The 57,671-nt window shown below is 36.5% G+C and carries 49 protein-coding genes (2 of these 49 cut by a window edge); 21 read left to right on the top strand and 28 right to left on the bottom strand.

Annotation, left to right across the window (positions count from 1 at the left end):
- Both rpsA and B3C16_RS10800 read left to right on the top strand, forming a co-directional pair.
- On the top strand, positions 1 to 348 hold the final stretch of the coding sequence (gene rpsA, locus B3C16_RS10805) for a 30S ribosomal protein S1 (protein ID WP_121313120.1). It extends 1,428 nt beyond the left edge of the window; the window shows 348 of its 1,776 coding nt (coding positions 1,429-1,776); the start codon falls outside the window, past its left edge; it ends in the stop codon at positions 346 to 348.
- A 228-nt stretch (positions 349 to 576) separates the two neighbouring features.
- Complete coding sequence (locus B3C16_RS10800) at positions 577 to 1,098, top strand: helix-turn-helix domain-containing protein (protein ID WP_291131538.1); 522 nt, start codon at positions 577 to 579, stop codon at positions 1,096 to 1,098.
- Between the two features lie 38 nt (positions 1,099 to 1,136).
- Here B3C16_RS10800 and B3C16_RS10795 read toward each other — a convergent pair whose 3' ends face one another.
- The 7 genes from B3C16_RS10795 to recG form a co-directional block, all read right to left on the bottom strand.
- Complete coding sequence (locus B3C16_RS10795; protein ID WP_291131537.1) at positions 1,137 to 1,847, bottom strand: hypothetical protein; 711 nt, start codon at positions 1,845 to 1,847, stop codon at positions 1,137 to 1,139.
- Between the two features lie 166 nt (positions 1,848 to 2,013).
- Positions 2,014 to 4,473, bottom strand: coding sequence for a phenylalanine--tRNA ligase subunit beta (gene pheT, locus B3C16_RS10790; RefSeq protein ID WP_349680459.1), 2,460 nt, complete (start codon positions 4,471 to 4,473; stop codon positions 2,014 to 2,016).
- Positions 4,474 to 4,684: 211 nt separating this feature from the next.
- Positions 4,685 to 5,548: a bestrophin family protein gene (locus tag B3C16_RS10785; RefSeq protein ID WP_121313124.1), complete on the bottom strand. Its 864-nt coding sequence runs from the start codon at positions 5,546 to 5,548 to the stop codon at positions 4,685 to 4,687.
- Positions 5,549 to 5,579: 31 nt separating this feature from the next.
- Positions 5,580 to 6,887: a TolC family protein gene (locus tag B3C16_RS10780; protein WP_121313125.1), complete on the bottom strand. Its 1,308-nt coding sequence runs from the start codon at positions 6,885 to 6,887 to the stop codon at positions 5,580 to 5,582.
- Positions 6,888 to 6,898: 11 nt separating this feature from the next.
- The gene (locus tag B3C16_RS10775) at positions 6,899 to 10,012 is read right to left on the bottom strand and encodes an efflux RND transporter permease subunit (RefSeq protein ID WP_291131533.1); all 3,114 of its coding nucleotides are present in this window, start codon (positions 10,010 to 10,012) and stop codon (positions 6,899 to 6,901) included.
- 2 nt (positions 10,013 to 10,014) lie between these two features.
- Positions 10,015 to 11,067: an efflux RND transporter periplasmic adaptor subunit gene (locus B3C16_RS10770; RefSeq protein WP_291131531.1), complete on the bottom strand. Its 1,053-nt coding sequence runs from the start codon at positions 11,065 to 11,067 to the stop codon at positions 10,015 to 10,017.
- A 111-nt stretch (positions 11,068 to 11,178) separates the two neighbouring features.
- Positions 11,179 to 13,284, bottom strand: coding sequence for an ATP-dependent DNA helicase RecG (recG, locus tag B3C16_RS10765; RefSeq protein ID WP_121313128.1), 2,106 nt, complete (start codon positions 13,282 to 13,284; stop codon positions 11,179 to 11,181).
- A 122-nt stretch (positions 13,285 to 13,406) separates the two neighbouring features.
- On the opposite strand from recG, the gene B3C16_RS10760 reads away from it, so the two are divergent.
- From B3C16_RS10760 to B3C16_RS10740, 5 genes are all read left to right on the top strand, one after another.
- Complete coding sequence (locus tag B3C16_RS10760; RefSeq protein ID WP_121313129.1) at positions 13,407 to 14,459, top strand: acyltransferase family protein; 1,053 nt, start codon at positions 13,407 to 13,409, stop codon at positions 14,457 to 14,459.
- Positions 14,460 to 14,481: 22 nt separating this feature from the next.
- Positions 14,482 to 16,545, top strand: coding sequence for a M1 family metallopeptidase (locus tag B3C16_RS10755; RefSeq protein ID WP_291131527.1), 2,064 nt, complete (start codon positions 14,482 to 14,484; stop codon positions 16,543 to 16,545).
- Positions 16,542 to 17,447, top strand: coding sequence for a patatin-like phospholipase family protein (locus B3C16_RS10750; RefSeq protein ID WP_291131525.1), 906 nt, complete (start codon positions 16,542 to 16,544; stop codon positions 17,445 to 17,447). Before B3C16_RS10755 ends, B3C16_RS10750 begins: the two co-directional genes overlap by 4 nt.
- A gap of 81 nt (positions 17,448 to 17,528) precedes the next feature.
- Positions 17,529 to 19,064, top strand: a complete 1,536-nt coding sequence (locus B3C16_RS10745) for a YifB family Mg chelatase-like AAA ATPase (RefSeq protein ID WP_291131523.1) — start codon at positions 17,529 to 17,531, stop codon at positions 19,062 to 19,064.
- 142 nt (positions 19,065 to 19,206) lie between these two features.
- On the top strand, positions 19,207 to 19,539 hold the full coding sequence (locus B3C16_RS10740) for a hypothetical protein (protein WP_291131521.1): 333 nt from the start codon (positions 19,207 to 19,209) through the stop codon (positions 19,537 to 19,539).
- 25 nt (positions 19,540 to 19,564) lie between these two features.
- Here B3C16_RS10740 and B3C16_RS10735 read toward each other — a convergent pair whose 3' ends face one another.
- The 8 genes from B3C16_RS10735 to panB form a co-directional block, all read right to left on the bottom strand.
- Entirely contained in the window at positions 19,565 to 20,914 is a 1,350-nt protein-coding gene (locus B3C16_RS10735) for a hydroxymethylglutaryl-CoA synthase family protein (RefSeq protein WP_291131520.1), read from the bottom strand.
- Between the two features lie 158 nt (positions 20,915 to 21,072).
- On the bottom strand, positions 21,073 to 21,930 hold the full coding sequence (ypfJ, locus tag B3C16_RS10730) for a KPN_02809 family neutral zinc metallopeptidase (RefSeq protein ID WP_291131518.1): 858 nt from the start codon (positions 21,928 to 21,930) through the stop codon (positions 21,073 to 21,075).
- Between the two features lie 13 nt (positions 21,931 to 21,943).
- Complete coding sequence (locus B3C16_RS10725; protein WP_291131516.1) at positions 21,944 to 25,900, bottom strand: PAS domain S-box protein; 3,957 nt, start codon at positions 25,898 to 25,900, stop codon at positions 21,944 to 21,946.
- Positions 25,901 to 26,006: 106 nt separating this feature from the next.
- Positions 26,007 to 27,338, bottom strand: coding sequence for an aldehyde dehydrogenase (locus tag B3C16_RS10720; protein ID WP_291131514.1), 1,332 nt, complete (start codon positions 27,336 to 27,338; stop codon positions 26,007 to 26,009).
- Between the two features lie 58 nt (positions 27,339 to 27,396).
- A complete protein-coding gene (locus tag B3C16_RS10715; RefSeq protein ID WP_291131512.1) occupies positions 27,397 to 28,743 on the bottom strand; it encodes a hypothetical protein in 1,347 nt (448 codons plus the stop codon).
- Between the two features lie 80 nt (positions 28,744 to 28,823).
- Entirely contained in the window at positions 28,824 to 29,513 is a 690-nt protein-coding gene (locus B3C16_RS10710; RefSeq protein ID WP_291131510.1) for an RluA family pseudouridine synthase, read from the bottom strand.
- 25 nt (positions 29,514 to 29,538) lie between these two features.
- Positions 29,539 to 29,892 (bottom strand): four helix bundle protein, encoded by a 354-nt coding sequence (locus B3C16_RS10705; protein WP_291131508.1) that lies wholly within the window; start codon positions 29,890 to 29,892, stop codon positions 29,539 to 29,541.
- A gap of 41 nt (positions 29,893 to 29,933) precedes the next feature.
- The gene (gene panB / locus B3C16_RS10700) at positions 29,934 to 30,752 is read right to left on the bottom strand and encodes a 3-methyl-2-oxobutanoate hydroxymethyltransferase (protein WP_121315012.1); all 819 of its coding nucleotides are present in this window, start codon (positions 30,750 to 30,752) and stop codon (positions 29,934 to 29,936) included.
- A 126-nt stretch (positions 30,753 to 30,878) separates the two neighbouring features.
- On the opposite strand from panB, the gene B3C16_RS10695 reads away from it, so the two are divergent.
- From B3C16_RS10695 to B3C16_RS10675, 5 genes are all read left to right on the top strand, one after another.
- Positions 30,879 to 31,385: a hypothetical protein gene (locus B3C16_RS10695; protein ID WP_291131505.1), complete on the top strand. Its 507-nt coding sequence runs from the start codon at positions 30,879 to 30,881 to the stop codon at positions 31,383 to 31,385.
- Positions 31,386 to 31,472: 87 nt separating this feature from the next.
- A complete protein-coding gene (locus B3C16_RS10690) occupies positions 31,473 to 32,636 on the top strand; it encodes a sigma-54-dependent transcriptional regulator (protein ID WP_121313141.1) in 1,164 nt (387 codons plus the stop codon).
- Positions 32,637 to 32,696: 60 nt separating this feature from the next.
- Positions 32,697 to 33,317 (top strand): DEAD/DEAH box helicase, encoded by a 621-nt coding sequence (locus B3C16_RS10685; RefSeq protein WP_121313142.1) that lies wholly within the window; start codon positions 32,697 to 32,699, stop codon positions 33,315 to 33,317.
- A 69-nt stretch (positions 33,318 to 33,386) separates the two neighbouring features.
- Positions 33,387 to 33,602, top strand: coding sequence for a putative signal transducing protein (locus B3C16_RS10680; RefSeq protein ID WP_121313143.1), 216 nt, complete (start codon positions 33,387 to 33,389; stop codon positions 33,600 to 33,602).
- A complete protein-coding gene (locus B3C16_RS10675; RefSeq protein WP_121313144.1) occupies positions 33,603 to 33,914 on the top strand; it encodes a hypothetical protein in 312 nt (103 codons plus the stop codon).
- Here B3C16_RS10675 and B3C16_RS10670 read toward each other — a convergent pair.
- Positions 33,907 to 35,130, bottom strand: coding sequence for an MFS transporter (locus B3C16_RS10670; RefSeq protein ID WP_291131501.1), 1,224 nt, complete (start codon positions 35,128 to 35,130; stop codon positions 33,907 to 33,909). The genes B3C16_RS10675 and B3C16_RS10670 overlap by 8 nt on opposite strands.
- A gap of 98 nt (positions 35,131 to 35,228) precedes the next feature.
- Complete coding sequence (locus B3C16_RS10665) at positions 35,229 to 38,468, bottom strand: reprolysin-like metallopeptidase (protein WP_291131499.1); 3,240 nt, start codon at positions 38,466 to 38,468, stop codon at positions 35,229 to 35,231.
- A 145-nt stretch (positions 38,469 to 38,613) separates the two neighbouring features.
- Here B3C16_RS10665 and B3C16_RS10660 point away from each other — a divergent pair, with 145 nt between their 5' ends.
- The gene (locus B3C16_RS10660) at positions 38,614 to 40,248 is read left to right on the top strand and encodes an ABC-F family ATP-binding cassette domain-containing protein (RefSeq protein ID WP_291131497.1); all 1,635 of its coding nucleotides are present in this window, start codon (positions 38,614 to 38,616) and stop codon (positions 40,246 to 40,248) included.
- Between the two features lie 52 nt (positions 40,249 to 40,300).
- On the top strand, positions 40,301 to 41,383 hold the full coding sequence (locus tag B3C16_RS10655) for a PAS domain-containing sensor histidine kinase (protein WP_291131495.1): 1,083 nt from the start codon (positions 40,301 to 40,303) through the stop codon (positions 41,381 to 41,383).
- 76 nt (positions 41,384 to 41,459) lie between these two features.
- Here B3C16_RS10655 and B3C16_RS10650 read toward each other — a convergent pair whose 3' ends face one another.
- The 4 genes from B3C16_RS10650 to B3C16_RS10635 form a co-directional block, all read right to left on the bottom strand.
- The gene (locus tag B3C16_RS10650; RefSeq protein ID WP_291131493.1) at positions 41,460 to 42,167 is read right to left on the bottom strand and encodes an SIMPL domain-containing protein; all 708 of its coding nucleotides are present in this window, start codon (positions 42,165 to 42,167) and stop codon (positions 41,460 to 41,462) included.
- A gap of 128 nt (positions 42,168 to 42,295) precedes the next feature.
- Positions 42,296 to 43,228, bottom strand: coding sequence for a hypothetical protein (locus B3C16_RS10645; protein ID WP_291131491.1), 933 nt, complete (start codon positions 43,226 to 43,228; stop codon positions 42,296 to 42,298).
- Positions 43,229 to 43,230: 2 nt separating this feature from the next.
- On the bottom strand, positions 43,231 to 43,731 hold the full coding sequence (locus tag B3C16_RS10640; RefSeq protein ID WP_291131489.1) for an RNA polymerase sigma factor: 501 nt from the start codon (positions 43,729 to 43,731) through the stop codon (positions 43,231 to 43,233).
- 138 nt (positions 43,732 to 43,869) lie between these two features.
- Positions 43,870 to 44,700, bottom strand: a complete 831-nt coding sequence (locus tag B3C16_RS10635) for a DUF6929 family protein (protein ID WP_291131487.1) — start codon at positions 44,698 to 44,700, stop codon at positions 43,870 to 43,872.
- Positions 44,701 to 44,866: 166 nt separating this feature from the next.
- On the opposite strand from B3C16_RS10635, the gene B3C16_RS10630 reads away from it, so the two are divergent.
- Positions 44,867 to 45,742, top strand: coding sequence for a PPK2 family polyphosphate kinase (locus B3C16_RS10630; RefSeq protein ID WP_291131485.1), 876 nt, complete (start codon positions 44,867 to 44,869; stop codon positions 45,740 to 45,742).
- A 49-nt stretch (positions 45,743 to 45,791) separates the two neighbouring features.
- On the opposite strand, the gene B3C16_RS10625 is transcribed toward B3C16_RS10630, so the two are convergent.
- A complete protein-coding gene (locus tag B3C16_RS10625) occupies positions 45,792 to 46,340 on the bottom strand; it encodes a hypothetical protein (RefSeq protein WP_121313154.1) in 549 nt (182 codons plus the stop codon).
- 216 nt (positions 46,341 to 46,556) lie between these two features.
- On the opposite strand from B3C16_RS10625, the gene B3C16_RS10620 reads away from it, so the two are divergent.
- Both B3C16_RS10620 and B3C16_RS10615 read left to right on the top strand, forming a co-directional pair.
- Complete coding sequence (locus B3C16_RS10620) at positions 46,557 to 47,930, top strand: MATE family efflux transporter (protein ID WP_291131483.1); 1,374 nt, start codon at positions 46,557 to 46,559, stop codon at positions 47,928 to 47,930.
- A gap of 55 nt (positions 47,931 to 47,985) precedes the next feature.
- Positions 47,986 to 48,213 carry a hypothetical protein gene (locus tag B3C16_RS10615; RefSeq protein ID WP_121313156.1) on the top strand — a complete coding sequence of 76 codons (228 nt, stop codon included), beginning with the start codon at positions 47,986 to 47,988 and terminating at the stop codon, positions 48,211 to 48,213.
- Between the two features lie 54 nt (positions 48,214 to 48,267).
- On the opposite strand, the gene meaB is transcribed toward B3C16_RS10615, so the two are convergent.
- A complete protein-coding gene (gene meaB, locus B3C16_RS10610; RefSeq protein WP_291131480.1) occupies positions 48,268 to 49,353 on the bottom strand; it encodes a methylmalonyl Co-A mutase-associated GTPase MeaB in 1,086 nt (361 codons plus the stop codon).
- 141 nt (positions 49,354 to 49,494) lie between these two features.
- Here meaB and B3C16_RS10605 point away from each other — a divergent pair, with 141 nt between their 5' ends.
- From B3C16_RS10605 to B3C16_RS10590, 4 genes are all read left to right on the top strand, one after another.
- Positions 49,495 to 50,406 carry an AEC family transporter gene (locus B3C16_RS10605; RefSeq protein ID WP_121313158.1) on the top strand — a complete coding sequence of 304 codons (912 nt, stop codon included), beginning with the start codon at positions 49,495 to 49,497 and terminating at the stop codon, positions 50,404 to 50,406.
- Positions 50,407 to 51,624 (top strand): MFS transporter, encoded by a 1,218-nt coding sequence (locus tag B3C16_RS10600; RefSeq protein ID WP_291131477.1) that lies wholly within the window; start codon positions 50,407 to 50,409, stop codon positions 51,622 to 51,624.
- Between the two features lie 74 nt (positions 51,625 to 51,698).
- Positions 51,699 to 53,102 carry an FAD-binding oxidoreductase gene (locus tag B3C16_RS10595; protein ID WP_291131475.1) on the top strand — a complete coding sequence of 468 codons (1,404 nt, stop codon included), beginning with the start codon at positions 51,699 to 51,701 and terminating at the stop codon, positions 53,100 to 53,102.
- A gap of 76 nt (positions 53,103 to 53,178) precedes the next feature.
- Positions 53,179 to 53,652, top strand: coding sequence for an outer membrane beta-barrel protein (locus B3C16_RS10590; RefSeq protein WP_291131473.1), 474 nt, complete (start codon positions 53,179 to 53,181; stop codon positions 53,650 to 53,652).
- Between the two features lie 224 nt (positions 53,653 to 53,876).
- Here the strand turns inward: B3C16_RS10590 and B3C16_RS10585 are convergent, their stop codons facing one another.
- The 5 genes from B3C16_RS10585 to secA form a co-directional block, all read right to left on the bottom strand.
- On the bottom strand, positions 53,877 to 54,461 hold the full coding sequence (locus tag B3C16_RS10585) for a hypothetical protein (RefSeq protein WP_121313163.1): 585 nt from the start codon (positions 54,459 to 54,461) through the stop codon (positions 53,877 to 53,879).
- Positions 54,462 to 54,550: 89 nt separating this feature from the next.
- A complete protein-coding gene (locus B3C16_RS10580) occupies positions 54,551 to 55,129 on the bottom strand; it encodes a hypothetical protein (protein WP_291131471.1) in 579 nt (192 codons plus the stop codon).
- A 60-nt stretch (positions 55,130 to 55,189) separates the two neighbouring features.
- Entirely contained in the window at positions 55,190 to 55,864 is a 675-nt protein-coding gene (locus B3C16_RS10575; protein ID WP_291131469.1) for a hypothetical protein, read from the bottom strand.
- Positions 55,865 to 56,244: 380 nt separating this feature from the next.
- Complete coding sequence (locus tag B3C16_RS10570) at positions 56,245 to 56,808, bottom strand: helix-turn-helix domain-containing protein (RefSeq protein ID WP_121313166.1); 564 nt, start codon at positions 56,806 to 56,808, stop codon at positions 56,245 to 56,247.
- 219 nt (positions 56,809 to 57,027) lie between these two features.
- Positions 57,028 to 57,671 carry the 3' portion of a preprotein translocase subunit SecA gene (secA, locus tag B3C16_RS10565; protein ID WP_291131466.1) on the bottom strand. The gene runs 2,704 nt beyond the window's last position, so 644 of the gene's 3,348 nt are visible here — the last part of the coding sequence; its start codon lies beyond the right edge, outside the window — the gene reads right to left on this strand; its stop codon occupies positions 57,028 to 57,030.

Raw genomic sequence — 57,671 nt, 5'->3', positions numbered from 1 at the left:
ACTATCCACAACGGAACTATCGCTGAGATTGTTGACAAAGGTGCTACTGTAGATTTCGGAGATGATGTTGTTGCGTTTATTCCAACACGTCACTTAGAAAAAGAAGATGGTAAGAAATTGAAAAAAGGTGATGAAGCAGAATTCAAAGTAATTGAGTTCAACAAAGAATTCAAAAGAGTTGTAGCTTCACACACTGCTATTTTTAGAGAAGAAGAAGAGAAAAACGTTAAAGCGGTTGCTGAATCAGTAGCTTCTAATAACAATGCTCCTGCTTCAACTCTTGGAGATAACAATGACATTCTTGCCGGATTAAAAGCAAAAATGGAAAAGAACGAGAAAAAGAAATAATTCTTGTTTTTGAATAATAGAAAGCCTCGAGAAATCGGGGCTTTTTTTGTTTATATGCATCACGTAGAGACGCGATTAATCGCGTCTCTCATTTAATAGAAAATTTCTTGTTTCAAAATGAGATTGCAATACAAAATTTGCAACAACAACTGTTTCAAATTTATTTTAGAAAAAGAAAATGAAACACTTTGGCAGCGTTTTTGTTGGAATCGATAAAAAGGTAAGCCAATGGAAAAGCGCGATAATATTAGGGAGTTGTTAGGTATCACCCAATTGGAGATGGCCATGTTGTTAAAAATTAGCAGAGCTCAGTGGTCTATGTATGAATCCGGTAAAAGGAGTTTGCCAACAGCGGCCTTGATCTTACTCGGCAACATAAAAATGCAACTTATGAATTCGGAAGCCCGAGATTTCAAAGCTTTGCCATCTGCTATTCATCAGGAAAATGAAAAAAGAAAAGTACTGGAAGCTTTGTTAAAAGAAAATCAATACCAGTTATTAAAGGTAACCCGAAAAATAGCAACAAGCAGCAAAAAGTATGAAGCTCATATAAGGATGTTGCAGTTGACAGACTTTTTAGCTTCCTCGCAGGAGATTACTGAACCAATGATAAACACCTTAAAGGCAATAGAAACAACAGCCAAAAAAGGGATAGATAAAACCGGATTGCCTTTATTAAAGTTCCGGATACATCAGGCTATTTTGGAAAAGGAAGCATTAGTGCTCAAAGCTGCTTTGGATGAAATATAATTTTAAATAACACGAAATTGGAACCCTTGATTTTTTATTTAAAATGGGTTTTCACTCAGAGCATTTTTATCATCAAATTCCTGAACCATAGAAAAGTTGTCAAAATAGGGATGCGTGAAAAATATTTTTCCACGGCAATTAGTGTTTTTAGATATGGCTTTGTATTTTATATTCCAGACTTTATGAACCTTGCCTGATTTATAATCATAGATTGCGACATTTCCGTCTTTAATGGAATCAATATTAATCTGATAATTATTAAAGGTATAGAAGTCCAATGAAACTGAATCATTTTCAATTTTTTTTACAATTTTAAAGTATTCACTAGTTCCACAACGAGTGGAGGAGGATATTGCCGAATTTAGCTTTTTAGCATGAATCACGTTTAATAAATTTACATACAAATTATTCTTAAGAACCTCTTTTTCGTCTGACAGGATTGACTTTATGGTTTTGCCGATTTTATTTTCATATCCTAACCCTTTTATTTTTTCAAAGATTGTATCGTAATCAGATTTATTTTTAAGTTTTTGAATGGCATCAAAATTTTCGCCAATGGATTTAAAGTATTCTTCATCAAACCTTCTTGGATCATCTTCTCTCTGCTGTTCTAATTCAAGTTTGTATTCTTCTAACTGAACGCTATAATACTTATTGTTTTGTACAAGCAAGTCAAGAATAGTCTTGTCTTCACTTTTATTACAACTATAAAGAACAAAAAGTAGTAAAAGGACACTTGAGTTTTTCATACTGAGTCTATTAAAGTTTAAATATAAATAAAAAATGCCCGAATTTCTTCGAGCATTTCTATTTATATGTAACACGTAGAGACGCGATTAATCGCGTCTCTACGATTAATCGCGTCTCTACGATTAATCACGTCTCTACAATTAATCACGTCTCTACGAATAATATTTATCTCAAACTCGCACCCAATTCATTTTCCATATTCTTCTGCAACTTGTTCATGATTTTGTCAATTTGCTCGTCGGTTAAGGTTTTGGAATTGTCTTGTAAAGTGAAACTCACCGCATATGATTTTTTGCCTTCCGGTAGGTTTTTACCTTGGTAAACATCGAATAAATTAATGTCTTTTAAAAGTGATTTCTCTGTTTGACGCGCAATGTTATAAATCGCATCAAAAGCTACTGATTCGTCTACTAAAAGCGCTAAATCTCTGCGTACTTCAGGATATTTCGGAATGTCAGTAAATTTGATTTTGCTGCCGATAAGTTTTAAAATTAAGTTCCAATTGAAATCAGCAAAGAACACTTCTTGTTTGATATCGAAATGTTTCAAAATCGATTTCTTTACGGTACCAAATTCCACCAAAGTATCATTACCCGAAGCGATTGCCAAGCCTTCAGCAAATACATCAGAGGTTACCGGTTTGTTTTGTACTTTGGTAATGCCCAATCGGTCTAAAACTGAAGTAACATAACCTTTGAATAAAAAGAAATCCGAAGGTTTTTGAGCATTGGTCCAACTTTCTTCATTTCGGTTTCCTGAAACGAATAACGTCAAGTGCTTTGGTTCGTTATAGCCGTTCAGTTCTTTATGATAAGTTTTCCCTAATTCGAATAATTTCAAATCACCATTTCTGCGGTTAATGTTATACGAAACGGCTTCTAAACCCGAGAATAGCATCGACTGACGCATCGCCGACAAGTCATTGCTCAACGGATTCAACATCATGACGTTGTACTCTTCTTTCAGCATTTCGGACAAACCAACATAATCCGGCGTAGTCAAGGAATTCGCCATCATTTCGTGGAAACCTAGACCGTTCAACTGTGCGGCGATGATATTCTGTACTTTATAATCTTCTGTTCGTGCCGAATTGGAAACCGTAGCATTCAACTTTTTGGTAAAATTGATGTTATTGTAACCATAAACACGTAGAATTTCCTCAATTACATCGACTTCACGTTGCACATCCACACGGTAAGACGGAATAATTAATCCCAAACCTGCATCGGAAACGCTGTTGACTTTGATGTCCAATGATGCCAAGATTTTCTTGATGGTTTCTTTAGGTAATTCTTGCCCAATTAATTTTGACGTTTTATCAAAATTTAAAAGAACCGGGAAGTCTTCAATCTTTTTTGGGTAAAAATCTACAATGTCCGAAGTGATTTCGCCACCGGCTACTTCTTTAATCAAAAGTGCGGCACGTTTCAATGCAAATTCGGTAATATTCGGGTCGATTCCTCTTTCAAAACGGAAAGAAGCATCGGTATTCAAAGCATGTCTTTTAGCCGATTTTCTGATAGAAACCGGATTGAAATAGGCGCTTTCCAAGAAAATAGAATTGGTAGTCTCTGAAACGCCTGACCCTTTTCCTCCAAAAACTCCGGCGATGCACAATGGTCCTTTTTCGTCACAAATCATCAAATCTTCTTCGTGTAACGTTCTTTCAACGTCGTCTAAAGTGGTAAATTTTGTGCCGGCAACCGCAGTTTGCACCACAATTTTTCCATTGATTTTCGCAGCATCAAAAGCGTGAAGCGGTTGACCTAAATCGTGTAAAATATAATTGGTAACGTCAACGATGTTATTTTTTGGTGTAAGTCCAATCGCTTTCAAACGATTTTGCAACCATTCCGGTGAAGGTTTTACGGTCAAGCCTGAAAGCGTAACACCGCAATATCTTGGTGCCAACTTGCTGTCTTTAACATCAACGTCTATTTTTAAAGTTCGTTTGTCAATTCTGAAAGTACTTACCGAAGGTGTAATCAACTCGATGTTGCTGTTTTTTTGTAACAGACTGGCACGCAAATCACGCGCTACGCCATAATGTGACATCGCATCGGCACGGTTGGGTGTTAAACCAATTTCGAACACTTCGTCATTTTCTATATTGAATACTTTGGCACAAGGCGTTCCCGGTTTTAAATTGGCGTCCAAAACCATAATCCCGTCATGACTTGTTCCTAAACCAAGTTCGTCTTCGGCACAAATCATTCCGTGACTTTCTTGTCCGCGGATTTTTCCTTTTTTGATTTCGAATTCAACGCCTGCTGCGTCAAACAATTTGGTTCCGATAGTCGCTACCGGTACTTTTTGACCAGCCGCTACATTCGCAGCACCGCATACAATTTGCACCGGAGAACCTTCGCCTAAATCAACGGTAGTAATTTTTAATCGGTCAGCATCGGGATGTTTTTCGCAAGTCAGGACGTGACCAACGACAACGCCTTCTAATCCGCCGCGAACCGATTGGTATTTTTCAACAACTTCCACTTCCAAACCTAAATCGGTTAAGATGGCTGCGGTTTCTTCTGATTTTAAATCTATTTTAATGAATTGTTTTAACCAATTGTAAGAGATTCTCATGTATTGTACTTTAAGGGTGCAAATATAGTTATTGCTGATGAGAGATAAAACAAAATTGTGTCGTTTATCGATGATTGTTGGGTAATATTTTCAATTAGAAGCATCGCATTTTCTTATTTAAGAAAACCTCCTCCCGCTATCCGCGCTACACGGTAGCTAGCTCCACACGAGCGAAGCGACTGCCGAAGGAATCGGGGCTAATGAAAACGTTTGGCTTTTCAAAATAAATCGCAATTGAAACATACAATGGTTACAGTATTTCTTCTATGTGTCGTTTGATGTTTTCCGCGATTTTACCCGTTGGTAAGTCGTTGGCATCAGTACCAAAAGGATCTTCAATTTCTTCGGCAATTAACTCTAAACTTGCTAAAACATAAAAAATAAAAACCACGACAGGAATCACATAATAACCCAAACTAAATACGTAACCAAAAGGTAATGTCATTACGTAAAAGAAAATAAACTTCTTGATGAAAGCGCTGTAAGAGTAGGGAATAGGCGTGTTTTTGATACGTTCACAAGCACCGCAAACATCAGTAAACGATTGTAACTCGGAGTTCAAAATAATCAATTGGTCACCGGAAATTTTACCCGATTGGTGTAAGTCGTGTATCTTTTTAAACAATACTTGTGCTACTTGATTCGGTTTGTGCTTTTCGTGGTTGATTTTTAATTCAACATCTTCAAAAAGAATTTGGCCGACTTCTTCATTACTCAAATGTTTGGATAAAATGGAAGCATAAGTCGGAATCAAAAAGCGCAAGTACCTTTTATCGTGCTCGTCGTTCAACATAGCCGAAAGTTTGATGGCTAAGTTTCGACTGTTGTTTACCAATGAACCCCAAAGTTTTCGGCCTTCCCACCAACGGTCGTAAGCAGTATTCGTGCGATAAGCCAATAATAAAGAAATTACAAAACCTAACATGCCATGCATGATGGAGATGTTTTTGACATGACTTTCTTGGGACAATTTCCAATATTCGACTTCCAAATAGCAAATTCCGGCAGAATACAATCCAATGAAAATCATCATCGGAAATAATTGTCGGAAAGTATCGGCTTTGTGGAATCTGAAAATAAAAGTAATCCAGTCTTTTGGGTTGTATTTTACCATTTTGATATCGAAATTTGAGACCAAAAGTACATTAAAAACTCAAACTTCCTGCTAATTCTTTTAAGGTGATTTCGTGAATTTTAGTCAAATACATCGCATTGCTGTAACGTACTTTGGCATCCAAAAAATTCTGTTGGGCTGTTCTGAATTCGATAGGCGTAATGGTTCCGATTTTGAATTTAGACAACGTAATGTCTAAGTTTTGCTCGGCTATCTCTAAGTTTTTGGCTTCTACTTTGCTAAGTTCTAAATTGGTTTCATAACTCGCAAACGCCGAATTCAATTGACTTTCCAAACTTCTTTTTTGTTGTTCCAACGTAACGTTGGCGCTTTCCAATTGTACTTTGGCAATTTTTTCATTTCGGTTTTGGAGGCTACCATTGAAGATAGGAACCGAAGCATTGATGCCGTAAACCAAACCTCTACCCGAAGATTGCGTAACAAAACCCAACGAAGCTTCCGAACGCGTAAAATTGTAACCTGAAGTAATCCTAACTGTCGGATAACGACCGGCTTTGACTTGCTTGAGTTGTTGTTCTGCGATATTTTTGTTCAATAATTGCGCTTGTAGTTGTGGGTTTTGTTGGTCAGCCGATGATTTGAGTTCGTCATATTTGAGTTGTTCATCAACAGTAATTTCATCGGTTACTATGAAATCGGTTTGTACATCGCGGGCTAGAATTTCATTCAAACGAATTTTAGCAGTTTTGATTAATTCAATTTGCTTGAGACGTAAGCTTTTGTCAGCATTGAGGTCAACTTGTGCGTTTAGGACTTCTAATTTTGCCGCTTTACCAATGCTGTAACGGTTTTGAGCCGTATTCACTCTTTCTTCTGAAATCACAATTGCAGTATCAATCGCAGCCAATTGTTGTTGCTGTTGTACCAAGTCGAAATAGTTTAGATACACATCGCTGATTCTGGTCAGGATAGCCAATTTTAATTCGGCTTCGCCTTGCTTTTGTAAAATGTTCAATTGCTCTTTTCGAGCAAACATTCTCATGCCGTCAAAAACCGTCCAATCTAAGCCAATACCATAAGTTAAATTTAAATTTCGAGCACCATCCAAAGTTCTCTCCGAACCATCAGATTGGGTTTGTGTGGTATTTAAAATACTGTTGTTGTTTACCACAGTGGCGCTAACGGTAGGCAACATTCCGGCATTTCCGATGGTATTGTTGAGTTCGTCAATTTTTAAGTCGTTTTTGGACAACTTAATTTCATAGTTGTTTTCCAAAGCTATTTTAACTGCATCTTCCAGTTTTAATAACTCTTGTGATTGTATTTTTGGCACAAAAACCAACAACAATAAGATGATATATAATGAATTGAATTTCATAGTTTTTACTTTTAACTTGCGTTCTGTTCGGCTTTCAGCCTCGAGTCTAAAGCTTCTAAATTGTCAAATTCCGGTCGGTGTTTCTTTGCTTTCGACCACATTAAATAGAACGCCGGAATTACGAATAAAGTCAGAATCAAGGAGAAAACAGTTCCGCCAACAATCACAACACCCATTCCAATTCTACTCGTTGAAGCGGCACCAAGAGATAAAGCAATTGGTAACGCGCCTAAAGCAATAGCTAAACTAGTCATCAAAATAGGACGCAAACGCGCTTCAGAAGCTTGAATAATAGCATCGTATTTAGGCAAACCTTGTTCTCGCAATTTATTGGCAAATTCGACGATCAGAATTCCGTTCTTCGTGACGAGTCCAATTAACATTACAGTTCCGATTTGGCTAAAGATATTCCAAGTTTGGCCAAACAACCAAAGTGATAACAATGCTCCTGCAACCGCCATTGGCACCGTTAAAATAATAATAAACGGATCGATAAAGCTCTCGAATTGCGCTGCCAAAATCAAATAAATTAACAATAAGGCTAACCCAAAAGCAAATAAGGTATTCGAACTACTTTCTACAAAGTCACGAGATTCTCCGCCTAAGTCGGTTGTAAAACTATTATCTAAGACTTTGGCTTTGATTTCATCCATCGCTTCAATTCCGTCAACCATACTTTTTCCCGGTGCTAAACCTGCGGAAACGGTTGCTGACATATAGCGATTGTTATGATACAATTGCGGTGGATTACTTTGTTCATCGACTTTTACGACATTGTCTAACTGAATCAATTCGCCTAAATTATTTTTGACAAACATTGAAGTTAAATCCAACGGTTCATCTCGGTCTTTTTCGTCAAATTGTCCAATGACTTGGTATTGTTTACCGTTTCTCATAAAGTAACCAAAACGTTGTCCACTTAACGATAATTGCAATGTTTGCGCCACATCCAAAACGGAAATGCCTAAACTTTCTGCTTTTTCTCTGTCGATAGTTACATTGATTTCGGGTTTATTGAATTTCAGGTTTACATCTACATTGGAGAAAGTCTCATTTTTATTGGCTTCTTCCATAAACAGCGGAATCTTTTCACGCAATTGTTCAAAGTTGGGCGCCTGAATAATATATTGTATAGGCAAACCGCCACGACGGTTTACAGAAATGGTAGGTTGTTCTGAAACGGTTACTTTGGCTTGGGAATATTTTTTAGTCCATTTGGTGAAATCATCGGCAATTTCTTTTTGCGAACGCTCACGATCTTCAGGATCATTTAGTGCTAATCGAACTCTTCCTGCATTTACTGAGGAAGACAAGAAACCGGGAGAAGTAATGACTAAGGCTATTTTTTTCTCAGGAATACTGTCGTTGATTAAGTTGGACATATCCTGCATAAAACGATCGGTGTAATCATAAGTTGATCCTTCCGGTGTGGTTACACCGACAACGACCAGATTTCGGTCATCATAAGGTGCAGTTTCTTTTGGTAAAATAGAAAAGAATAGCGCAATGAGTCCAAGACAGACAATTACAATGGGAAAGCTGAACCATTTTTTTTGCATAAAGCTTTCCAAAGCCGAGGCATATCCTTTGTTTAAACCTTCAAAATAAGGTTCGGTAAAAGTGTAGAACTTGGTTTTCTTTTGTTCGCCGCCTTTCATCAAATACGCGTTCAACATTGGCGTAAGCGTTAACGAAACAAAAGCAGAAATTAACACTGCTGCGCCAATGACGACGCCAAACTCTCGGAACAATCGACCGACAAAACCTTCTAAGAAGATGATTGGTAAAAATACGGCCGCTAAAGTGATGGAAATAGAAATCACCGCAAAGAAAATCTCATTCGAGCCTTTGATTGCTGCTTCTATGGGCGACATGCCTTCTTCGACTTTTTTAAAGATATTTTCGGTGACTACAATTCCGTCGTCAACCACTAATCCGGTAGCTAAAACGATGGCTAATAGGGTTAACACATTTATCGAAAAACCACACAAATACATGATGAAAAAAGTCGCAATCAAGGAAACCGGAATATCAATTAACGGTCTGAAGGCGATAGACCAATCACGGAAAAATAAAAAGATAATTAAGATTACCAAAATGATAGAAATCAAAAGGGTTTCGGCTACTTCAATAACAGATTTTTTGATAAAAAGAGTATTGTCTAAAGCAACATTAATTTGAATGTCTTTAGGCAAATCTTTTTTGAAAAGGTCGAATTGTTTGTAAAATTCTTCGGCTATATCTAAGTAATTGGTTCCGGGTTGTGGAATAACTGCCAAAGCGACCATCGGTTGGTCGTTGGCTTTCAGCTGGGTTTCAATATTCTCCGGACCTAATTCGGCTCGACCAATGTCACTCAAACGAACAGTTTTATCTCCATTGGCAATAATAATGATATTGTTGAATTCGGTTTCATTCGACAAGTTCCCCATGGTTTTAACCATCAACTCGGTGTTGGCACCGGTTAATTTTCCCGAGGGTAATTCGACATTTTGTTTTTCCAAAGCGGCTCTGACTTCCGAAACGGTAATGCCGTAAGAACTCAATTTTACAGGATCAATCCAAATGCGCATCGAGTATCTTTTTTGTCCCCAAATTTGAACGCTACTCACACCGGGAATCGTTTGCAAACGTTCGGCGATTACATTTTCGGCATAATCGCTCAATTCCAATACGTTTTTGGTATCGCTTTGAACCGTCATTGAAATAATCGCTTCAGAATCGGCATCTGCCTTAGAAACTACCGGAGGTGCATCAATATCTTGCGGCAAACTTCTGATGGCTTGCGATACTTTATCACGAACATCATTGGCCGCTTCTTCCAGGTTTTTCTCTAACTTAAATTCGATAGTAATATTACTCGAACCTTGGTTACTCGAAGAAGTAATATTTCGAATTCCGTCGATGGAATTGATGGCTTTTTCTAAAGGTTCGGTGATTTGCGATTCGATAATTTCGGCATTCGCACCGGTGTAATTGGTACGTACCGAAATTTGCGCCGGATCAATTGAAGGAAATTCTCTTACGCCCAAATAGCTGTAACCAATAATTCCGAAAAGAACAATGGTCAGGTTAATTACAATCGTAAAAACCGGTCGTTTGATACTTAAAGTGGATAAACTCATAATTATTTAAGTTTTACTTTAATGTCTGCTTCCTCTTTTAAGGACATTACTCCGGAAGTCAGTACCGTATCACCGATTTTCAGCCCTGAAGTAACAACAACATCTTTATCGGTTCGGGTTAAGGTTGTAATTTTTATTTCTTTCGCCTTACCGTTGTTGGCAATAAACACTTTTTTACCATCTTGAATCGGAACAATCGCTTCCGTTGGAATGATGATAGCATCTTTGATGTTTTTCAAAGGCAATTCGATATTCGCAAAAGTTCCGGGCAATAATTTTCCGTTAGAATTGTCTGTCAATGCTCTGATTTGCAATGTTCTTGTAGTGGCTTCAATAGCCGGTTCCAAAGCGTAAATCTTGGCAGTGAATTTGTCGGTTACATTCGGCACTGTAAAAGTGATTACAGCATTTTTATTAATCTCAGAAGCGTATTTTTCAGGAATAGAGAACGTGATTTTTAATGGATTGGTACTAACTAATTTGGCTATCAAAGTCGCCGGCGTGACATAAGTTCCCGGAGAAATACTTCTCAAACCAATCTTTCCGGAAAATGGTGCTCTTACCGTGGTTTTACCAATTTGTGCTTGTATCAATTGGGTTTGTGCTTTAGCGGTTCTGAAATCGGCACTGGCGATGTCATATTCTTCTTGGCTGATGGCTTCTTTTTGTAGCAGTAATTTGGCTCTTCTTTCGTTTTCTGAAGACAAACTTTCTCTGGTTTTGGCTTGAGCCAATTGCGCTCTGAGTTCTATATCATTGACTTTAAATAAGACTTGCCCTTTGCTGACATTGCTGCCTTCTGTGAAAGAAATGGTTTCTACAATTCCGGAAACTTCACTTCTGATTTCAATTTGCTCATTGGCTTCAATAGAACCGGAAAGCGAAATGGTATTGGAAAAATCTTGACCTTTTACAACAAACGCACTAACCCCAATAGGCGGTTTTTTATCATTTTTGTCTTTTCCTTTTTCGGCTTTGTTCTTGGTGATTCTGTATACAATCATTCCTCCGAGAGCAATGACTAAAATGGCGATGACAATATTTTTTACTTTCATTGAAATTCTTCGTCTTAATTAGATGATAGTTGTTCATGCAAATCTAATTCTTACCAATGAAAACGGCGGTACACTTAGTTTTTATTTAACACTTGTAGGTACAAATATGGATTAACTGATGTAATTCCATATATTTTTCTTTTTTGTGAGTTCAATAAAGACCGCTCGAAGACTTTGGTGTTCGGGTAAAGTCATTGAAGCATCTTTTTTCAGAAGTTTTAAGGCTTCGTGTCGTGCCAAAAGCAAAATGTCTTTGTCTTTGACCAAATCGGCAATTTGCAAATTCAACACACCACTTTGTTGTTTGCCCATAATATCGCCCGGACCGCGGAGTTTTAAATCGACTTCGGCAATTTCAAAACCATCGTTGGTTTTTACCATAGTCTCTAAGCGAATTTTACTATCGCTCGACAATTTGAAAGAAGTCATTAAAATGCAATAACTTTGTTCGGCACCACGACCAACGCGACCGCGAAGCTGATGTAATTGTGACAAGCCAAAACGTTCGGCGCTTTCAATAATCATGACACTGGCATTCGGAATATTGACCCCAACTTCAATCACAGTAGTCGCCACCATAATATTGGTTTTGCCTTCTGCGAAGCGTTTCATTTCGGCATCTTTATCAGCAGGTTTCATTTTGCCGTGAACGATGGAAATACTGTATTGTGGTAAAGGAAAATCTCTCGAAATACTTTCGTAGCCATCCATCAAATCTTTGTAATCCATTGTTTCACTTTCTTTAATCAAAGGATAAACGATGTAGATTTGGCGGCCTTTTGCAATTTCGTCTTTAATAAACTTCCACACTTTCAAACGGTTGCTGTCATATCGATGTACGGTTTGGATTGGTTTTCTTCCCGGTGGCAATTCGTCGATGACAGAAATATCCAAATCGCCATACAAACTCATCGCCAGTGTTCTCGGAATAGGCGTAGCAGTCATCACCAAAACATGTGGTGGAATGTCGTTTTTTTGCCAAAGTTTGGAACGTTGTTCTACTCCAAAACGATGTTGCTCGTCAATAATCGCCAAACCCAAATTATTAAATTTTACTTTGTCTTCGAGTAAAGCGTGAGTTCCAATAAGTATATGAAGACTACCATTTTCCAACGCTTCGTGAATGATTTTCCGTTCCGCAGTTTTGGTTGAACCGGTGAGTATTTTGATATTGATGTTAAGATCTTTAGCCAATTCGGTTAAGCCGTTGTAATGTTGGTTGGCCAAAATTTCCGTTGGCGCCATCAAGCAACTTTGGAAACCATTATCCAACGCAATCAACATCGCCATTAAAGCAACAATCGTTTTTCCCGAACCAACATCGCCTTGTAATAATCGGTTCATTTGAGCATTTGTGCCCATGTCGTTTCGAATTTCTTTAAGCACTTTTTTCTGCGCATTCGTCAACTCAAACGGCAAATGGTTTTGGTAGAAATTATTGAAATTGTCACCAACAATCGTAAACGGATGCCCTTTAATCTTATGCTTGCGAACCAGGTTTTTGGTAATCAATTGCAATTGGATAAAAAACAATTCTTCAAATTTTAATCGGAATTGCGCTTTCGCCAAAAGTTCGGGGCTTTTAGGGAAATGAATGTTGAATAACGCTGCGTTTTTTGGAATCAACTTTAGTTCCTCGATTAAATATTGAGGTAGCGTTTCTGAAAATTGAGCTTGGGTTTCCAAAAAAACTTGTTGCATCATTTTATTCACCACACGATTGGAAATGCCGCGATTGGTTAAAGTTTCGGTTGATGGATAAACCGGTTGCATCGCCGAACGTAAACTTTGTTCGTGTTCGTTTAGCAGTTCCATTTCCGGATGCGCCATGCTGTATTGACCGTTGAAATTGGTTACTTTTCCAAAAATAACATAAGGTGTATTGAGCTTTAACGTATCGCGAATCCATTTGTGACCTTGGAACCAGTTGAGTTCCATTTGACCGGTTTCGTCTACGAAAGAAGCGACTAATCTTTTTTTGGCTTTGCCAAATTCGACGGTTTTAATATTGATGATTTTGCCAATAATTTGTACTTCAGCCGGATTGTTATTCAGTTCGTTAATCTTGTAATAACGAGTTCTGTCAATGTAACGATTCGGGTAAAAATTAAGTAAATCTTCATAGCGGTGAATGCCAATTTCCTTGCGCAACAATTCTCCGCGTTGCGGACCAACGCCTTTGAGGTATTCGATGGGAGTTTGCAGAAGATTATTCATGAAATACTATGAAGACACTTAAAAAGTATGTACATGCGAATATAGTTTATTTTTTTAGCTTAAATTTCATTTTATATTGATTTGAAATTCTATATTTATTTTTTTTCTGACTTACTATTTTTATGACTAAATACATCTCCGGATTAAATGGTATTAGGGCAATAGCTGTTCTTATGGTAATTATTTGGCATAGATTTCCTGAGGGTCATTTTATGAAAATGATACCTGTTGGCCCTTTTGGGGTTAATATTTTTTTTGTTTTAAGTGGATACTTGATTTCTAGGATTTTATTTGAAGGGGTGTTAAAAATTAAAGCGAAAACGGCAACAAGCTACCAACTTATTAAGAGTTTTGTGATAAGGCGTAGTCTAAGAATATTTCCAATCTATTATATAGTGCTGTTTTTAATGTATTTCACAGATGGGATTATCGGCAATAGTTTTCGGGATAATTTTGCTTGGTATTTCTTTTATGCCAGCAATTATCTTATTTATAATGAAGGCAGATGGTTTGGCTGTTTGGCGCATTTATGGTCACTGGCTGTTGAAGAACAGTTTTATTTGGTTTGGCCCTTTTTGGTATTGGTGTTTTTCAGAAATAGAATTTTAGGACTTTTATTGACAGCCATTTTGGTTGGAACTTTGGCTCCGTTATTTATGGATGGAATTACTTATGTGTTGACCGTTTCGTGTATTAATGCTTTTGGAATTGGCGCCTTATTGGCTTACGTAGAAGTCATTAAACCACAATGGAAATCGGTTTTTATTAAAATAGTATCGGTGCTCGCTGTTGTTTCGGTGATTTTTATTTTTGTGCACTATTTTGTTTACGAGTTCTCAATATTTTTTGACCGTTTTTTGGTGTCTTGTATTGCGGTGGCTATTATTGCCTATTGTCGTTACCATCAAGATAGTTTTTTAGTTACTAAAATTCTTGAAAACAAAATGTTAAGTTTTATTGGTTTAATCAGTTATGGAGTATATTTATATCACAATATAGTACCAAGATATTGGATTGTTGTATTGAATCGATTAGACGTGAAAACGCCTTCAACTTTGGGTAATTTTTCTTATTTAGAATTTTTTATTCAAACTGCTTTTGTTATTTTTATCAGCTATTTGTCTTGGGTTATCATTGAAAAACCCATCTTAAAATGGAAAGATAAATTAACCTAGTTCAAATCGAAACCCTATCGCTATGAAATACTTTTTCTTTCTCTTTTCCTTTATTTCTTTTGCCCAACAAACCCCAAAAGTGGATTTTATCAAATGCAATGCTTCCGTATATCCGGAAATGGAAACTAAAAAAGTGGATGGCGTTGTTACCTATGAATTCAAAGTGATTTCGGCTATTGATTCGATTAGAATTGATGCTGTGAATATGACTTTTAGCACAGTTGAAATTAATGGAAAATCAGTAAAATTTAAAAATAACAACAAAGAGTTAGTGCTGTTCGAAGGTTTTGTAAAAGGCAAAAACAAACTTAAATTTGTTTACCAAGCTTTTCCCAAGCAAACCATGTATTTTAATGTCGGAAGCAACCAAATTTGGACACAAGGACAAGGCAAATATACCAGTCATTGGTTGCCGAGTTTTGATGATGTTAATGAGAAATTGGTTTTTAATTTGAATGTTACCTATGATGAGAATTATAATGTATTGGTGAATGGCATTTTAAAGGAAACTTTTCCGGATAAAGACAAAAAAATATGGCTTTACGAAATGCAAAAACCAATGAGTTCCTATTTATTGGCAATGGTCATCGGTGATTTCAGAAATAAAGTCATTGCTTCCAAATCGGGTATTCCGTTGCAGTTTTTTATCCAGCCGAAAGACACAGCCAAGTTTGAGTCAACTTATCGCCATTCGAAGAAAATGTTTGATTATTTGGAGAAAGAAATTGGTTTTAAATATCCTTGGCAAATCTACAAGCAAATCCCGGTAGAAGATTTTCTTTACGCGGGAATGGAGAATACAAGTTGTACCATTTTTGCGCAAGATTTCGTCGTAGATGATATTGGTTTCAACGATAGAAATTATGTGAATGTCAACGCACATGAGTTGGCACACCAGTGGTTTGGCGATTTGGTTACGGCAAAATCAGGGAAAGACCATTGGTTGCAAGAAGGTTTTGCGACTTATTATGCTTTGTTGGCAGAACGCGAAGTTTTTGGCGATGATTATTTTTACCATCAATTGTATCGAACTTCCTTGCAATTGAAAAATGCTGCTAAAACCGATACGATTCCGGTGATGAATGAGAAAGCAAGTTCGTTGTCATTTTACCAAAAAGGCGCTTGGGCTTTGCATGTTATTCGCGAAGCTATCGGTCCGAAGTTGTTTCAAAAAGCAGTGAAAACCTATTTGAAAAAGCACCAATTTAAAAATGTAGAAACGGATGATTTCTTAGCCGAAATAAAGAAAGCAGCTCCGGCATTTGACACAGAAGAGTTCAAAAAAGTTTGGCTGGAAGATTATCATTTTCAAACCGATGAAGCCAATGTATTGTTGAGGAAAAATGCTTTTATGCGAACGCTTTTTGAAACCCAACAATTGCGTAAAAAATCTTTGGCAGAAAACAGACAAAAATTCTCGACGTTATTAGAAACCGATGTTTTTTATCCGGTGAAAACGGAGATTTTGTACCAATTAGCAGCCGTTTCATTTGAAGATAAAGCAGCGTTTTTGACTTTGGCTATGCAAACTAATAATGTTAAAGTTCGCCAAGCTGTGGCAGAATTTACTACTGAAATTCCTATAGCGTTTAAATTGCAATACGAGTTATTATTAGACGATGCTTCTTATGAAACCAAAGAAATTGCTTTTATGAATTTATGGAAAAATTTTCCGGAAAGTCGAGTAACTTATTTGGCGAAAGCCCAAAACTGGATAGGCGGAAACGACAAGAGTTTGCGAATACTGTTTTTGACATTCTCGATTCTATCTGATGAAAAAGAAAGTGCTGAAAAAACAAGTTATTATAATGAATTAGTCGATTATACTTCGGCTAAATATGAAAGTTCAGTACGCCAAAATGCTATCAGCAATATGTTGTCCATAAATATTAAAGATACAGCAGTTTTAAAAAGCTTGGTCAATGCGACAACGCATCACAAATGGCAGTTCAGCAAGTTTGGACGTGATAAGATTCGGCAGTTAATGAAAGATGAAACTATTCGTGGATTGTTTGAGTCGTTATTGCCAACATTACCCGAAACCGATAAAAGCCAATTGCAAAAACTGTTAAACGAAAAACCATGAGAGCCTTAGTGATTTCGGGTGGCGGAAGTAAAGGTGCATTTGCAGGCGGCGTTGCGCAATATTTAATGCAGGAAAACGGTTGTGAATATGATATTCTTATCGGTAGTTCGACCGGAAGTTTGTTGATTCCGCATTTGGCTTTAGGTGAAGTCGATAAGATTTACAATATCTATTCTAATGTCAATATGCGCAGTATTTTTGACATCAGTCCGTTTGTGGTCAAAAACAAAAATACGCCTAATGAAACCGTTTCCATTAATCACTGGAACGTTTTGAAACAGTTTTTAAAAGGCAGAAGAACTTTTGGTGAAAGCCATAAACTTTTGGAATACATTAAAGAAAATTTCACCAGAGAAGAGTTTGTGTTGCTCAAATCAACGGCTTGCGAAGTAGTGGTTACGGTAACTAATCTTTCCAAAAATGAAGTCGAATACAAATCGATTAAGGATTACGATTACGATGAGTTTTGTGAATGGATTTGGATTTCGTGTAATTATATTCCGTTCATGAGCTTGGTGACCAAAAACGGATATGAATATGGCGATGGCGGTTTTTCGAGTTTGGTTCCGATTCGGGAAGCTATTAACCGCGGTGCCACTGAAGTCGATGTTGTAATCTTAGAGACCGAAGTCCAAGTTCGTACCAAAAAAATTGGCAGAAATCCTTTTTCCTTGATGATTGATTTGTTTCAAACGCTTTTGACACAAGTAGAAAAGCACGACATTACCATTGGAAAACTGGCGGCCAAAAATAAAGAGGCCAAACTCAATTTATACTATACACCAACACAACTCACGGACAACGCTTTGATATTTAACAAAGACAAGATGAAAGACTGGTGGCATAAAGGCTATCAATACGCTAAAAATAAGAGCGAATTGATGAGTGATAATTTGCAGTAACACATTTCTATTGAAAATAATCTTACTTTTAAATCATTTTTTGTAACTATTTTATTATTTTTATTTAATAAATAGTAAGATATGTTGGTAAAAGTCTTTGGAAGTGCCGTCTTTGGTGTTGAAGCAACCACTATAACGGTGGAAGTCAATATTGATAAAGGTGTTGGTTATCATTTGGTTGGTTTGCCTGATAACGCTATCAAAGAAAGCAGTTATCGCATTGCCGCTGCGCTAAAAAACAACGGTTATAGTTTACCGGTAAAGAAAATCATTATCAATATGGCGCCAGCCGATTTGCGTAAAGAAGGTTCGGCATACGACTTGACTTTGGCCATCGGTATTTTGGCAGCGACCAACCAAATCAAAGCAGATGAAGTTGATCAATACGTCATTATGGGTGAATTGTCACTTGATGGCGGTTTACAACCGATAAAAGGCGCTTTGTCTATTGCAATTAAAGCCAAAGAAGAAGGATTTAAAGGTTTTTTTCTGCCGATACAAAATGTAAAAGAAGCGGCAATCGTTACGGGTTTAGATGTTTACGGAGTGGAAAATGTATTGCAAGTCATTGATTTTTTTGAAGGCAAAGGAACGATTGAGCCGACAATTATTAATACACATGACGAATTCAACAAAACCTTAGATTTCCCGGAATTTGATTTTTCTGATGTGAAAGGGCAAGAAAGCATCAAACGGTGTATGGAAATTGCGGCAGCCGGTGGTCATAACATTATTTTGATTGGTCCACCTGGTTCCGGGAAAACGATGTTGGCCAAAAGATTGCCCAGTATTTTACCGCCAATGACCGTAAAAGAAGCTTTGGAAACTACTAAAATCCACAGCGTTGCCGGTAAAATAAAAGACGCCGGATTGATGAACCAAAGACCTTTCCGAAGTCCGCATCACACAGCTTCGAGTGTTTCTCTTGTTGGCGGCGGCAGTTACCCGCAACCGGGCGAAATTTCCTTAGCGCACAATGGTGTTTTATTTTTGGATGAATTGCCGGAATTCAAACGAGAAGTTTTAGAAGTGATGCGCCAACCTTTAGAAGACCGTGAAGTGACGATTTCGAGAGCCAAATTTACGATTACTTATCCATCATCATTTATGTTGGTAGCGAGTATGAATCCGAGTCCGGGTGGTTATTTCAACGATCCCGATGCGCCTGTTAGTTCGTCACCAGCGGAAATGCAACGGTATTTAAGCAAGATTTCCGGACCATTGTTAGATAGAATTGACATTCACATTGAAGTCACACCGGTGCCTTTTGAAAAACTAACCGAAACCCGTCCGGCAGAAAGCAGCGTATTGATTAGAGAAAGGGTGACGAAAGCCAGAGAAATTCAATCACAACGTTTTGTCGCATTGGACAACATTCATTACAATGCGCAAATGACCACGAAGCAAATTAGAACTTGGTGTGCTTTGGATGCCGTTTCGTTACAGCTTTTGAAAACTGCGATGGAAAGATTAAATTTTTCCGCCAGAGCCTATGACAGAATCCTAAAAGTAGCGCGAACTATAGCCGATTTAGAAGAAGCCGAAACGGTGAGTTCCAATCATATTGCGGAAGCGATTCAGTATAGGAGTTTGGATAGAGAAGGTTGGTTGGGATGATTTAGTTTTCAGCCTCAGTGTTGAGTATAAGCATGTTTTTTTAAATCTTTTTTGCTAATTGTTAATAACTTAAATTAAAATTAAATTAAAACCCAGTCTCAATTACTATAATTGTTACATACACTTTTTAAAAACAAAGAATATGAAAAAATTAGAGTTATTATTTCCTGACCACAAATACATTATCCATTATTTTGATCAAGAAGCAAAGCAAGCAATTGATACATTTGATAGATATTTCGCTTTAAAAACTTATTTAATTCCATTTAGAAATATAACTGAATCACAAGCTAATGAAGTTTATGTTTCAACTAAATATCAATTAGTAAATGAAATAAGTAAAATAACGAAAGAAAACAATCAAGTTTATGATGATATTAAATACAAATTTGAAGCAACAGCAATCGCAGTTGATTATAAATTGGATAATGTTAATATCAATTGTTTTTTGATTGAATTTAGATTAGATGATTAGGAATAACTAATTCTTAAAAATTATTTTAAGTATATTTATAATGCCTAGCGCCAACCAAAACCGGATTTTCTTTCTCAATCGAATCCAAATAAAATTCAGTTGTAGGAGCTAAAATCGAATGTTTTAATTCCTTTTTGTGGAGTTTTTCATAAGTTATAAAATCAATCGCTGTGCATTGTTCCAAAGTTTCGAAGAGTTTTACTTTTTCAATTGCCGATTGCCATTCAGGGGAAACTTCCGCTTCAAAAACTTTTGATTTAGAACCACTTCCGTAAGCAATGAACCCGAATTTTTGATTGGACAAATCTGATTTTTGTTGGAAATGATAACACAACGTAGACAACAATCCTAAGAAAATAGAACCGGTGTAAATATTACCAATTTGACCCGAGGCAATTTCGGAAGGCAAAATCTTTTCATTGACTAAAGCTAAATATTCTGCGCTTTTGGCTAAAGCTTTGATTTTATCTTTAGTCGTTTCTCCGATTTGAGCTTCTAATAATTCCGGATTTTCATTAGCAAAAATTTCGATAAAAGTTCTTCGACCTTGAAAACAATAGGGAAGATGCATTAAAATGTTTGCCCAGTTTTCATAGATTTTTCCACTTTGGTGGCTTTCGGATTTGTAATGGTCGTAGGCTTCCGAAATTCTGTTGATATAACATTGATTGGAATATTGTCCGTCGAAAACTGGTTGCTCTTTATAAATGGCGATTTCACTTTCTAAGACACCATGCCATTCCGGATTATGGTCTAATTGCAAAGCTTCTTTGCTGACCGTTCGTCTGGGTTTAAAGAAATCGAATACGCCTTGGGTTGAAACGCCAACTTCATTTGAAAAACTTAAAATTCTCGGTTCAGAAGTGATTAACATCGCAATTGCACCAGCGCCTTGAGTGTATTCTCCGGTCGAATTTAAGTCGTATTTGGCATTGTCAGAGGCAATTACCATCGCTTTTTTGGTTGGATTTAACCGAACGTAATCGAGGCAATTTTGCAACGCATCAATTGCGCCGATACAAGCAAAAGTCAAATCGACTACATCGCAATTTCGGAAACTGTCTTCGCCTAAGACATTTTCTAAATTTGACAAAACATAAGAAGCTACCGGTTTTGAACTATCGATGCCGCTTTCGGTTCCAACGTAAATTCGGTTGATTTCTTTTGGACTCAAATCCTCTTGTCGAATAAGCTTTAAAGCCGCATTTGACGCCATGGTTACCACATCCTGATGAATATCGAGGAAACTCATTTTGTGCAACCCCAAACCTTTAACAAGCTTGTCGGCTTCAATGTTTCTGTTTTCGGCTAAAGTGGTTATTGGAAGGTATATTTGCGGAATATCAAATGCGATACTGTCTATGCCTGCTTTCATTTATTTTCGATTTTTGATCTGTAAAATTAAAAAAGACAACTTCAAAATGAATTGAAATTGTCTTTAAAATTAGGGTATCAAACACGATTTATGATTAATTCAAAAAAGAGGACTTTAAATTTTTGAATTGTGATTTTTGCTAAAAATAACTGATTTTTTTAATCCAAAAGTGCTGAGAACGTATCGCCTTGTTTAATGTTGCCTGAACTATAGCCTTTTTTGAACCAATACATGCGTTGTTCAGACGTTCCGTGAGTGAAACTATCAGGTTTGACTTGACCTTGCATTTTGCTTTGAATAGCATCGTCACCAACGGCATGAGCTGCACTCAAAGCTTCTTCAATATCGCCTTCTTCTAAAAGGTTTTTATTGTAATGTGCCCAAACGCCTGCATAAAAATCGGCTTGTAATTCTAGGCAAACGGATAATTTATTGGCTTCGGTTTCGCTTTTATTTTGTTGCAATTGTCTCACTTTTCCTGAAGTTCCCATGATGGTTTGTAAATGATGTCCCATTTCATGAGCAATCACATAAGCAATGGCAAAATCGCCTCCTTCTGCTCCAAATCGGGTTTTTAGTTCTTCAAAGAAACGCAAATCCATATAGATTTTTTTGTCTCCGGGACAATAAAAAGGTCCAGAAGCTGATGTGGCACTACCGCAAGCAGTGTTTACACCATCATCAAATATAACCATTCCCGGTTCTTCAAAGTCCATATTATTTTCTTGGAAGATTTTGGACCAAGTTTCATTGTTGTACACAAAACACGCCTTTGAAAATTCACCAAGTTCTTTTTCTTCTGCTGATAATTCTCGGGTTTTTGTCCCTTCTGTCTGCGTTTGTGTTCCTTGGGTTTGTTCTATTATATTGCCTATCGTTTGTCCGGTTTCGCCGCCAAACATGTTAAGTAACAAAACTATAATTCCTATAACGCCACCACCTAAAAGTGCTTTTCCGCCACCTGACATACCTCTTCGGTCTTCAAAATTGCCGCTCTCTTTTTTTTGCCATTTCATGATATTTGTGATTTTAGTTTAACTTCATTAAATCTTTAATAATTCTTTCTAAAAGTTCTTTGTCTATTGGTTTTGGAATGTAATCGTTCATGCCGTTTTCAAGACATTTTTCTTTTTCACCAATAACTGTTCCTGCGGTTAACGCTATGATTGGAATATTTTCTGCGTTTGGCAATTGTCTTATGGCCACAGTCGATTCATAGCCATTCATTATTGGCATTTGAATATCCATCAAAATTAAATCGGGGACTAAAGTTTGTACTTTATCAACCGCTTCTTTACCATTTGCGAGTTCGATAATTTGGGCATTGGGCAAAATTTGTTTGACTAGTGTTTTAGCCAAAAGCATGTTGATTTTGTTGTCTTCTACTATAAAAACAACTTTGTCCGCTGTAGTGATAACTTTTGAAGGATGATTTGGTTTAGCCGAATTATCAATTGATTTATTGTTTTCTGTAGACAAATTTGAATAGGTTACGTCTAATATAAAACTAAACTCACTTCCTTTATTAGGTTCGCTGCTTAACTCCAGTTTGCTATTCATCAAACTTAAAAGTTGGTTTGAAATGGAAAGTCCTAAACCGGTTCCGCCAAACCTTTTAGAAGTAGAATTGTCTTCTTGTGAGAATGCCTCAAATATTTTTAATTGGTTGCTTTTTTTGATACCAATTCCGGTGTCTTTTACTGAAAATTGTAATTGAACGCTGTCTTCGTCAATTAATTTGAATGTTGAAATTGATAAGTCAATACTGCCTTTTTCGGTAAATTTCACAGCATTACTCAACAAGTTAATTAAGATTTGTTTCAGGCGAATGTAATCTACCCAAATGTATTTTGGAACTTCTTTTCCAACAATTAAATTGAGTTTCAGATTCTTGAGATTGGCTTCATACTGAATCAAATCGACTACTTGGTTCAGCAATTCGGTGATATTTATTTTGTCGACTGTGAGTTCCAATTTACCCGATTCTATTTTAGAGAAATCAAGGATGTTATTAATTACTTCCATTAAGGAATTGGCCGATTGGTTGATGGTATCCATGTATTTTTTCTGGATATTTTCCAAATTGGTATTCATCAACAATTCTGTAAAACCTATGATTCCGTTCAAAGGTGTTCTGATTTCATGACTCATATTGGCTAAAAATTCCGATTTGGCTCTATTGGCGGCTTCGGCATAATTTTTAGCTTTAATGGCTTCTTCAGCTTCCATTCTGGTGGTGATGTCGATAAAAATTCCAACAATGTATACGATTTCATTGTCTTTGAAGATGGGTTCACCAAATTCTTCAACCCAAATTGATTGTCCTGATTTATTGACTATTCGGTAGATTAAATGAATTTTTTGTTTGTTTTTAAACAATTCATCAGCTTTATCTTTAACAATATTAATGTCATCCGGATGTACTAAATCTATATAGAATATTTTATTGAGCAGGAAGTCTTCTTTAGGATAACCGGTCAGTTTTTCTATTTCGTCATTGAGATAAATTTTAGACCATTTTTCATCATATTTAGAGAGATGAACCGTTCCCGGAATGTTATTGGCTAAAAGCCTGAATTTCTCTTCACTTTCTTTAATAATGTCTTCGTTAATGTTTCTTTCAAAAGCGGAAGAAATGTTATTAGCCAATGATTGCAAGATTGTTATTTCGTCTATAGACCATACTCTTTCTAAAGTGGAGTCATCGAAAACTAGAAACCCATGCATTTCATTTTTTACAAAAATAGGAAGGAATAAAACTGATTTGATGTTTAGAGCTTCTAAGAAACTTTTGGTTGTGTCGTCTTTTATTTTTTTGACGATTGCAGCATAGTAATAATCGTCAATTAAAAAATTTTGTACATATGAAAGCAATCCCGGACTGATATTTTGTAGTTGTGGATTAGGTTCTGTAAAGCCTTTTTCAGCAGCAATCCAACGCAATCTTTGGTAATAATTATCTTCTTTTACATTTTTTGCGAAAAAGGATATCTTATCTACTTTTAGCACGTTTCCAATTTCATTGACGATGCCTTTCAGGGTTTCATCAGTATCTTTGTTGAGTAGGAACTTATCAATGTTTTTACTGATTACCGTAAGGATTTCGCTCTTATAGGACAATTTTTTATCCGATTCCAATAGCAATTGCGCCTCAATGGCAATGGCGATCAAATCGGCAATAGAGCGCGCAAAGTTGATATCTTCATTGTCCCATTCGAAAGCGATGTCTGTTTTTTCGAAACACAGAATTCCAATTATTTTACCGTTGATAAATATGGGTGTATCAAGCAACGACATAATGCCGTTTTTTGGAATATAATCATAACAAAGTTCTTGGGTAATAGTGTTGTTATAAACATTAGAAGCGACAATTTGCATACCGGTTTCTATGTTGTCAAAATAGTTTGGATAAGTTTCTTTGCCTAGAAAAAAGTTCTTTTCAAAGCGATCACTTTTTAAGTAATAAATACTATCACACTTTAATCCTTCCGGAATATATGACCAATAACCAACCCTATCTATGGAACAATTGGTTGAAGCTACTTTCAGTATGTTTTTAAGAATTCCGTTAAATGTATCTTTGTTAGAATAACTTTGAGAGGTTAATATTTTCAGTGTTTCATTGTGAATTCTAACTTTTTTACTGCGATTGTAATGTTCAATTTCTAGATTTTTAACCAGTGTAATGTCTCGGGCAATGGCTGAATAGCCAATGACTTCTCCAAAATCATTTCTTTTTAAAGTCACTTTCTGCGAAACCCAAATCGTTTCTCCGTCTTTTTTTAGCAACGGAAAAACCAAATCATTGTATTCTTGATTTTCTGGTATTTCTTTGTAAAAATCGGTTACATAATCAAGATAATCAGCTCGAACAAACTTGGAAAAATGCTTGCCCAAAATATCTTCCTTTTCTGAAATAAGTGTTTTGACAGCAAATTGGTTGACATAAGTTACGATTGCATTCAAATCAATTTCATAGATTAAATCGGCTGCTGATTCGATCAAACTTCTGTATTGGTCTTTGATTTTTACTTGCTCTGTAACATCTTGACCGATTCCAATGACCACATTGTCAGAGTATTTTTTGTCTTTCCACTGGATGAATTTATAATCTCCGTTTTTGCATTTTAGTTTTCGAATATAAGTGCGATCATCTACAAAACTTTTGTGATATGCTTCTCCAATAAATTCAGGATCTTCGGTCAAATTCCAATAGCCCATTCCCAAAACTTCTTCTACAGTGTATCCCAAAATAGTTTCTACAGATTTGCTGCAAAAAGAGAGTTCTCCTTTTTTATTAGTGGTTATAATCAGTGAATTTCCATTGTTAACAATGATGTCGGAAAAAAGAAATTTATTTTTTGTTTCTAATAACGCTAGGTGTCTTGAAATATGAATGGCTACAGTCGAGAGAAAGGTGCAAACCAACAAAACAGTCAATTTGGTTTCAATTAACTCAGTTTGGTAACTAAAGAGTAAAAAAATAAAAATGCTTAAGACAAAAATCCAGTATTGAAGAATGTTTCTGATTACAAAATAAGAAAGAAAAAAGGCAACGATAAAACTGGCGTAAGAGATTAATTCAAATGGTTTAAAAAATAAGTGGTAGCCAATGTAGCAAAAATAACCAAAGTAAAACAACGGAAAAAAGATAGTGATGCGCTTGTAGAAATAGTCATATCGACTGCATAGAAAATAGAACAGTAACATCGTTGCGCCAACCGTAAAATTGATGATGACATGATGTGTAACTCTTAATTCAAAAATATCAACTATCGTTTCAATTAAAGGAATAGTGATACCAAAAAAAAGAAAATAGATACGAAATTGTTCTTCCTTGGGTTCAAATTCAGAGTATTTCTTGCTGAGATTTAGTTTTTTTTGTAAAGTCTTGTGAATAGCTACGTAAAACAACAAAGAGATAATCAATAATAAACAGATTATTATATAGCTATTGATATTGGCAAATGAAAAAAGATAATTCAATGTATAGTAGGTGTTTAACCAATTAAACAATTTAAATTTAAAATAGAAACTTTCGCATTAAATATACACAAAAATAAAAACTCTGTTCACTTTTTAAAATCTTAATTTAAGAAAACCAATTTAATAACTTTTTCATTGCCGTTATTTTGCCTTTATAGGGTGCATATCTTGTTGGAATGTCGAGCCAATTGGCTTTTTTTACCATCGCTTTTTGATGCGAAAAAAGAGTAAAACTTAACTTGCCGTGATAGGCACCAATGCCACTTTGACCAACGCCTCCAAAGGGCAAACGCTTGTTGGCAAAGTGAATTACGGTGTCATTGATACAACCACCACCAAAGGAATATTTCGAAATTATTTTGTGAGCAAAAGTTTTATTTTTGGTAAAAACATACAGTGAAAGTGGTTTCTCATATTGGGTTATTATTTGTTCCAAATCGGCTTCAGAATCATAACTCAAAATTGGCAGTATTGGTCCGAAAATTTCTTCTTTCATGACCAAACTTTCTAAGCTTGGATTGTCCAATAAAGTAGGAGCAATATAAAAATCTTTTGAGTTTGCTTTTCCACCTAAGAGAATGGTTTGGTTTTCTAAAAATGAAACTTGTCGCTTCCAGTTTTTTTCATTGATGATGCGAGGAAAATCAGGCGATACTTCCGGATTTTCTCCGTAAGCCAAAATAATTTCTTCTTTGAGAAAATCGATCAATTTTGGTTTTATACTTTGGTGAACCAAAAGATAATCCGGTGCAATGCAAGTTTGTCCCGCATTCAGAAATTTTCCCCAAACGATTCGCTTGGCAGTCAATTTTAAATTGGCACTTTGCTCAATGATACACGGATTTTTGCCACCTAATTCCAAAGTAACCGGCGTTAGATTTTCCGCAGCAGCTTTGGCTACCATTTTTCCAACGGCAACACTTCCGGTAAAGAAAATATAGTCCCAGCGTTTTGCCAATAATTCTTGAGCGATATTAATTCCGCCTTCAACACATTCCACATGATTTTCATCAAAGCTTTTGCTGATGATTTTAGCGATGATTTTTGAAGTATTCGGAGTCAATTCCGAGGGTTTTACTACGACTTGATTTCCGGCAGCAACGGCGGCAATTAATGGCGCTAAAGCCAGTTGGTACGGATAATTCCAAGGTGCAATAATGAGTACTTTGCCGTAAGGTTCTTTATACAAATAATCGGTAGAAGGAAAATTTAAAAAAGAAGGCAAAACCCAAGTAGGTTTTGCCCATTTATTGATATTTTTAATCGTATGGTTTAATTCAGCTAAGACATAGCTCGTTTCGGTTACCACTGCTTCAAAAGCCGGTTTTTTGAAATCATCATACAAAGCCTGTATGATTTCGGCTTCTTGCTCCTGAACGGCTTTTAGTAATTTCAGTAACGATTGTTTTCTGTAATTGATATCCGTCTTAAAAATCATGGTAGGTTCTATTAGCTAGGCTAATATAGGATTTTTTAGCAGACAATGTTATTTTTTATTATAGAAATGCCCAACGGAATCCGGTGTAAATATCACCTTGTTTGCTGTCGCTGATTAAGGCTGATACTAATGAACTTGTTCCAAGATAGAAACCGCCTAATCTGAATCCGAAGCCAACATTAGTTCCCGATATTTCATTGAAAGTAACCGGAACATAAGTTTCAAAGAAACCTAAATTTACTCTCGGTGTAATGCTGAAAATATTCGGAACGGTGATTTGGCTATTGCTCGAATCTTCATTTATTTTCTGTTGTAAATAAGCTGTGATATAAACTTTCGGAACCAACTTGAAATCAGCATAAGTCGAAAGCACCGTTGGTAATTTTACTTTAAAATCAGTTTGACCGCTGGTTTGCGTTAAATAACCATTGTCAGTAAGTATTTGCTCTACATCTCTCAGGCTATCAACATTTTCAAATGAGCTCAAATCCAAACCTTGTGGGTTTTGTGTATTGGGTTGAATGTCTAAAACATAATTAGTAGACGAATTGTTGTCTTCTTTGAAAGTCATGCTTCCAATGTTTCTGATGGCTAAGCCAGCATTTAATTTATAGTCTTTTCCTTTTTTCCATTGGTAATTAAACCCGATATCTCCGGCAAAACCATTTAATCCTCCAAAAATGGATTTGCTGTAGTCATCAAAATTGGTAAAACTTTCCGCCAAATTTCCCGAATAAGCAATGTTTAAAGTCGCAGGCGAATTAGTTGTCAAATATGCACCTGAAGCATTTTCATTAACGGTTCCGTTGAGGTTGCTCAAACCAAAATTGGAATAAGATCCCGGAAATAATATTTTTAAAGTAACGCCGGCACTGAATCGGTGGTTTTCAGTTTCAAAAACGGTTCGTGCTGCAGACAAACCCACTTCTCCGTAAGAAGTACCACTTAACCTTTGATTGCCGGGATTGTCTAAAAGTGTTGTGTTTAGAATAAAATTGTCATTGGTAATTGCATTTCCAATGGTTGGATCAATATCTACCATATCAAATTTGGCATGCGCTTTTGTAGTAATGGCGAATCCCCATTTTTGCCAACGCATAGCAAATCCGGGGCCGAGAATTTCCGCGTCCACACGAGCATTTACAGGGCTAGAGCCTTGAAAAAGCAGTTGCTCAAAATCGGTATCCGAATTAAAATCACTAAAAGCAATTTTGTTATTGGCTACATTAAAACTCAAGCCATAAATATTGACTTCAAATTTTTTAGACAAATTGGCTAATTCAGCCGGATTGATATTGGCATTTAAAATACCAACTCGATTAGAAGTGCTGATACCCGAAAAATGGTCTTGAGCAAAAGTGCTTAGTCCAATAAGCAGACTTACGGTTAAAATGATTTTCTTCATACTAGATTGATTTAGGTTTGTAACAGTTGGATTTTCAATAACCCTAACGTAACTATAAACGTAAAAGTAGTTATTTTAGTTTACAAAGCATTCCAAATAACTTCATTTGGTGTTGGCGCAATGATTTCAAGGGTTTCTTTGGTAACCGGATGGATGAAAACCAATTTTCGAGCATGAAGATGAATGCCACCATCGGGATTACTTCGATCGAAGCCATATTTTAAATCGCCTTTAATTGGACAGCCGATTGCGGACAATTGTGCTCTGATTTGGTGGTGTCTTCCGGTGTGAAGATTGATTTCTAAAGCAAAATAGTTGTTGAGTGCGGAGATGATTTTATAATCCAAACTCGCTTTTTTGCTTTCGGAAACTTCTTTGAGATGCGCTTTAGAAGTGTTGTTTTTTTCGTTTCTTTTCAGAAAATGAACTAAATTATCTTCTGTTTTTGGTGGTTTGTTTTTCACGACAGCCCAATATGTTTTTTGTGTTTCTCTGTTACTAAACAATTCATTCAAACGTGTCAAAGCCTTGCTGGTTCTGGCAAAAACAATAATGCCTGTCGTCGGTCGGTCTAATCTGTGAACCACTCCCAAAAAGACTTCTCCGGGTTTGTGGTACTTTTCTTTGATATATTCTTTGACGATTTCTGAAAGCGGTTTGTCACCGGTTTTATCACCTTGAACAATATCGCCTACACGTTTGTTAACCACAATGATGTGATTGTCTTCGTGAAGAATTTGGAGATTATCTTTGGTGGAAACTATTTTCAAAATCGATTGTTAGATTTATAGATTGTTAGATTTTTAATGAAGAACGAAATTTAGATATCATTTTGATGATTGTGTCTAAATCATTAACTAATTTATCCAACTCTAATTGATTGATATAACCTAAATCAAAAGCTATCAATAATTGTGTTTCGATTTCATAAATTGAACCAATTGCAATTTCAAGAAATCTAGAAAAATCTTTGTTACTGCTTCTTGAACAACCTTCTGCAATATTTGAAGGAACTGAAACCGAGGCTCTCCTTAATTGATTTGTTAATCCAAATTTTTCGTTATCAGGAAAATTTGCAGTTGTAGCATAAATATGTGAACAAAACTGCCGGCTTAATTTCCAAATTTCCAAATCTTTAAATCTGTGCATCTCTCTAATAATCTAAGAATCCAACAATCTAAAAATCCAAATTAATATTGCTCACTCGAATTAGGGAAATCACTTGACTTTACATCAGCCACATAATTGCCAATAGCCGAAGTCATTTGCTCGTATAAGTTTAAATAACGGCGAAGGAATCGAGGACTAAATTCATTGTTCATGCCCAACATATCGTGAATTACCAATACTTGTCCGTCAACACCGCCGCCGGCACCAATTCCGATTACAGGAATCGAAATCGTCTTAGCTACTTTCTCTGCTAAAGAAGCGGGTATTTTTTCCAAAACCAACGCAAAACAGCCTATTCTCTCTAACAATTTAGCATCTTCAATTAGCTTTTCTGCTTCGGCTTCTTCTTTGGCGCGAACGGTATAAGTTCCGAATTTGTATATAGATTGTGGAGTCAAACCCAAATGACCCATTACCGGAATTCCGGCATTTAGAATGCGTTTGATACTTTCTTTTATTTCGCTTCCACCTTCTAATTTTACTGCATGACCGCCGCTTTCTTTCATGATTCTAATCGCAGAACGCAAGGCTTCTTTTGGATCTGATTGGTAACTTCCAAAAGGCAAATCCACCACAACCAAAGCTCTTTCTATGGCTCTTACCACCGAAGAAGCATGATAAATCATTTGGTCCAAAGTAATCGGCAAAGTAGTTTCGTGTCCGGCCATTACGTTACTCGCAGAATCGCCCACCAAGATTACATCAACTCCGGCAGTATCGACAATCTTCGCCATGGTAAAATCATAAGCAGTAAGCATCGATATTTTTTCGCCATTGGCTTTCATGTCAAATAATGACTTTGTAGTGATTCTTTTGTAATCTTTTTTTGCTGTAGACATCGTTGTGTTTTTAAAAAGTAAAGTTAATAAAAAGGAATTGTAAAATTTGACCAAATCACTTTCTTACGGACAACAAAGGTGTAACTATTTTTTTAAGTGATGTACTAATTTGAAAAAAAAGTAGTTATGGAAACTAATAGAAATTGGAAAAAGCTAAGCGAGGAAAAGTATCTTTTTTACGTTGGTGAAAAGAAGATAGGCGAATTAGAGTATCAAACCTCTAAATGGAACCGCTCTGCTATAATTAATATTGAAGGGCAACTTTATTCCATTCAACATTCAGGTTTTTGGAAAAGCAAATTGCAGATATTGAATTACAAGAGCAATGTGGTTTTAAAAGCGTATTCCGAAAAATGGTTTTCCAGCCAAACGACAATCGAATATAAAGGTGTTAAGCTTCACCTCAAAATTAGAAATAACCCTTTGGCAGAGTTTGTGATTATTAATGAAGCTTCGGAATTGCTTTCTTATAGTTTGGAAACCAATGGCGGAACGGTTGTTACCAACATAATTTCGTTACCGGAAAACGATGATTATTTGTTGGATTTTCTACTTTGGTATCTATTCCAACCCATTGCTCAGGAAAATGCAGGCGATAACCTGGTTTTTCAAAGTTTACTAATGTCTTTATAAACCAATAAAATTACTTGATTCTTGTATTTATATAGTGATAAAATGCTTTACATGCTTAACTTTGCATTCTTATCAAATTAATCAAAAATGCCGAAGATATTAATTATCGAAGACGAAGCCGCCATCCGAAGAGTATTAATCAAAATACTTTCAGAAGAGAGCGATACCTATACTGTTGAAGAAGCCGAAGATGGAAAACAAGGTTTTGAAAAAATCAAAAATGAAGATTACGATTTAGTCCTTTGCGACATCAAAATGCCTAAAATGAGCGGTGAAGAACTACTCGAAGCCGTAAAAAAAATCAAACCCGAAATTCCAATGGTGATGATTTCCGGTCACGGTGATTTGGAAACGGCTGTTAACACGATGCGTTTAGGTGCTTTTGATTATATTTCAAAACCACCTGATTTAAATCGACTTCTTAATACTGTCCGCAATGCTTTGGACAAAAAACAATTGGTCGTAGAAAATAAAATCCTCAAGAAAAAAGTTTCTAAAAACTACGAAATCATCGGCGAAAGCGAACCTATCAATCAAATCAAACAGATGGTTGACAAAGTGGCGCTGACTGATGCTCGTGTTTTGATTACAGGACCAAACGGAACCGGAAAAGAATTGGTTGCCCATCAATTACACGAAAAAAGTGAAAGAGCTGCTGCGCCAATGATTGAGGTCAATTGTGCTGCGATTCCGTCTGAATTAATCGAAAGTGAATTGTTTGGTCACGTAAAAGGAGCGTTTACTTCCGCCGTAAAAGACCGTGCCGGAAAATTCGAAGCTGCCGATGGTGGAACCATTTTCTTAGATGAAATTGGTGATATGAGTTTGTCAGCGCAGGCCAAAGTATTGCGTGCGTTACAAGAAAGTTTAATTCAAAGAGTTGGCGCCGATAAAGACATTAAAATCAATGTGCGTGTCGTTGCGGCAACGAATAAAGATTTGAAAAAAGAAATTGCCGAAGGTCGTTTCCGAGAAGATTTATACCATCGTTTGGCGGTAATTTTAATTAAAGTACCTTCGCTAAATGACAGACGCGATGACATTCCTTTATTGATTGAACATTTCGCGGTAAAAATCGCTGAAGAGCAAGGAAACGCTCCAAAATCATTTTCCAAAGACGCCATTAAATTATTACAAGAGTACGATTGGACCGGAAATATACGCGAACTGAGAAACGTAGTAGAACGCTTAATTATTCTTGGTGGAAGTGAGATTTCTGAAACTGATGTAAAACTATTTGCGAGTAAATAAAGAGATAAGGGATTAGGCAAAAGTCTATTCCCTTATCCTTTTTAACTTATCCCTTAAATAATGAACTTAAAAAAAATAAACCCACAACTCCAACAAGCACTCATCGAACACGGTTTAACCGAAGCCAATGAAATGCAACAAGAGACTTTTTCAACCATCAAAAGTGGTGCAGATGCCGTTATTCAATCACCGGATGGAACCGGAAAAACGACGACCATTGTTTTAAATGTGATCCAACGAATGGAGAAATCCATAGGTGAAAGCACCAGAACTTTAATTATTGTAGAAAACAAAGAGCGTGTTTTGGAAATGGAAGAGCTATTTTTGAAATTCGGTACTTATACAGATTTAAGTATACTCGGGGTACATGAAAAAGGTGATATCGATTACGATAAAAATGTGATTTCAATGGGTTTAGATATTCTTATCGGAACACCAAACAGAATCAACGCCATGTTTGCTTCTGCCGGATTTAATATCAATACCGTAAAAATGTTTGTTGTAGATGATGCTGACATACTTTTCCGTTTGCGTCATGATGCGATCATTCAACGATTGATGATGAGTGTTGAAAAAACACAACGAATTTTCTTTTGTTCTCAAATCACCGAAAGGGTAGAAGTACTGGCTGAGAAAGTCATGATTGAACCGCTTTTCTTTGAGATGGAAGAAGAAGCGTAGTGATCAGTGCTCAGTTTTTAGTGATCAGTAACTCATAACTTATAATTCATTAACTCATAACTAATACAAATGGGACTTATAAAAATATTTTCAGGAGAAGCTATTCTCGCCTTTACTTTAAAAGAAAAATTGGAAGAAGCCAGTATCAATGTGGTCATCAGAGATAACAATCAGGCGAATGTAATTCCGAGTATTCAAACGAGTAAACCCGTGGAATTGTTTATTCACGAAATTGATTACGGCAAAGCCAATCCGGTAATTGAGGAGTTCCGATTGAGTATTTAAATGAAAAAAAGAGTTGAAATAATACCATTCCTTCTTTTTGCATTGACCATCTTGGTTTTAGACAGGTTTTTATTTTTACCCGGCAGAATGGAAGGAACATGGGATTATGAACAAGGTACTTTTATAGGTAATCCGATTTCGTTTACTTATAACATTGATATCGTCGATAACTTTGAAATTAAAATTCAAGACGATAAAAAATTGGATTCTTTTTATCTCGTTGGCTGTTATTTTGGGAACTTATATTTGTTGAACAAAGAGACCTTAGAATACACTAAATATGTCAAGTTTGAAAGAAGTGATTCTATTTAAAAATCTTCAACTTAAGTACTAGCAAAGAAATAAATACCCCAAAAACGCCAATTATCGCAAACGAATATCTTAAACTCGTCAATTCTGCGATAAAGCCAATTAATGGCGGACCAATTAAAAAACCAAGAAAACTAATACTCGAAACTATCGTTAAGGCTATTCCTGTTGGTACGTTTTTATTATTTCCTGCGACATTGAAAATGATGGGTACGACATTAGAAACGCCAAAACCAACCAACATAAAAGCAATCATACACGGAATCATATAAGGCAATAAAACCGCCATATATAATCCGCTTGAAATTACTAAACCACTGATGATTAGGATTTTTTTGGCACCATATTTTCCCACTAAAATATCACTCAAAAATCGTCCCGAAGCCATGCTAATCATAAAGGTAGTATAACCCAAAACCACCAAAGCGCCCGGAGCTTTTATAATTTCCTTGAAATAAACGCCACTCCAATCAAACATGATGCCTTCGCTCGCCATACCACAAAAACAAATCACACCCAACCACAATAAGGTTTTATCCGGCTTCTTCCAAAAAGAATAACTCGATTTTTCTTCTTCTTGCTTTGATTTGGCTTTGATGATGTATTTGTAATTGGTTAAAAGGATAATCACTACAAATCCAAAAGCCACTAAAAAATGTTGAAATGGTGTTAGTTTAAAGGCCAGCATTAATAAACCCACCAAAGCACCACAAAATCCGGCCAAACTCCACGAACCATGAAATGAACCAATGATAGGTTTGTCAAACAATTGTTGGGTATAAACACCTTGTGTATTCACAGCAATATTGCAAAAATTGCCAAAGAAGCCGAACAAAAATAATCCGTCGGCCAAGTGCCAACTCGTCGAAGCTAATCCTAATAATGTCAAACAAATAGCATAAAAGAATAATCCTAAAATAGCAATATTTCGGCTACCGTACTTAGTAACAATTCTACCCGAAAAAGGCATTGCTACCAATTGACCAATCGGTAAAGCAAAAAGCATTGTTCCCAATTCAGCTTCGTTTAGTTGCAACATCGATTTCATGTCCGGAATGCGACTTGCCCAAGTGGAAAAACAAAATCCCATACCAAAGAAAAACAGTGATGTTGCCAATCGAACCCTATTGAGATAAGATTTTTTGGCTTTTCTAAAGCTTTTTTTAATCTTGGCTTTGGGTAAAATTTTACTCAGGAAACTGTAATCTATTAAAGGCATATCTTCAAATCTTAGTTTAAAAGTAACCAAAATATTTTTGAAAATAATGCTTTCAATAGACTAGTTTAACTTACTAACCAATTACAACGTTATCGTTATTATTTTACCACGAATTTTTTTACTGCCTTTGTTCCGTTGCCTGATAATTCAATCAGGTACATTCCGGCTTGTGCTTCCAACTGAATATTTTCTATCCAATTCCCGCCATTTAAAATCGGTTGGTGATGGTAAATTTTACGCCCTCGCATGTCATAAACGGCCAATTCATATAATCCTGTTAGGTTGTTAGCTTCAACGTTAAATGAACCGTTGTTCGGATTTGGATAAATGGTAAAATCTATCGCAGTAATAAAAGTTGGTGTTGACAAGGCTGGTATTACATGGCAAAGATTCAAGCTCCATGAATTAATGAAACCGCCATCCTGTGGAAATTCATCAAATACTTCAAGTTGCCAGGTTCCAAAACTTGGTTCACCAGCCAGCGTGCTCAATAGTGTTTCAGGTTTTATTGTTCCTGAAATTACAGGGCTTGTTCCATTGCAAGTTAAAATGACTCCACTATCCGCAAAAGTGGCCTCAGCATCATCGGTATCGCCGCATTTGTGACTAAAGAGATTGATTACCGTTCCGGATGGACTAATCAATTTTACAGCAATGTCAGTGAGCCAAGTATGCGAAATGTCAAGTGACACGGTAGCGCTTTCGACATTAAAATTTTCAGCGATATTTAAAGTGGAATAGACTGTAGCCACATCTTCTGAAGGAATAACCACAGGAACATTTGCGGAAGCAAAATCGGAGCAAACAAAATCACCCGTGGTAAATTGTGAAGTAGCACTTAAACTACCATTACAAGCGGTATTTTCCGGACGTACACTCCAGTAATATACCGTAGCTTCATTCAATCCGGTTACTGTATACGCGTTTGTTGAGGTAACCGCCGTTGAGATAATATTGTTAAACCCAGAATCAGTTGCAATTTCAATGGTGTATTGGGAAGCATTGGAATCGGCTGACCAAGTAAAATTAGGTGAAAATACAACTCCGGTTGCACCGTTGGGAGGACTAATCAAAGCCAATGTTCCAAAAGTGTTACTAAGTAGATTCAGATAAACGGATGCTGTTTTGGTAATTGAACCCGAAACCGCAGTAATGGTCAACGGATAAAAACCAACAGCAGCATTTTGTGTATTGGTTAGAGTCAAGGTAACCGTTCCGTTTTCATTAATTACAGTTGGAGTAAAAGAAGCTATAATTTCTGCAGGCATACCTGAAATTGAAAAATTGGTTGTGCCTGTAAATCCGGAAAAGGTTTCATATTCAAAGATATAGTTCACTTCAGTTCCTAAACACGCATCAACATTTTGTACACTGTTGTTTTCCAATAGGAAAGTTGCTGTTGCTGTTGATATGGTAAAATCCAGGTTCGATACATCATAGAAAATGTTTTCGTGACCGCGCACCATAATTCGATTGGCATTACCGGGTAAGTTCGGAACGGTAATCGTTTCGCTACCATCATTTGGAACATTAATGGCAAGCGGAATTGAAAAAGCAAGCCCACCATCGGTCGACAACAAAATATCTACAGTCGCGGTATTGACACCATTCGATGTTGTTCCGGCCACATCCCAAACAACGAGTTGATTAGAAGCAGCAACCCAATCCACAGTAGTATTTGGCGCTGTTATCATGAAAGGACCGGAGGTGTCAGAAACGGTCACTTTCATAAAATCTGTTGCTGATTCACCCCCATTTATATTGTTGTCACGTACAGTAAAAGCAAAATTGTATTCGCGTCCCACATTTGAAATCACTTCCCAAGTTGGTGCAAGATTGTTAGCCAAAACATCTGAAAGTTGTGGAAGATAACGCACAGGAATATCTGTAATGACCTGTGGTTTGAAATTTGGTCCTTCGGTTGCCGTTGCTAGAGGAGGCTGTACAGAAATTTGGCGGTCATATTGTTCCCACGTATAGGTTAGCGCATCACTATCATCATCTAAAGCTGTTCCGGTCAGGATGAAAGCCGTTCCTTTCGGAATAGTGTAATCCATTCCCGCGCTGATTATAGGCGGTATGTTCATATTTGAAGTGATTGCGACACAACTGCCGCCGGCACTATTAATGGTATTTCGTATTTGTGCGATACTGCCTGCGAAAAATTGTGCGTTTGAATTGCTTTGGATATTGGGATCACAAATTCCGGCATAGGCCATAATAGAACTTCCGCTTCCGGGTTCGTAAGACCAATTGTTGTCACGATTGCCACCACATTCGTTGTTAAAAGTATGAGCTGCGCCAAACTGATGACCCATTTCGTGTGCTACATAATCAATATCAAAAGGGTCTCCAACAGGGGAACCGAGACCGGTTGCACCAAATGCTTTTGCCCCTTCTGCGCATGGTTGTCCGCCGCCCAATCCACCACCGGATGTTCCTACGCCATGTCCGAAATCATAATTAGCCGTACCAATAATATCGTCAAGTGTTTCTTGTGTTTCTCCGATAAGAGCGCCAACATCGTCATTGGTTAGGTTGTCTGTATCAATAAAAATAACCTCGTCTTCATTGGGAATCAATTGCAGAAAAACCGAAAGATCACGTTCGAACATCGAGTTGACACGCGTGAGTGTAACAACAACAGCAGCCAAAACAGCGGCTTTTTTTTCTGCCAAAGGAGCTGATTGAAGTCCGGCTTGTGCAATTTGAAATGCCGAATATTCAATAGTTGTTACAATTCCTGTGCGATATGTTCTGTAAACACCATTGTCTAATGGTTGTGCGTTAATTTCATTGATATTTAATTTAGGTTGCATTTCCTCCGTATGGCATTGGAATATATGATTAGTTGTCATTCCTTCACGCAAATAACTCACGTAATATTTTCCGTCTTCTGAAAAGGGTTCAGTATATGAAGTGCCATTGTTGACCGCAAGTGTCATCGTATGAAGCCCAAATAAGGTCACGCTAAAGCGAATTATTGCCGAACGTTTTTCAACACTTTGTCCTACATACGATTTATTATCAGGATAACGGGCAGCCAAATCAGGGTGCATCACCGGTGCTTCGTAGATTCGGAAATATTGCAGTTTTCCATTGCCATCGGGAAAAGGTAAAACTAATGTAGAGATTTGGCCTCGCATGGGTGCATTTTGAAGTGCTTTTTTAAAAGTGACTAGATCGAGTTTGAAGTAGTGTTCCGTTTGCGGGATAGAAATCCGATTCTTTTTACCTGAAGCGGAGGCTTCGATTTGGGAAACTTTTTGCCATATTTCTTGGGCATTGGCATTCAAAATAAAAAGAGAACACAGTAGGGGAAGTAGGTTTTTTTTCATTGGGTGGGGTTTTGAGGTAACTAAGATAACGATTTAAGTTGAGTTTCATGCTCAAATAAAACATTGTCAATACTTGTTTCTATACTATCTTTGCACCTTCAAAAATTCAAGAAGTCTAACAATCTAAGCAGTCTAACAATCTAAGATGATTACAGTTAACGATATCTCCGTAAATTTTGGCGGAACTACTTTATTCAGCGATGTTTCTTTCGCCATTAATGAAAATGACAAAATTGCCTTAATGGGTAAAAATGGTGCCGGAAAATCAACACTTTTAAAAATAATAGCCGGTGAAGCCAAACCTTCGACCGGAAATATTTCGGCTCCGAAAGAAGCGGTGATTGCCTATTTGCCACAACATTTGCTTACGACGGATGGTGCGACTGTGATGGAAGAAGCTTCAAAAGCTTTTGGCCAAATTTTTAAAATGAAAGCCGAAATCGACGAAATCAATGAACAATTAACCATTCGCACCGATTATGAAAGCGATGAGTACATGAAATTAATCGAACGCGTTTCTGATTTGAGCGAGAAGTTTTATGCGATTGAAGAAATCAATTATGAGGCGGAAGTAGAGAAAATATTAGTAGGTTTGGGTTTTGAAAGAGAAGATTTTGCGCGCCAAACCTCGGAGTTTTCCGGCGGTTGGAGAATGCGTATCGAATTGGCTAAAATCCTTTTACAAAAACCCGATTTGATTTTGCTGGATGAGCCGACGAACCACATGGATATTGAAAGTATTCAGTGGTTAGAGGATTTCTTAATCAATTCTGCGAAAGCTGTAGTAGTGATTTCCCACGATAGAGCGTTTGTTGACAATATTACCAATCGTACCATCGAAGTGACGATGGGAAGAATTTACGATTACAAAGCCAAATATTCTCATTATTTAGAACTGCGTAAAGACCGCAGAGTTCACCAACAAAAAGCCTATGACGAGCAACAAAAAATGATTGCTGAAAATCAGGAATTTATTGATCGTTTTAAAGGCACATTCTCCAAAACATTGTCGGTGCAATCGCGTGTGAAAATGCTGGAAAAAATTGTTCCGGTAGAGATTGATGAAATTGATACTTCAGCTTTGAAATTGAAATTTCCGCCTTCGGTTCGTTCTGGGCAATATCCCGTAATTGTTAGAGACTTGCACAAATCGTATGGCGATCATTTGATTTTTAAAGATGCCAATATGGTGATTGAACGTGGCGAAAAAGTGGCTTTCGTAGGTAAAAATGGCGAAGGAAAATCGACGATGATTAAAGCCATCATGAAGGAAATTCAAATTAATGGCGGTTCAGTAGAAATTGGGCACAATGCACAGATTGGTTATTTTGCCCAAAATCAAGCATCGTTGTTAGACGAGAACGCTACTATTTTCTCGACCATTGATGATATTGCGGTAGGCGATGTTCGTACGAAAATCAAAGATATTTTGGGCGCATTTATGTTCCATGGGGATGATGTTACCAAAAAGGTAAAAGTGCTTTCCGGTGGTGAAAAAACGCGTTTGGCGATGATCAAATTATTATTGGAACCGGTGAACTTACTGATTCTCGATGAGCCTTCGAATCACTTAGACATGAAAACGAAAGACATCATCAAAGACGCTTTAAAAGACTTTGACGGAACGTTAATTTTAGTTTCTCACGACCGTGATTTCTTAGATGGTTTGGCGACCAAAGTATTCGAATTTGGAAACAAACGCGTGAAAGAACATTTTGAAGATATTAAAGGTTTCTTGGCTTTGAAAAAGATGGAAAATTTGCGAGAAATAGAGAAATAATTTTATTATCTTAGGCTGGATAAAGTTACTTTATTCTAATCAAATGTTTTTTATGAAGAAAGAGAAGAAGAGTGAGTTGCAAATTTCCAGATTTGAGCTTCATAAGGTAGCTGATTTTTTGCCTTATCCGTTTATTATAGCTGAAGTTATCGATGGTGTTCATCTGAATACCTTTTTGAATGAAAAATTTTTAGAGGAAATAGGATATACTTTGGGAGAAATTCCAACCATAGAAACATGGTATGAACATGCTTATCCGGATGATATTTACCGAGAAAAGGTCATAAGTGCTTGGGATCAAGAAGAGGTTAATTCGAAACAAGAAGGAAAGGTTTTTGTAAAGATGAAATCACAAGTTACTTGTAAGAACGGCCTAAAAAAGTGGTATGAAATCAAAGCCTCAGTCGTAGATAAATTACATGTAGTGGCTTTTGTTGATATTGATAAAGAAATCGCTTTACAAGAAGAATTAAAAAGTATCAATAGCAATAATGACCGAATGTTATCGGTACTAGGGCATGATTTGAGAGCTCCATTACACAATTTGACCACAATCTCTTCAATGGCTTTGGAAGATAATATGTCTCAAGAAGATTTCGCGCCATTTATTGAGAAGATCAACAAACAGTCTACAGAAGTTTTAGATATGTTGGAAACCACTTTAAATTGGTCGAGATCTAATTTTAATACCATCAAGGTCAATAAAGTTGGTTTAGATATGAAGTCTATCATTCAATCCATTTTGAGCATTTATAAAAGTGATTGCAAAACAAAAAATATCACTGTAAATTTAGCACTAGATTCTGAAGGTAATTTGTTTTCCGATATGGAAATTGTGACCATTATTGCCAGAAGCATGATTACCAATGCGATTAAGTTTACACCAATAAATGGAGAGATTACTATTCATTTTAACGACAATGTTTTAACTGTTTCCGATAACGGAATCGGTATGTCGGATGAGATGATTAGTACTATTTTAAATAACAATTACAGGTCTACAAGAGGCACGAATAACGAAATAGGAATGGGAATGGGCATGCAATTGGCGCAGAATTTAGCGGATAAAATTGAAGCCAGGATTACTATTCAAAGTCAACTTCAAAAAGGAACAACCATCAGTTTGATTTTTTAATTTCATGATACAAACAAAACCCGTCAAATTCTAAGAACTTGGCGGGTTTTCACATTAACAAATTACCACAATTTAATTATTCCAAAGCGAAACGAACACCTATTTCGCTTGAGATTTTTATTTTTTCAAATTCAATATTTTCATTGTAATCCTGACTTTTTGTTTTATAGGCAACTTCTTGTAAAGCAGCACCACGAATTCTGATTTGATCTCCGCTACCTCTGTAAGCAATATTTTTAGTCTGATTGATAAATAAGGCTTTGCCTATGTTTTGCCCCAATGGTTTGGTAAAACTCAACGCATTGGCCTTAGCATTTTCCATCGCTTTACTATTGATAACTAGTTGGATTTTCTTTTCTTCACTATGTTCCAGCTTATCAATTGATATATTAGAAATCCCAACTTCTTCTAAACCAATAAAAACTTTTGCTGTTGTTTTAGCATCGTAAACTAGAACAGAATAAGATTTTGCTTTTTGAATATCAGTTTGTTTCAAGAAGTATTTTTTGTAATTACTCATCATGTCTTGCATAGTGACATTTTTTTCAGTGTCAATGCCTAATGATTTCAATTTGGTCAGCATTTCATTTTCTAAGTCTTCAACCGATTTTTTACCCTTAGTATCTTTTTCAGAAATCAAAACATCAATGTAAATTCGGTTAGGTGTGACCAAAGTATCGGCTTTGCCTTGTACTTCAAGATAAGGTTTGTCAATAAAATTCTTCTCTTGGCTGAAAGCAGTAATTGAAGTAAAAATGGCGATTAGTACAAAGATTTTTTTCATGTTGAGTATAGGTATTTATGATTACTATATTTAGTAAACGAATTATTTTTAAAAATAGTATATGATTAAAATAAAACCCGCATGAAAAAAATGGTGGGTTTTTACTTCTGACAAACCCAACTTCGAAATTATTTTTTGCTCTTTTCTATAATGTTTAAAAGGCTCCTATTTGTTTTTTTTTCAGCCGGTTTTCCGTTTTTAGTCGAGATAATTACGACGCCTTTTTTGCCTTTTTCACCATAAATGGAAGTCGCTTTTTCATCCTGCAGTATGGAAATAGAATCGATTTCTTGTTCGTTTAAAGGTGTATAAGGACTGGTTGGGTTGGGCCCAAATAATTGTTGTTCGGTATATTCAATACCATTGATAATATAGAGAGGATCGGGAAGTACGATGATGGATTCAATTTCATCCATTTCTACTTCTTTCACTGTTTGTTTATTGGTTACTTTGTCATCAAAAACCAGTAAAGGTTTTTCTTTTTTGGCATTCGAGACTTTATTTTCTTTGTTGATAAAGAGTTCTACATCTTGCGATTTTGCTTTTCTATCTTCTCGTTTTTCTGCAACGATATAACCTTGGTTCGTTTGAGGAAGAGGATTAAGATAGTCTTTGTTGAGCTCTTTGTCAGCTACAGGAGTTATATTTTTATCTTCTTCAATCTGAATGTTTTCTTGAACAGCTACCTGACTTGAGGTAACAATTTGTTTTTTCAAAATGAAATCAGCGTCTTTTTTAATATCCGGATGAACCGTTTCAGTCGTAACAATAGCGTCATTATTTGGCGTACTTAGTTTTGGAATACTGTCTTTTTGGACAATAACCTCATTAGTCTTCATATTCGGCTGGTCATTTTTCAAAAATTGGTAACCCAATGTAGCAACCAATAGAACTGACGCAGCCACCGCAATTTTTTTCCAAAGGTTATTGGCTTTTGTCAATTCTTTTTTGTCGAGTTTTTCTTCAACTCTGTTCCAGACTTTCTCCATAGAAGCAAAATCGGGCGATTCAGCGTTGTCGGCTGCCTTTTTAAATTGATTAAAAATATCTTGATTTTCCATGATTACTTTGCTTTTTGATAATAAAGATTATTGACTAAATCTTTTAACTTGGTCTTCGCAACATTCAACTGTGATTTCGATGTGCCTTCGGAAATATGAAGCATAGCCGCTATTTCTTTGTGACCGTAGCCTTCAATAACAAAAAGGTTAAAGATGGTTTTACAACCTTCCGGAATCAAATTGAGTAAGTTGAGCAAATCTTCTTCTTCTAAAGGCGTTTCTTGTGGACTTTGAGGCTGAATGCTAAACGATGTTTCCTCTAAATACAAATTGAAATTTACATTGCGTTTCAATTGTAACAAACATTGGTTTACGGTTATTTTTCGAGCCCAAGCTTCAAAAGCGCCAACTTCTTTCAACTGATCCAGTTTGGTGAAAATCGTATAAAAAGCATCGGCCAATACTTCTTCTATTTCTTCTTCCTTTTTTAAATAGCGTTTGCACGTTCGGTATAGCTTGGGTGACAAGTATTCGTATACTTGCCGCTGCGCATCACGGTGCATTTTTTTACAGGCTGATATTTGCGTTTCGGTGATCACTATGGATGTCTTTATAAGTAAAGAGGACTATTTGTTTAAAAAGGTTGGGATGAGGTGAAAAAAAAGTTGGCAGTGTTCAGTATTCAGTATTCAGTATTCAGTTTATTTTGTTTTATCGAGAACTAATTTATAAATATTTGATTCCAAAATTTCCGAATCAGTGTCTTCACAGAGTAAAAATTCGATTTCTTTTTCGGATTGTTTGTATAAAGTCAGGCCTTCAAATTTATTCGTATTCGAAATTTCTTGGGTGAATTCTACTTTTAAAGTTTTGGCATCCATACGTCCGATGATGCTTCCTAAAACTTCACCGTCGAGATAGGTTGAAGCGGTATCTTCGGCGGAAGCCAGGAAATAGATTTTATCTTCTACTAAAATGGCATCGGTGAATGTAGCTGTTATGTTTTTGATTGTAGGCAAATCGATTGAAACATATTCGAATTGTTGATTTTGTGGAGTGTCTTTGCTGAAAATTACGGCATTTTTTCCTTTAAGACCATTACCACGTTGGAAGAAATAGATCTGGTTATTGTCCATGATTAAACCTTCAATATTCAATTCATCGTCTGAGATAGCGAATTCTTGTTTGATTTTTTGGTAAATGACACCAATGTTGTTTTTTTGAATTTTACCGGTTGGAATCGCATAATTGAAAATCATATTTCGGTTTTCCGTCGAGCCGGAACCCAAAAGCACTAAGTCGGTTCCTTTTAAAGCGATGGCTTCAAAATCGGGTTTGTCTTTTTTGACGATGTTATCTTGAGCATTTTCTACCAGAGCTATTTTGTTGAGGTTTTCTGTTGGAATACTGTATTCATAAAGAAAAGTACTGTTGTCTGAAATAATGTAAATTTTGTCCTCGTGGTAAACTAATCCTGATGCAGAACCAATTCCGATGATTTTAAATAGTAGCGAAAGTTGAAATTTTTCCATAAGTTAGCAATTGTTTTAGCCCCGATGGAAGCGACATCCTTTTTGTTTTGTGCCTTGAAGCACTTCGACTCCCGAAGCCTCGGGACAGAGTGACATGTTGAGGCGCAAAACAAAAAGATACAGCGGACAGCGGGAATCAGCTCCTACAAATATAAACATTGACACTATGAAAAACATCAATCCTGAAGATTTTAGAGTAAAAGGCAAAATCGATTTGTCAAAATTACCGACCAGACTTGACATTGATACTGATAAGGATGAGGAGGCCTTGGCTTTGGATAAGGTCCAAGTGAAGTTGAGCAAGCGACAAGATGCGATGTATGCGCACAATCGGCATGCGTTTTTGATTTGTTTGCAAGGCATGGATACGAGTGGGAAAGACAGTTTAATTCGCGAAGTTTTTAAGGAATTCAATCCGCGAGGCGTAGTGATTCACAGTTTTAAAACACCGAATTCAACTGAGTTGGAGCACGATTATTTGTGGCGTCATTATTTGGCTTTGCCCGAAAAAGGGAAGTTTGCTGTATTCAATCGAACGCATTATGAAAATGTTTTGGTGACACGAGTGCATCCGGAATATATTTTATTCGAAAATTTACCCGGAATTGAAAAAGTGGAAGACATTACGTCACAGTTTTGGGAAAACCGTATGGAACAAATCAATGATTTTGAAAAGCACTTAGCGCAAAACGGGACAACAATTTTAAAGTTTTATTTCCACATGAGCAAAGAGGAGCAAAGAGAACGTTTACTCAAGCGCTTGGAAAATGCAGAAGACAATTGGAAATTTTCGACCGGTGATTTGAAAGAACGCGAGCGTTGGGATGATTATATGAAATATTACGAAGAAGCGATTAATAACACCAACAAAAACCATGCGCCGTGGTATGTAATTCCGGCTGATGACAAAGGCGTGGCGCGTTATATAGTGGCGCAAACGATTTGGGAAGCTTTAGAAAAACTGACGGATATTACGGAACCCGAATTGGATCCAAAAGTAAAAGCCAATATTGAGGTTTACCGCAATCAATTAAAAGCATAAAAAAAGGCGCTGAATTTCAGCACCTTTTTTGTTTAACAGAATGTTTAGTTTACAGTTCGAAACCGTAAGCCAAACGAACACCTAATTGACCAATACCTTTGCCAACAGTTCCGTTGTCATTCATTTTTGGGAAATCTGTGTAATGTTCGTAACGCAAACTAATATCCACATATTTTGTAGCATATCCGATACTTGGAGCCACTAAGAATGAAGTTTTGTCATAATCATTGGTCACAGCAATAGCTGCTCCAACTTCACCCATGATGTAGAATTGGTCATTCCAAATAAACGCTTTAAAACCTGCTTTTACCGGGATAAATCCTAAATCGTTGTCGTCTCCGCTAACAAAAAGGTTAGAAAAACCGGTTGTAAGCGTTAAAGAGTTTCTTTTTGATAAATCATATTGTAATCTGGCATCTACTCCAAGCGCCAATTCATAAGGGTCTTGAAAAACATAGCCACCGCTGATTCCGATACCTAATTTAAATTTTTGATCATAGTTTTCTGTAGGCGTAGTTTCTTGGGCGATAGTTTTAGTAGCTGAACCTAAAGTTATTGCTAAAACCAAAAGCATTTTAATCGTAGTTGAAATTTTCATAAATAGTATAATTTTTATTTTTTGTCTTGTTTTAAAACCATAGTCGGTATTAATTTGACGGTGCAAAAGTATTGGGATTACCAACCGACTTTGTTACACATTTATTATTGTTTGTTATATAATTCTTTATGCTCATACAGGATTATCTGTATTAATTAAAAGTTTGTTGCTTTATTTCAGTTAACCTAAGTACTTTTGCAGTCAAATTTTTGCAAAGTGAATTTAGCACAATACACCAAAGAGTTCCGATACAATCTCCAACTGGCTTATCCCGTAATTTTGGGTATGATTGGTCATACCTTAGTGGGTATCGTTGATAATATTATGGTTGGAAAAATTGGTCCGACCGAATTGGCAGCTGTTTCTCTAGGGAACAGTTTTGTTTTTATTGCGATGTCACTTGGCATTGGTTTTTCAACCGCCATTACGCCATTGGTTGCCGAAGCGCATGGAAAAGAAAATCGAGAAGAAGGGCGATTGGCTTTTCATCATGGTTTGTATTTGTGTACAATTTTAGGATTGTTTCTTTTTGGCGTTATCTTTTTTTCGAAACCACTTTTGTCTTATATGGGACAGCCTGAAGCCGTGGTTCAATTGGCTAAGCCTTATTTGGATATCGTTGGATTTTCGTTAGTTCCGTTGATTATCTTTCAGGCTTATAAGCAGTTTGCCGACGGAATGAGTCAAACCAAGTATTCGATGTGGGCAACCATCATAGGTAACGTGGTTAATATAATTATCAATTATTTATTGATCTACGGTATTTGGTTTTTTCCAAAGTTAGGAATCATTGGTGCGGCTATTGGTACGATTGCTTCCCGAATTATCATGTTGCTTTTTATGCATTATATCATGAAAAGCAAAGCCAAGTTTCACTATTATTTTGAAGGTTTTACAGTAAAGGAAATCAAAAGAGAAATCAATATTAAAATCATCAGAATAGGATTTCCTTCTTCGATGCAGATGTTTTTTGAAGTCGCTTTATTCACCGGAGCCATCTGGTTGTGCGGAATGATTGGAACAACCAGTCAAGCTGCAAATCAAATCGCGTTGAGTTTGGCTTCATTAACCTTTATGTTTGCTATGGGATTGAGTGTTACCGGAATGATTAGAGTCGGAAACCAAAAAGGCAAACAAGATTACGTGATGTTGCGTAGCGTCGGATTGTCGATTTTTCTTTTGACCGTTTTGTTGGAAATTGTTTTTGCCTTACTTTTTATATTGTTGCACAACGTTTTGCCTTATATTTTTGTCAATATGGATGAGGCAAAGACTTTATTAGAAAATCAAGAAGTAATTACGATTTCAGCGCAATTGCTTATAGTAGCGGCATTTTTCCAAATATCAGACGGAATCCAAGTCGTAGTTCTTGGCGCGTTACGCGGTTTGCAAGATGTAAAGATTCCGATGTATATTACTTTTGTAGCTTACTGGATTATTGGTTTTCCGGTTTCAATCTATCTAGGATTGTATACGGATATGAAAGCCGTTGGCGTTTGGATAGGATTATTAGCCGGATTAACAGCCGCCGCCATATTTTTGTATATTCGCTTTAATTTTTTAACCAAGAAGTTATTGAAACAAAACTAGCTCCGCTCAGTTCGCCTAAGGCTCGTGTCATAACTCATAATTTATAACTCAAAAAATGGAATTACCAAAATTCGTACTCGCAGATAACTCCAATTACCCGGATGATATTTTTGTCATTCACCTTGATTTTCCACGATTTATCATCAATCTAAAAGACGATGAAGTAGAATTTATGGAAGATTTAGAAGGAGAAGATGAAACTGAGCTAGAAGCAGAAATGGAGCATTTAATTACGCTCGCCGGAGAGTTTTACGACAAAGAAATGGAAGCTTACGAGGAGTAGTTGTCAGTGCTCAGTGTTCAGTGCTCAGTAAAAAACTGCGACTGTGACTGCAACTTATTTAAAATACTTCTCCAACAAATTCATAGCTGCTGCAAATGGTGACAATTCATCGTTTTGCACGGCTTTTTTGTTTTGTTCCAATAAAGCAATGATTTCAGGATGATGGTAGAAGTTGTTTTTCAACTGCTCGTTGATGGTTTCCATCATCCAATATTGGTTTTGGTCTTTGCGTTTTTCTTCAAAATAATGATTGCTTTTGACCAATTCTAAATAGTTGGAAATCGTTTGCCAAACATCATCAATACCGGTTTTTTCATAAGCACTGCATGTCGAGACTGTTGGAATCCAACCCGAACTTTTCGCCGGAAATAAATGCAAAGCACGGTTGAATTCGGTTTTCGCTAATTTGGCTTTAGCGACATTATCACCATCGGCTTTGTTGATGACTATCGCATCCGCCATTTCCATGATTCCGCGTTTGATGCCTTGTAATTCATCGCCGGCGCCGGAAATTTTCAACAGCAAAAAGAAATCGACCATACTGTGAACAGCCGTTTCGCTTTGACCTACGCCAACGGTTTCAATGACAATCGTATCAAATCCCGCCGCTTCGCAAAGGATAATCGTTTCACGCGTTTTCCGAGCCACACCGCCAAGGGTTTCACCCGAAGCACTCGGTCGAATGTAAGCATTTTTGTCTTTGACCAATTCTTCCATACGGGTTTTGTCGCCCAAAATACTGCCATGCGAAATCGTACTACTTGGATCAACTGCCAAGACAGCGACTTTTTTGCCTAAAGATGTCAAGTGTTTACCAAAGGCTTCTATAAACGTACTTTTTCCAACACCGGGAACACCCGTAATCCCTATTCTGACCGATTTATTGGCGTGTGGCAAACAAGCCTTAATGATGTCGTTGGCTTTCGCCAAATGAGTAACATTCGTACTTTCCACCAAAGTAATCGCCCGACTTAGCGCCGAAATATCGCCCGATAATATTCCTTTGACTAATTCCTCTGAACTAGGCTGGATTTTGCGACTGCTTATTACTTTGTCCAACGAAGATTGGCTGAAACTTTCCGGTTGCGGAATACCGTCTTTCTCGTGTAACGCACTTTTTTTATGGGATTGGTCTTTCAAAGGAAAATCGTTTGTGTAAATTTAGTGAAATAATATTTGCGCAAAAATGGAAAGACACCATTTTTTAAGAAACCTTTAGTGTTCAATTTTCGGCTGTTTGTTTTTTTTGCCGTTCCTTTGCAAAATAATTTTACACTTCGAATGGATAACATTCTACTAGTTTTTCTTTGTTTGATTATGGGATTGGGCATGCAAAGAATCGCAGCTTTCCCTAAAAACGGACACTTAGCCCTAAACCAATTCGTAATCTATATCGCTTTGCCGGCTTTGGCATTGTATTATATTCCAAAAGTTCGCATTTCAACAGATTTGCTTTATCCTTTAGGCGTTGCTTGGATTGGTTTTTTATTGTCATTCGTTTTTTTCTATTTTATCGGAAAAAAAATGGGTTGGCCTAATCGATTGATAGGCTGTTTGATTATTACCGCAGGTTTAGGCAATACGTCTTTTGTTGGTTTTCCTATCATTCAAGCCCTTTACGGAGACGAAGGTTTAAAAACCGCGATTATTGTTGACCAAACCGGTTCGTTTGTCGTGATGACCACACTCGGAATCATCACTGCCGGAATTTTTGCCAAAGGCGATCCTAACCGAAGTGAAATCGTCAAGAAGATATTGCTTTTTCCTCCATTCATAGCCTTTGTTTTGGCTTGTGTAATGAACTTGCTCCAACTTGATTTTATCGACCAATTCCAAACGGTGTTTCTAAAACTCGGTGCGACAGTTACTCCGGTGGCTTTGATTGCCGTTGGTTTGCAATTAAAAATTGAAAGAGATAGTCAGCACTGGAAATTCTTAAGATTAGGATTGTTATTCAAATTAATCATTACACCGGCAGTTTTCGTTTTGTTATACAAAGTTATTTTGGGCGGAGATGGATTAGTGGTTGATGTTTCCATCATGGAATCGGCGATGGCGCCAATGATTACGGGAGCGATTTTGGCTTCCAATTACGGATTAAAACCTAAATTAAGCAGTATGATGGTCGGCATCGGAATTCCGTTGTCGTTTATATCTTTGGCTTTTTGGTATTTCATTTTAACGACTTTTTAAATGGACACGATTGTAAATGTTTCGTCGAAAAATAAAGATTTAGCCCAAAAAACGGTTTACTCGATTCTTTTTTCTATCAGTTTTGCGCATTTGCTCAACGATTTAATCCAAGCGATTATTCCGTCGGTTTATCCTATTCTAAAGCAGAATTATAATTTGTCCTTTTCACAAATCGGTTTGATTACGTTTGCGTTCCAGTTGACCGCTTCGATATTTCAACCTTTCGTAGGTTATTATACCGACAAACATCCAAAACCTTTTTCTCAGATTTATGGCATGTTGTTTTCCTTGGCGGGAATCATTTCGATTTCGTTTGCCGATAATTTCTATTGGATATTACTGTCGGTAATGCTAATCGGAACCGGTTCGTCTATTTTTCATCCGGAATCAGCGCGAATTTCTAATTTGGCTTCGGGCGGAAGACGTGGTTTGGCCCAGTCTATTTTTCAAGTTGGCGGTAATTTCGGAACGGCACTTGGTCCTTTGTTAGTAGCTTTAATCGTGGTGCCCAATTCTCAAGTCTACATTCTTTGGTTTATCATTGCGGCGACAATCGGTTTGGGAATTCTAAGTAAGATTGCTTTTTGGTACCGTGACCATTTGATCAATCGCCAACCTAAAAAAGTCGTGTTTGCTGATTTTCAACGTTTGTCCAAAAGCAAAGTGAAATGGGCGATTGCAATCTTGTTAATTGTTATTTTTTCCAAATTTTTCTACTCCGCGAGTTTGTCAACCTATTATACTTTTTATGTGATGGACAAATTCAATCTTTCCATCAAAGAAGCACAATTTCACATGTTTATTTACTTGTTTGCTTATGCGGCCGGAACCATTATGGGCGGACCTTTAGGCGATAAAATCGGACGCAAATATGTGATTTGGTTGTCAGTTTTTGGTGCGGCGCCTTTTGCTTTATTATTGCCTTATGTCAATTTGTTTTGGACCGATGTTTTAATGATTATCATCGGAATCATCATTTCTTCCGCTTTCCCGGCAATACTGGTTTATGCCCAAGAATTATTGCCTAGAAAACTCGGCATGGTCTCAGGATTGTTTTATGGTTTTGCTTTTGGAATGGGCGCTTTGGGTTCGGCTTTACTAGGCACTTTAGCCGATTATACTTCGATTCAATATGTGTATCACGTTTGTTCTTTTCTACCGCTAATTGGAATTATCTGTTATTATCTTCCCAATTTGAAAAACAAAAATGCCCAATAAATTCTCTGTGAATCTCAGTACTTCTTTGTGTATCTCTGTGAAATAAATTATATTTACTTCTCAATTTTTACACCATGTCACTTCATCCCGAAATAATTCAAAAACTAACTGCCATAGTTGGCGACACTAATATTTTTACCGACCAAGAAACCCGAAATCATTACGGTCACGACGAAACTGAAGATTATGTTTTTCCGCCAAGTGTTGTGGTAAAACCTGCAAATGCTCAAGAAATTTCAGCCATTTTAAAATTGGCCAACGATTATAAAATTCCAACAACACCTATTGGTGCCCGAACCGGTTTGAGTGGCGGTGCATTGAGCATTTATCAAGGTATCGGTTTGTCAATGGAACGCTTGGATAAAATCATTGAAATTGATGAGCAAAATCTGCAAGTAACCGTTGAACCGGCTGTGATTACCCAAATATTACGCGAAATGGTTTCTGAAAAAGGGTTGTTGTATCCTGTGGATCCGAGCAGCATGGGCAGTTGTTGGATTGGCGGTAACATCGCCGAAAATTCTGGCGGCGCAAGAGCGGTCAAATATGGTGTAACCAAAGATTATGTGCTGAATTTAGAAGTGGTTTTGCCTAATGGAGAAATCATTTGGACAGGTGCCAATACTTTAAAAAATTCTACCGGATATAATTTGACCCAATTGATGGTGGGAAGCGAAGGAACTTTAGGTGTAATCACCAAAGCCGTTTTAAAACTTTTACCTAAAAACAATCACAACGTCTTAATGTTGGTTCCGTTTTTCAAAGCCGATGAAGCTTGTGAAGCCGTTTCCGCCATTTTCCGCGCCGGAATTGTACCGAGTGCTTTGGAGTTCATGGAACGCGATGCGATAGATTGGACTTTGCAATTTGTGGAAGGCATCAGCATACCAATCAAACCGGAACATCAAGCGCATTTGTTAATTGAAGTTGATGGGAATTATCCCGAGGTTTTGATGCAGGAAGCAGAGAAAATTTTGGCTGTAGTAGAACAATTTGAAATCGATGAGGTTTTATTTGCTGATACGGAGGACGAGAAAAATGCCTTGTGGAAAATGCGTCGTTCTGTAGCGGAAGCCGTGAAATCGAATTCGGTTTACAAAGAGGAAGACACCGTTGTCCCAAGATATATGTTACCTGAATTATTGTCAGGAATTAAGAGGATAGGCGTAAAGTATGGTTTTAAATCGGTTTGTTATGGTCATGCCGGCGATGGAAATTTGCACGTCAACATCATTAAAGGCGATATGACCGATGACAATTGGCAAACACAAGTGCCACTTGGCATCAGAGAAATATTTGAATTGACGGTTTCGCTTAAAGGAACCTTATCCGGTGAACACGGCATCGGTTATGTACAAAAAAACTTTATGGACATTGCTTTCACGCGAACCCATTTAGAATTGATGGAAAGTATCAAGCGTGTGTTTGACCCTAATAATATATTGAATCCGGGGAAGATTTTTCCTGATGAGTTATAAAAATAAGGCATTTGCCGTATTTCAATTGGTATAGTGGCTAAGTAGTTTTGCTTCATAACATTAAAAACATATTATGATGAAAAAATTACTTTTTACAGCAGTCTTATTGGCCGGAACTTTTTTTGCGCAAGCTCAGGAAGTAAAATACGGAGTGAAAGCAGGTGTTGATTTTGCGACCGTTAAAGTTAAATTTATGGGAACTTCTGCCTCGGCATCCGAAACCGGTTTTTTCCTCGGAGGATTTGCTAATATTGGATTGTCTGAAAAATTTTCAGTTCAACCTGAATTACTTTATGTGGCGATTTCAGATTCTAACTTCTTTAGTCTTCCGCTATTGGTAAAATATGCTGTTGCTGAAAAAATAGGTTTGTTAGCGGGTCCTAGTTTGAATTATTTTAGTGATTTTGAAGAAGACAAGTTGAAGTTGAATATCGATTTTGGGGCAACCTATGATATTACGGAAGAAATTGATGTAAATGCCAAATACTCTTTAGGGATGGGTGATGTAAGTGTAAGTGGCGTATTTATTGGTGCCGGATACAAGTTTTAATATTTAGTTTAGTTATAATAAAAAAGCCATCAAGTAGTAATATTTGATGGCTTTTGTTATTCTTAATCTCTTTTAGGAGTTTGTTTTTTTACTCTTTTCTCCTCTTTTTTTTCTTTTGCGGTCTTCAGAGGTTCTTTTTTAGCCGCTTTCTGAACGTCTTTTCCTTTTGCCATGGTTATACTTTTTAGGTTGGTATCAAATGTTATAAGTAAAGGTAAAACTATTTATTTAATGCCCAAAGCCCTTTTTACATTTTCATCAAAAAGAGACGAGAAAGAAACTAATTGCTCCTGATTGTCAAAGTTGAAGAACTTCCATTCACCATCAGTAGTTTCATCAAACACCGCTATAAAAGTTGTTATTTTCTTCACATTAAAACTGTTTCTGGTCGGTTCAAATGTGACGTCTTTGGTATGGTTCACTTCTTGTAACCAATTTTTCTTTTCAGTGGCTTGTTCGGAAGTCAATTGGGCTTCAAAAAAGTAACGCTTTGGAATACGGATGGTTATTACGCTGAACGATTTACCGTTAAGTTGTTTTATTGGTCCAAGTTGAAGTGGAACAGTAGGTAACTGGTACCGCAATCGGTATTCTTCATTTTCGTAATGAAGCTCTGTTTTTTCAAGCATGACTTCTTTCCCGATTTGGTTCACCATTGGCAGGTATGACAAATTAACAATGGTTTCAAAATCCATTAAATAATTAGCTTCATAGAGATTTTGTGCTGCCGTTTTTAACTTTTCAGTGCTTTGCGAAAAGCCATTGAAAGCGAAAAGCAGCAATAAACAGGAAAGATATTTAGATTTCATAATTGCGAATCATTTTTTCAAATATAAAAAATCCCCAACAGTTTGAACTATTGAGGATTAAATTATTTAATGGATTAATTTCGTTAGCATTACATGCCCAATGCGGTAACCACTTTATTACTGAATAGTTTGTTTACCAGTACATTTTCTTTATCCTTATTGATAAATTTCCATTGGTTTTTTGTGGCAGCATCAGCAATTCCAATCATGGTGGCTTTTTTCTTTATATAGAAAGAATTGGTTTCTTGATTAAAAGTTACTTTTTCACACTCCATTGCAGCTTTCATCAGGTCGGTCATCATTTCAATTTCTTCGACTTCAATTTTTTCTGTGAGGGTTAATTCCATCTCCAGATTATGATCAATTAAGCAAAAGTTTTGGTCGCCAATTTTTTTTATTTCTCCGTATTCAAAATTAGGCGCCACATTGAGTAGCTTAATTTTCATTTGTTCATTCCCATTGAAAGTTTCAATTAGTATTTCTTTCATTTGTTCTTTAGAAACGATTTCGAAAACCTTCGGATAAGTAGAGTCCAAGATGGCATCATAGTCTAAAGTCGCGGTGGCCAAATAGATTTTTTGTGCGCCTTCTTTTAAAGAAGCCAAATCTTGAGCCAATGTTATTTGGGCAAATAATAAGGCAACAATTACGGTTAGTTTTAATTTCATGGTGTATGTTTTTTCAAATATATAAAAATCCCCAAGAGTATGAACTATTGAGGATTGTGTTTAAGATATCTCTTTTGCATTTGTTTTATCATACATCAAATAATCATTATACATGGCCTCGCTTTTGGTTCTCCAAATGGAAAGTCCTAAAGTAGTATAACGCTTCAACTTAGTATAAATTTCATTGCCTAACAGTATGCGATCATTATTGCAGTTTTTTCTATTGGCTTGTGCTACTTTTTGATTGAGCAATACGTCAAAATACTCATTGTTTAAGGCGGTAATGGTATTGAGTTGATCCAAAGTTAGTCCGTGAACAGACAGTTCGGACATGTGTAATAATCCTCTTTCAACAACTAGTTTGGCGGTCAAATGCAAGTCGGCTTCTTTTTGCAATGCTAATTTATGAGTGCCAAAAGCTTTATATATGGCGCTTCCTTTTTTGAACTTTAGTCCTACTATAGTCATCACCTTTTTTATGGCTTCTATAACTGCATCGGCTTTAGCTTTTTTTGCCAACGTAATTTCAGTTTGTATCGCTTTGACCTCAATATCAGTTTCCCAGTCCGAAAAGGTTTCAATCTGTTGCTCAAGCATTTCAAATTCACTTTCGGTTATACCGTATTGTGCAAAATGAACAGCATCTCTTCTCATAAAGCGCAACTTTTCTTTACTCTTTGTCACCAGTTCGGCATCAGTCAGATGATAAGTTCTTATTATGCGTTTGTTTTTCATACCACATTGGTTTTCATAGTTTAATACGAATAAAGTAAAGGTATAAATATAAAAATACATAAGCAAAATACTATAATTTAATTGCGATATTTCAAAAAAAAGAGGCTTAATTGTATTTTACCAAAGCAACAGTTTAAAAAATCACTGCGACACATTAAAAAATAACTGCGACACATTAAAAAAGCACTGCGACACATTAAAAAATCACTGCGACACATTAAAAAAGCACTGCGACACATTAAAATACTTTTTATTAATATGTCGCAGTGATTCATTATTATATCGCAGTATTATATGAATGAAAATGAATTTGCATTATCAAAAAAAATCCCCAACCGTTTGAACCGTTGAGGATTGTTTTAAAACCAAAAGAATGTCTTTTATAATTCTTCGAGCTGAATGCGTTTTTTGTATTGTTTCATTTTTTTAAAATACGTTGGTGTAAGTCCCGTTACTTTTTTAAACTGGTTTGACAAATGGGAAACACTACTATAGTCCATTAAGAAACTTATTTCAGTAAGCGATAATTCATCATATAAAAGCAATTCTTTGACACGCTCTATCTTATTTAAAATGATGTAATTAACAATAGTAGTTCCGGTAACTTCTGAAAAAAGATTGGCAAGATGCGTATAATTGTAGTCTAGTTCTTGGCTCAAATATTCTGAAAAATTGACTTTCGGATGTTCTTCAGCGTAATGGACTAATTCTACAATAACATTTTTGGTTCTTTCGATGAGCAATGATTTTTTGTCATCGATTAATTCCAAACCTTTTTTTAACAATGCTTTGCGAAGCGCTTCTCTATCCTCTGCATGAATGTCTTTTTTGAGAGTTACTTCGCCTAAATCAATCGCGGTGTGCTTTAATTTTAATTTATCTAATTCTTCTTTCACGGCCAATTTGCAACGAAGCGAAACCATGTATTTAATGTGTATTTTCAATGTAAATGTAGTATTGGGTTATAAATAAGGAAGAACTGATTCTTGTAAAGGTACTCTATTTAAGCGCGCAAAGGTAATTTATTTGGCCAGAGTATATTTGTATAATTCTACATCATATTTGTTTATTTCACAGTATTTCAGAAAAACAAAAAATCCCCAACAGTTTTAAACCGTTGAGGATTTGTTTATTAGAAAGTTCAACTGAACACTAAATATTATTTAGTCATTCACCAAAACCCATTCGCCGGTGGCCAACATGCCTTCGGCTTTTTTGTACTTGGTAGTTTCTGTTTTGCCACTCATCACATGTTTAATGGTCACAGTATCGTTACGGTTGATTTTCGGAGTTTCTCTCACGATGGTTTCCGTTACTTGTGGTCGTTGTTGTGCAGCTTGACTGGCTTCGCGATTCGCGCTTTCGCTGCTTTCGATTTCGTCTTTGCTTTCAGTATAATTTTGTTTTTCACGTACTTGTCGCGCTTCCTGAATGTTTTGGTTTTGCTGAGGTAAATCGCCTTTGAACAAGAACGAAATCACTTCTTTATTTACACCATCAAGCATGGCACTAAACAATTTGAATGCTTCCAATTTGTAAATCAGTAACGGATCTTTTTGTTCGTGAACCGCTAATTGTACGGATTGTTTCAATTCGTCCATTTTGCGTAAATGCTTTTTCCAAGCTTCATCCACAATGGCTAGAGTGATATTTTTTTCAAAATCGGCGACCAATTGAACTCCGTTAGAATCAAAAGCTTTTTTCAAATCGGTTACCACATTCAGTGTTTTAATTCCGTCTGAAAAAGGTACAATAATACGCTCAAATTTGTTGCCTTCTTTTTGGTAAACATCAGCAATGATTGGGA

Source organism: Flavobacterium sp. UBA7682 (genome assembly GCF_002482945.1).
In the GTDB taxonomy this organism is placed as follows: domain Bacteria; phylum Bacteroidota; class Bacteroidia; order Flavobacteriales; family Flavobacteriaceae; genus Flavobacterium.
Note: the sequence above shows the minus strand (reverse complement) of the source record. Positions and strands in the feature narration are given on the sequence as shown.

Bases quoted from the DNA above. Each gene is read 5' to 3' on its own strand.
- B3C16_RS10800 (WP_291131538.1), top strand. From the start codon at position 577: ATGGAAAAGCGCGATAATATTAGGGAGTTGTTAGGTATCACCCAATTG.
- B3C16_RS10795 (WP_291131537.1), bottom strand. From the start codon at position 1,847: ATGAAAAACTCAAGTGTCCTTTTACTACTTTTTGTTCTTTATAGTTGT.
- B3C16_RS10785 (WP_121313124.1), bottom strand. From the start codon at position 5,548: ATGGTAAAATACAACCCAAAAGACTGGATTACTTTTATTTTCAGATTC.
- B3C16_RS10780 (WP_121313125.1), bottom strand. From the start codon at position 6,887: ATGAAATTCAATTCATTATATATCATCTTATTGTTGTTGGTTTTTGTG.
- B3C16_RS10775 (WP_291131533.1), bottom strand. From the start codon at position 10,012: ATGAGTTTATCCACTTTAAGTATCAAACGACCGGTTTTTACGATTGTA.
- B3C16_RS10770 (WP_291131531.1), bottom strand. From the start codon at position 11,067: ATGAAAGTAAAAAATATTGTCATCGCCATTTTAGTCATTGCTCTCGGA.
- recG (WP_121313128.1), bottom strand. From the start codon at position 13,284: ATGAATAATCTTCTGCAAACTCCCATCGAATACCTCAAAGGCGTTGGT.
- B3C16_RS10760 (WP_121313129.1), top strand. From the start codon at position 13,407: ATGACTAAATACATCTCCGGATTAAATGGTATTAGGGCAATAGCTGTT.
- B3C16_RS10755 (WP_291131527.1), top strand. From the start codon at position 14,482: ATGAAATACTTTTTCTTTCTCTTTTCCTTTATTTCTTTTGCCCAACAA.
- B3C16_RS10750 (WP_291131525.1), top strand. From the start codon at position 16,542: ATGAGAGCCTTAGTGATTTCGGGTGGCGGAAGTAAAGGTGCATTTGCA.
- B3C16_RS10745 (WP_291131523.1), top strand. From the start codon at position 17,529: ATGTTGGTAAAAGTCTTTGGAAGTGCCGTCTTTGGTGTTGAAGCAACC.
- B3C16_RS10740 (WP_291131521.1), top strand. From the start codon at position 19,207: ATGAAAAAATTAGAGTTATTATTTCCTGACCACAAATACATTATCCAT.
- B3C16_RS10735 (WP_291131520.1), bottom strand. From the start codon at position 20,914: ATGAAAGCAGGCATAGACAGTATCGCATTTGATATTCCGCAAATATAC.
- ypfJ (WP_291131518.1), bottom strand. From the start codon at position 21,930: ATGAAATGGCAAAAAAAAGAGAGCGGCAATTTTGAAGACCGAAGAGGT.
- B3C16_RS10720 (WP_291131514.1), bottom strand. From the start codon at position 27,338: ATGATTTTTAAGACGGATATCAATTACAGAAAACAATCGTTACTGAAA.
- B3C16_RS10715 (WP_291131512.1), bottom strand. From the start codon at position 28,743: ATGAAGAAAATCATTTTAACCGTAAGTCTGCTTATTGGACTAAGCACT.
- B3C16_RS10705 (WP_291131508.1), bottom strand. From the start codon at position 29,892: ATGCACAGATTTAAAGATTTGGAAATTTGGAAATTAAGCCGGCAGTTT.
- panB (WP_121315012.1), bottom strand. From the start codon at position 30,752: ATGTCTACAGCAAAAAAAGATTACAAAAGAATCACTACAAAGTCATTA.
- B3C16_RS10695 (WP_291131505.1), top strand. From the start codon at position 30,879: ATGGAAACTAATAGAAATTGGAAAAAGCTAAGCGAGGAAAAGTATCTT.
- B3C16_RS10690 (WP_121313141.1), top strand. From the start codon at position 31,473: ATGCCGAAGATATTAATTATCGAAGACGAAGCCGCCATCCGAAGAGTA.
- B3C16_RS10685 (WP_121313142.1), top strand. From the start codon at position 32,697: ATGAACTTAAAAAAAATAAACCCACAACTCCAACAAGCACTCATCGAA.
- B3C16_RS10680 (WP_121313143.1), top strand. From the start codon at position 33,387: ATGGGACTTATAAAAATATTTTCAGGAGAAGCTATTCTCGCCTTTACT.
- B3C16_RS10675 (WP_121313144.1), top strand. From the start codon at position 33,603: ATGAAAAAAAGAGTTGAAATAATACCATTCCTTCTTTTTGCATTGACC.
- B3C16_RS10670 (WP_291131501.1), bottom strand. From the start codon at position 35,130: ATGCCTTTAATAGATTACAGTTTCCTGAGTAAAATTTTACCCAAAGCC.
- B3C16_RS10665 (WP_291131499.1), bottom strand. From the start codon at position 38,468: ATGAAAAAAAACCTACTTCCCCTACTGTGTTCTCTTTTTATTTTGAAT.
- B3C16_RS10660 (WP_291131497.1), top strand. From the start codon at position 38,614: ATGATTACAGTTAACGATATCTCCGTAAATTTTGGCGGAACTACTTTA.
- B3C16_RS10655 (WP_291131495.1), top strand. From the start codon at position 40,301: ATGAAGAAAGAGAAGAAGAGTGAGTTGCAAATTTCCAGATTTGAGCTT.
- B3C16_RS10650 (WP_291131493.1), bottom strand. From the start codon at position 42,167: ATGAAAAAAATCTTTGTACTAATCGCCATTTTTACTTCAATTACTGCT.
- B3C16_RS10645 (WP_291131491.1), bottom strand. From the start codon at position 43,228: ATGGAAAATCAAGATATTTTTAATCAATTTAAAAAGGCAGCCGACAAC.
- B3C16_RS10640 (WP_291131489.1), bottom strand. From the start codon at position 43,731: ATGCACCGTGATGCGCAGCGGCAAGTATACGAATACTTGTCACCCAAG.
- B3C16_RS10635 (WP_291131487.1), bottom strand. From the start codon at position 44,700: ATGGAAAAATTTCAACTTTCGCTACTATTTAAAATCATCGGAATTGGT.
- B3C16_RS10630 (WP_291131485.1), top strand. From the start codon at position 44,867: ATGAAAAACATCAATCCTGAAGATTTTAGAGTAAAAGGCAAAATCGAT.
- B3C16_RS10625 (WP_121313154.1), bottom strand. From the start codon at position 46,340: ATGAAAATTTCAACTACGATTAAAATGCTTTTGGTTTTAGCAATAACT.
- B3C16_RS10615 (WP_121313156.1), top strand. From the start codon at position 47,986: ATGGAATTACCAAAATTCGTACTCGCAGATAACTCCAATTACCCGGAT.
- B3C16_RS10605 (WP_121313158.1), top strand. From the start codon at position 49,495: ATGGATAACATTCTACTAGTTTTTCTTTGTTTGATTATGGGATTGGGC.
- B3C16_RS10600 (WP_291131477.1), top strand. From the start codon at position 50,407: ATGGACACGATTGTAAATGTTTCGTCGAAAAATAAAGATTTAGCCCAA.
- B3C16_RS10595 (WP_291131475.1), top strand. From the start codon at position 51,699: ATGTCACTTCATCCCGAAATAATTCAAAAACTAACTGCCATAGTTGGC.
- B3C16_RS10590 (WP_291131473.1), top strand. From the start codon at position 53,179: ATGAAAAAATTACTTTTTACAGCAGTCTTATTGGCCGGAACTTTTTTT.
- B3C16_RS10585 (WP_121313163.1), bottom strand. From the start codon at position 54,461: ATGAAATCTAAATATCTTTCCTGTTTATTGCTGCTTTTCGCTTTCAAT.
- B3C16_RS10580 (WP_291131471.1), bottom strand. From the start codon at position 55,129: ATGAAATTAAAACTAACCGTAATTGTTGCCTTATTATTTGCCCAAATA.
- B3C16_RS10575 (WP_291131469.1), bottom strand. From the start codon at position 55,864: ATGAAAAACAAACGCATAATAAGAACTTATCATCTGACTGATGCCGAA.